This window comes from Corynebacterium ihumii, from assembly GCF_028609825.1.
GTDB lineage: Bacteria > Actinomycetota > Actinomycetes > Mycobacteriales > Mycobacteriaceae > Corynebacterium > Corynebacterium afermentans.
On the sequence record NZ_CP063190.1, the window covers coordinates 1,065,781 to 1,123,451 of the forward strand.

The following is a 57,671-nucleotide window of genomic DNA, read 5'->3' on the forward strand; positions in this document are numbered from 1 at the left end:
CATGTATATTGCTGCCTACACCGCCCAGCGCGCCCGTGTCATGCGGGTGCGGGGGCCGCAAGAGGAGTGAATCCCACCCCAAGCCGCTCAGTCAACTGAGTTGGATACGGGTCAAACGGTGCGCCAGGCGAGACAACTGTCTTGGCGTGCTTTGGACGAACTCCCGCCACCCGTCAGGGTGAGCGGGTTTTTCGCGTGGGATGAGTCTGATTGCGGTTCAAGTGCGGCACGCATTGTTTCTCTAAGTCTCTAGGAGTTCTCATCAGCGCTGAAGCTCGGATCAATGAACGAATCCGCGTCCCTGAAGTTCGCCTCGTCGGCCCGTCCGGCGAGCAGGTGGGCATCGTCCGCACGGACGACGCCCGCAAGCTGGCGTACGAGGCGGACCTCGACCTGGTTGAGGTAGCCCCGAAGGCCAAGCCGCCCGTGGCCAAGATCATGGACTACGGCAAGTTCAAGTACGAGCAGGATCAGAAGGCCCGCGAGGCCCGCAAGAACCAGCAGCAGACCGTGGTCAAGGAACAGAAGTTCCGCCCCAAGATTGATGAGCACGACTACCAGACCAAGAAGGGCAATGTTGAGCGCTTCCTGGAGAAGGGCAACAAGGTCAAGGTCACCATCATGTTCCGCGGCCGCGAGCAGGCCCGCCCCGAGCTGGGGTACCGCCTGCTGGAGCGTCTGGCTGAGGACATCGGGGAGCTCGGCGTTGTCGAGTCCCGTCCGAAGCAGGATGGCCGAAACATGACGATGGTCTTCGGACCGGCTCGCAAGGGCAAAAAGTAGTTCCAACAATCGACACTCTGAAGGGCTTTCACCATGAAGCAGAAGACCCACAAGGGCACCGCAAAGCGCATCAAGGTCAACGGCAAGGGCAAGCTGCGCCGCGAGCAGGCTGGTAAGCGCCACCTGAACGAGAAGCTCTCCTCGAAGCGCCGTCGCAAGCTGTCCGGCTCCACCGACGTCGCTAAGGCTGACGTCAAGCGCGCAAAGCGCCTCCTCGGCATGTCCTAAGCACTGCCCGCTCAATCAACCGATTACGAGAAAAGAAAAGGAAGTTTGACTCATGGCACGTGTGAAGCGTTCAGTCAATGCTAAGAAGAAGCGCCGCGCAATCCTCAAGTCTGCGAAGGGCTACCGCGGCCAGCGATCCCGCCTGTACCGCAAGGCGAAGGAGCAGTGGCTGCACTCCCAGACCTACGCGTACCGCGACCGCCGCAAGCGTAAGAGCGAGTTCCGCAAGCTGTGGATCCAGCGCATCAACGCCGCTGCCCGCATGAACGACATCACCTACAACCGCCTCATCCACGGCCTGAAGCTGGCCGAGGTCGAGGTCGACCGCAAGATCCTGGCCGAGCTGGCTGTCAGCGACTTCGCTGCATTCTCTGCTCTGTGCGAGGTTGCGAAGAACGCGCTGCCGGAGGACGTCAACGCTCCGAAGGCTGCATAAGCACTTTCGCTTAACGACGAAGCTCCCGCCCACCCCCGAACAATCGGGACGGGCGGGAGCTTTTTCGTGCGTGGTAACGAAAAGGCGCACCCACCACGGGGGTGGGCACGCCATTCGTGGTTGTTGGGGCTGTTTTAGAAGATGCCCTCGTTCTCGATGGCCTTCTTGGAGCCGTTCACGGAAGCGGAGATGGTCTGGGTGCGTGAGAGATCCTGCTGCAGCGGGATTGCCTCGTCGGAAAGGTTCGTGGTGGAGATGGTGACCACCGGTAGGAAGTAGTCCTTCACCTTGTACACGACGGTGCGGTACTCGGGTGCTATCGCGGAAAATTGCAGCAGAAAGCCGTATCCCAACCCGGCGGTGACCGGGGCGAAGAACGCGGCGAAGATGAGAAAGACCGCGTAGAGCGCCACCACAAATCGGGACCACTCAACGGCAATAGGAGCCCCGAGCATAGTTAGCAGCCCAAGAGCGAAAAGGAGAACTGCGAGCGCAAAACCGATGCGCCAAGGGCGCGCCGCCGGTGAAAGAAGGCGGGCGCTCACGAGCTCCTGAAACGTAGGTACGGCTAACAGCGTAGCGCCCGCAACGTAGTCTGGAGCTATGCCATTGGATTTCCAGCAGCCGTTCACAGAACGCACTCCGCGTGTGGTTAATGCGGGGAAGTTAAAGAGGGCGCAAGCTCGTCGTAAAGCGAAGGCTTTCTTAGCGGAAGGCGAAAACGCTGTGGAAGCCGCCGTGGCAACGGGGGCGGCAACCGACCTTTTTGTCACCGAAGATGCCGCCGAGCGCTTCGAGGAAATCGTGCGGGCGGCGGGCTACATGGATGTGTACACGCACGCGATCACGGACAAAGCTGCGGATGCGCTCGCGGACGCGGTGACCTCGACCGGCATCTTCGCCGTCTGCCGCCCGGTGCTGTGGACCGTGCCGAAGATCATGAAGGGCCGTCCGAAGCTGGTGGCGGTGTGCGTGGAAACCAACGACCCTGGCAACGCTGGCACCATCATCCGCATTGCAGACGCCGTGGGCGCAGACGCGGTAATTTTTGCGGGCGACACCGTGGACCCAGAGTCGCCGAAGGTGGTGCGATCGACCGCGGGCACGCTGTTTCACATCCCCGTGGCGCGCGACCGCGACGTGCGTCGCGTCATCGGGCAGCTCGAAGACACCGGGCTGTCCACCTTCGCCACCACCATGAACGGCGAGGTGAACCTGGCGGCCCCGGGGGAGGCGCTCGCGCAGCCAACTGCGTGGCTGTTCGGCAACGAGGCGCATGGGCTTAGCGACGACATCCTCGCGGCCGCCGACCACCGCGTTTCCATCCCCATCCAGGGCAGCGCGGAGTCGCTGAACCTGGCCACCGCAGCGAGTATCTGCCTGTGGGAGTCGTCGAAGACGCTCTCTGAGGAATAGCTGCGACTGATAGATTTTGCGCGCCCGCCCTCGCGCGGGCGCTGTGTCGAACGATAGGTAGAGTAGTGGACGCTTTTGAACCGACACTGCTGCGGTCTGTATGAACAGCGCAGCGCACTTGTGGAAAGGTGCGGGTGAACACAAGCGTGGCCGACAACGCAAACCCAACTCCGGAAATTGAACTGACCGAGGACGCCCTAAATAAAGCGGCGGACGAGGCGATCGCTGCCTTTGAGGCGGCCGAGGACCTCGCTGCGCTGGAGGACGCGCACCGCGCGCACCTGGGGGAGAAGGCCCCGATCCTGCAGGCCCGCCGTGCACTCGGGACGCTGCCGAAGGATCAGCGCAAAGATGCCGGCCGGTTCGTGAACATGGCCCGCGGCCGCGCAGAAAAGGCCTACGCCCAGTTGCGCGTGCAGCGCGAGGCGGAGCACCGCGAGCGTCAGCTGCGCGAGGAGAAGGTGGACGTCACCCTGCCCACCTCCCGCACGCAGGCTGGCGCGATGCACCCGATCACCACGCTGTCCGAGCACATCGCGGACATCTTCATCGGCATGGGCTGGGAAGTTGCGGAAGGCCCGGAGGTGGAAGCGGAGTACTTCAACTTCGACGCGCTGAACTTCATCCCGGACCACCCGGCCCGCACGCTGCAGGACACCTTCTACATCGGCGAGGAGGACTCGAAGCAGGTCATGCGCACCCACACGTCGCCGGTGCAGGTGCGCACCATGCTTGAGCGCGACGTGCCCATCTACATCGCATGCCCAGGGCGCGTGTTCCGCACCGACGAGCTAGACGCCACCCACACCCCGGTGTTCCACCAGGTGGAGGGTTTGGCCGTGGACAAGGGTCTGACCATGGCGCACCTGCGCGGCACCCTCGACCACCTGGCCAAGGTGCTGTTCGGCCCGGAGACGAAGACACGCATGCGCACGAACTACTTCCCGTTCACCGAGCCGTCCGCAGAGGTGGACGTGTGGTTCCCCAACAAGAAAGGCGGCGCGGGCTGGATCGAGTGGGGCGGCTGCGGCATGGTCAACCCGAACGTGCTCCGTGCCGTCGGCATCGACCCGGAGGTCTACTCCGGCTTCGCATTCGGCATGGGCTTGGAGCGCACCCTGCAGTTCCGCAATGGCCTGTCGGACATGCGCGACATGGTCGAAGGCGACGTCCGTTTCACCATCCCGTTCGGCGTGCAGGCGTAAAGGAGACACTGATAATGCTCATTTCCAAAAATTGGATCGTCCGCCTGCTGCAGAACGCAGGTAACAAGGACTTCAATCCCACCGACGAGGAGCTCGACGCGGGCTTCGTGCGCGTCGGCTTCGAAACAGAGGGCTACGAACCGCTTCCAGAAGTCACCGGCCCGCTGGTCATCGGCCGCGTCGCCGAGATTGAGGAGCTGACCGGTTTTAAGAAGCCGATCCGCTACTGCCAGGTGGACGTGGGCCAGGCCAATGGCACCGGCGAGCCGCAGGGCATCATCTGTGGTGCCCGCAACTTTAAGCAGGGCGACCTGGTCGTCGTGTCGCTTCCGGGCGCGGTGCTGCCGGGCGGATTCGAGATCTCGGCGCGTAAGACCTACGACCACATCTCCGCCGGCATGATGGCGTCTGCGGCTGAGCTTGGGCTCGCCGCAAAGAGCGAGGGCATCATCACGCTTCACGACGGCTCCGCCACCCCCGGCCAGGACGCGCGCGAGATTCTGGGCTCGGACGACACCGTCTTCGAGGTCAACGTCACCCCGGACCGCGGCTACGCCCTGTCCGCCCGCGGCCTAACCCGCGAGACCGCCTCCGCCTTCGACCTCGAGTTCGCAGACGTGGCGCAGAATCCCGCGATCGCCGGCATCGACCTCTCTGGTGTTCCAGCCCCGGCAGGTGAGACCATCCCGGTGACCGTGGAGGAATCCACCAAGGCGAAGCGTTTCGGCGTGCGCACTGTCGCAGGCATCGATGCGAACGCGACGGCACCGTTCTGGATGCAGCGTGAGCTCATGCTCGCCGGCGTGCGCTCGGTCAACGCCGCAACGGACGTGACCAACTACGTCATGCTGCTTACCGGCCAGCCGATGCACGCCTTCGACGCCGACAGAATTGCCGGCGGACTGCGTGTGCACAACGCCGCCGACGGCGAGAAGTTTGAAACGCTCGACCACGTCGAGCGCACCTTGACCGCTGAAGACGTGGTGATCAGCGACGACAACGGCATTCAGTCGCTCGCTGGCGTCATGGGTGGGACCACCTCCGAGATTTCGGACGAAACGGTCAACGTCCACTTCGAGGCCGCAACCTGGGATCCGCTGACCGTGGCGCGCACTGCGCGCCGGCTGAAGCTGAGCTCAGAGGCGTCGCGCCGATTCGAGCGCGGCGTGGACCCGCAGCTGGTGGAAAACGCCCTGGACATCGCGTGCGCGCTGCTGGTGGAGATCGCTGGCGGCACGATTCATGCGGGCAGGACGCTGGTCGGTGACGTCGAGAAGCGTGACGCCATTGCGATGCGCGCCGCGCGGCCGGCTGAGCTGATCGGTGTGGATTACGCGCGCGAGACCGTGGTCCGCCGCCTGCAGGAGGTCGGCTGCGAGGTCGCTGGCGACGGCGACGAGCTCCAGGTCACCCCGCCGACTTGGCGCACCGACATCACCGTGCCGGTGGAGCTGGTCGAAGAGGTCGTGCGCCTGGAGGGGCTGGACGACATCCCGTCGATCCTGCCCACGCCCCGTGGAGGCCGTGGTTTGAGCCCGCTGCAGCGCCGCCGTCGTGCGGTGACCCACGCGCTGGCGTACTCCGGCTACGCGGAGATCATCCCCACGCCGTTTATCGCCAACGACACCTTCGACACCTGGGGCCTGGACGCAGAGGATCCGCGCCGCAACACCGTCAAGGTGCAGAACCCGTTGGATGCGGACTACAGCATCCTGGGCACTACGCTGCTGCCGCCGATGCTGGAGGCCGCCGGCCGAAACGTCGCGCGCGGTCGCGGTGATTTGGCGATCTACTCCGTGGCGCAGACCTCGGAAAAGCGCGCTGATGTCTCGCCGCTGCCGGACGTGTCCGAGCGCCCGGCGGATGAGGTCGTCGCGGAGCTCGTCGAGTCGCTGCCGAAGCAGCACCTCCACGCCGCGACCGTGGCACTGGGCAACACGGAGCTGGAAGGCCCGTGGGGCACCGGCCGCGCCTACGAGTGGTCGGACGCCATCGAGGCAGCCCAGCTCGTTGCCCGTGTCTGCGGTGTTGAGCTGGACGTCCAGGCGGCCGAGTACCTGCCGTGGCACCCAGGCCGCTGCGCTGAGCTGCAAGTCGACGGAGAGGTTGTCGGCCACGCCGGCGAGCTGCACCCGCAGATCCTTGAAAAGCTGAATCTGCCGGCGCGCACCTGCGCGATGGAGATCGATTTGACCGCGATCCCGCTGGCAGAGCGCCTGCCGGCACCCCGGCTGTCGGCGTTCCCGCTGCTCAACCAGGACATCGCCCTGGTCGTCGACGAGGCTGTGGCAGCCGAGGATGTGCGCCGAGCCGTCGAGGAAGGCGCGGGCGAGCTCGTCGAGGCAGTCACGCTTTTCGACGTCTACCGTTCCGAGAGCCTCGGCGAGGGCAAGAAGTCGCTCGCATTCGGCCTGGCGTTCCGCGCCCCGGACCGCACGCTGACCGAGGAGGATGCCTCCGAGGCGCGTCTGAAGGCGGCCGAGTTGGCCAAGGAGCGCTACGGCGCGGAAATGCGTGGCTAAATTTCTTCCGTGAATAACTTCCACGCGACTGCATAACTGTTACACTGACGGCCATGTCAGAAAGCAAGGTTGTCAAAGTAGCGGTCGCGGGGGCCACGGGCTATGCGGGCGGTGAGATTCTCCGCCTGCTGCTGGGCCACCCGGCGTATCTCGCGGGGAAGCTAAAGGTCGGCGCGCTCACCGGGGCGTCCAGCGCCGGCCAGAGCGTCGGCGAGCTCATGCCGCATCTGCCGGAGCTTGCAGACCGGATCATTGAAGAGACGACCGTCGAGGTGCTTTCCGGCCACGACGTGGTCTTTTTGGGGCTCCCGCACGGCCACTCCGCTGCCATCGGCGCCGCACTGGGCGAGGACGTCATGGTCATCGACTGCGCGGCCGACTTCCGCTTGCGCGACGCTAGGGCGTGGCGTGCCTATTACGGCTCGGAACACGCAGGCTCCTGGCCCTACGGTCTGCCGGAGTTGCCGGGGCACCGTGAGGACGTCGCAAAGGCAACGCGCATCGCTGTCCCCGGGTGCTTTCCCACGGGTGCCACGCTCGCCGCATGGCCGGCAGTGCAGGCTGGATTGGTCGAGCCGGACCTGACGGTTGTGGCCGTCACCGGCGTTTCCGGGGCCGGCAAAAAGGCCAAGGTGGACATGCTCGGCGCCGAGACGATGGGCTCGCTGAAGGCATACAGCGTCGCAGGCGCACACAGGCACACTCCAGAAATCGCGCAAAACCTCGAGGAAGTCGCGGGCGGCCAGGTCGCGGTAAGTTTCACCCCCGTGCTCGCGCCGCTGCCGCGTGGCATCCTCACCACCGTCACCGCGCCGCTGGAGCAGGGCACGGACGTGGAGACGGTGCGCGCTGCCTACGAAAACGCCTACGCCGAGGAACCGTTCGTGCACCTGCTGCCCGCCGGCCAGCAGCCGCAAACGCAGCACGTGGTGGGTTCCAACATGTGCCACGTCCAGGTTGAGGTGGACCAGGCAGCCAGCAAGCTTGTTGTCACCAGCGCCATTGACAACCTGACCAAGGGCACCGGGGGAGCGGCGGTGCAGTGCATGAACCTCGCGCTCGGATTCGAGGAGGGGGCGGGTCTGTCGCGAGCCGCGGTGGCTCCGTAACCGCCGACGAGACCCCCAAACTAGCTTCCTCATTTCCCGAAAGGATCCCTCCATCATGAGTGCTCTTGGAGTCACCGCACCTCAAGGCTTTTCCGCCGCCGCCACAGGCGCGGGCCTGAAAGCATCCGGCAGCCCGGGCATCGCCGTCGTGGTCAACGAAGGCCCCGAGTTCGCCGCCGCCGCCGTATTCACCCGCAACAAGGTCTTCGCCGCGCCCGTGAAGGTCAGCCGCGCGGCCGTGGCCGCAGGCGAGCTGAAAGCGGTGGTGTTTAACTCCGGCAACGCCAACGCCTGCACCGGGGAGCAGGGGCTGCATGACGCGCAAATTATGCAGCAACTCACGGCCGAAGGTGTGGGCGCGGAGCCCACGCAAGTCGCTGTTTGTTCGACCGGCATCATCGGCGATCTGCTGCCGATGGAAAAGGTGGAAAGCGGCATCGCAGCCGTCGTCACGCAGCTCGGCGACCACGGGGCAGACGCCGCCGATGCCATCCGCACCACCGACACCATCGCCAAGGAAGTCTTGGTCAAGGGCGACGGCTGGACTGTCGGAGGCATGGGTAAAGGTGCCGGCATGATGGCGCCGTCGCTGGCGACGATGCTGGTGTGCCTGACCACCGACGCGAAGGTAAATGCCCAGGCGCTGCAGACAGCGCTGGAGCGCGCCAACTCAACCACCTTCAACACCCTGGACATCGACGGCTCCACCTCCACCAACGACACCGTTATCGCGATGGCTAGCGGCGCAAGCGGGGTGTCCCCGGACCAGGACGAACTGGACGCTGCGGTACACGAAGCATGCGCGCAGCTGGCCGGGATGATGCAGTCCGACGCCGAGGGCGTGACCAAGCGGGTGAGCATCACCGTCGAAGGAGCCGCAGACGATGAGCAGGCGCTGAATGCCGCGCGCACCATCGGGCGCGACAGCCTGGTCAAGACCGCCATGTTCGGCTCGGACCCGAACTGGGGCCGCGTGCTTGCCGCCGTCGGCATGGCTGACGCGGAAATGGACGCGGACAACATCTCGGTGACCTTCAACGGGCACACCGTCTGCGAATACTCCACCGGTGCCCCCGGCGCGCGAGACGTGGACCTAAGTGGTGCGGACATCGCGGTTGTGGTGGACCTGGGCACTGGCGGCGAGGGCCGCGCGACGGTGCGCACGACGGACTTGTCGCACGCCTACGTTGAGATCAACTCGGCCTACACCAGCTAAGGAGTGCGCGAGATGATGCCGAATTTGTCCAACGAGCAGCGCGCCACCGTGCTGGCGGAGGCGCTGCCGTGGCTGCAGCACTACCGCGACAAGATTGTCGTGGTCAAATACGGCGGCAACGCCATGATCGATGAGGACTTAAAGGCCGCGTTCGCCGCCGACATGGTGTTCCTGCGCACCGTGGGCGCGAAACCCGTGGTGGTGCACGGAGGCGGTCCGCAGATCACCCAGATGCTCGCCCGCCTGGGCTTGGACGGCGGAGATTTCATCGGCGGGTTCCGCGTGACTACTCCGGAGATCCTGGACGTGGTGCGCATGGTGCTCTTCGGCCAGGTGGGCCGGGACCTTTTGGGCAAGATCAACTCGCACGGGCCCTACGCAGTAGGCACGTCGGGCGAGGACGCCGGGTTGTTTACTGCGAAGCAGCGCAAGGTGGTAGTCGACGGCGAGCCGCAGGACATTGGCCTGGTGGGCACAATCACGGATGTGAACCCGGAAGCGGTGATGGACATCATCGAGGCCGGCCGAATCCCGGTGGTCTCCGGAATCGCCCCGGGGGAAAACGGCGAGGTCTACAACATCAACGCCGACGAAGCCGCCGGCGCGCTCGCCGCCGCAATCGGTGCAGAGCGCCTCGTGGTGCTCACCAATGTTGAAGGACTGTACACGGACTGGCCGAACAAGGACTCGCTGCTGTCCAAGATCGAGGCGGGGGAGCTGGCCAAGATGCTCCCTGGCTTAGACACCGGCATGATCCCCAAGATGGAGGCCTGTCTCAACGCGGTCAAGGGTGGGGTGAAGGCAGCGCACGTCATCGACGGCCGCGTGGCGCACTCTGTGCTGCTGGAGCTTCTGACCATGGGAGGCGTTGGCACCATGGTGCTGCCGGACGATTACGACCGAGCGCACTACCCGGACGGCACGATCTTTAGAAAGGACGACGCATGAGTGAGTTTTCGTCGCGCTGGACTTCCGCGCTGTTAGATACCTACCCGACGCCGCCCGTGGAGCTTGTCTCCGGCGAAGGTGCCACCGTCACTGACGCGGACGGCAACACCTACATCGACATGCTCGCAGGCATTGCCGTCAACGCGCTCGGCCACGCGCATCCGGCGATAGTGGACGCCGTCAGCGCGCAGGTGGCGCGCTTGGGGCACGTGTCCAACATCTTCGGCTCCCAGCCGGTGGTGGAGGTCGCCGAAGCGCTGCGCGCCCGGGTTGGCGACGACACCGCGCGGGTATTTTTCTGCAACTCCGGCGCCGAGGCCAACGAGGCCGCCTTCAAGCTGGCACGTCTGACCGGCCGCCGCCGCATCCTCGCCGCGGAGCGCGGCTTCCACGGCCGCACCATGGGCTCGCTGGCGCTGACCGGCCAGCCGGATAAGCGCGCCCCGTTCGAGCCGATGCCGGCAGGCGTGGAATTCTTCACCTACGGCGACATCGAGGCGCTGGAAGCACTGGTGCAGCAGGACCCGGGCAACACCGCCGCGATCATTCTGGAGCCCATCCAGGGCGAAACGGGAGTCATCCCCGCGCCGGAGGGCTTTCTCACAAAGGTGCGCGAGCTTTGCGACGCCCACGGGATCCTCTTCATCACCGACGAGGTGCAAACCGGCGTCGGCCGCACCGGCGACTTCTTTGCCTTCCAGCACGAAGGCGTCCTGCCGGACGTGATCACCATGGCTAAAGGCTTGGGCGGCGGACTGCCCATCGGAGCGACCATCGCCCGCGGCAGGGCGGCGACGCTTTTTACCCCGGGGTCGCACGGCACCACCTTCGGCGGCAACCCGGTGGCCTGCGCCGCAGCAAAAGCAGTACTGGGCGTCGTCGACGAAGCCTTCCTCACGGAAGTTCGCCGTAAGGGGCAACTGCTTATCGACGCCGCTTCGCAGGTCCCTGGTGTCGCCCAGGTCCGCGGGCGCGGGCTGATGCTCGGGGTGGTGCTGGATGAGGCGGTGGCGAAGCTCGTCGTCAAGCAGGGGCTCGAGGAGGGCCTGATTTTGAATGCGCCAGGTGAAAACGTCATTCGACTGACACCGCCCCTGGTGATTACCGACGATGAAATTGTTGAGGCGATGAAGCGCCTCGCCCGCGCAATCGACGCAGCGAAAGATAGGAGCTAAACCGATGGTCAGACACTTCCTGGCAGACGACGACCTGACACCCAACGAGCAAGCCGAGGTGCTCGCGCTTGCCGCGGAGCTGAAGCGCGACCCCTTCTCGCGCCGACCGCTGGAGGGGCCGAAGTCCGTCGCCGTGCTGTTCGACAAGACGTCTACCCGCACGCGCTACTCCTTCGACGCCGGCATCGCGCAGCTCGGCGGACACGCGATTGTCACCGAAAGCGGCAACTCGCAGATGGGCACGAAGGAGAACTACCAAGACACCGGCGCGGTGCTTTCACGGTTTGTCGAGGCGATTGTGTGGCGCACCTACTCCCACAACAACCTGCGGGAAATGGCGGAAACCGCCACCGTGCCAATCATCAACGCCCTGTCCGACGACCTGCACCCGTGCCAGATCCTCGCCGACCTGCAAACGGTGGTGGAAAACTTCTGCCCAAACGAGGGCCCGGCGGGGTTGAAGGGGCTGAAGGCCGTCTACCTGGGAGACGGCGACAACAACATGGCTAACTCCTACCTCATCGGTTTTGCCACTGCCGGCGTGGACATCACCGTCATCGCGCCGGAAGGCTTCCAGCCGCGCGAAGAATTCGTTGCCCGCGCACGGCGCCGCGGTGAGGAAACCGGTGCTGCAGTGGCATTGACCTCCGATATCGCCGCTGCGGAGGGCGCGCAGGTGGTCATCACGGACACGTGGGTATCCATGGGCATGGAGGAGGACAGCAAGGACCGTCGCACCCCGTTTTTGCCGTACCAGGTGGATGCTGCCCTGATGTCGCGCGCGGCCGAGGATGCAATATTCTTGCATTGCCTTCCCGCGTACCGCGGGAGCGAAGTCGCCGCGGACGTCATCGACGGGCCGCAATCGCGCGTCTTCGATGAAGCGGAAAACCGCCTGCACGCCCAAAAGGCGCTGCTGGCCTGGCTTTTGGAGCACCAAGTATGACCCAACCTGTATCCCGCACCGCGCGGCAGGCGAGAATCCTCGAGCTGCTCGAATCAACCCGCGTGTCCTCCCAGGTGCAGCTGTCCGAGCTGCTGCTGGATGAGGGGATCGACATCACCCAAGCCACCCTCTCGCGCGACCTGGACGAGCTCGGCGCGAAGAAGGTGCGCCCCCGTGCGGGCGGCCGCGCCTACTACACCGTGGGCTCGGAGGCGGACTCGCTGGAAACGGCGCACTCCGGCCCGCGCGAAAAGCTGCGTCGCATGATCGAGGAGCTGGTCGTCTCCGTCGACTACTCCGGGCAGATCGCCGTGGCGCGCACGCCTCCCGGGGCGGCCCAGTACCTGGCCAGCTATATCGACCGCGTGGGGCTCGACCAAGTGGTCGGCTCCATCGCTGGCGACGACACGGTCTTCGTGGTCGGGCGCGAGCCACTCACCGGAAAAGAGCTGGCGCAGCAGCTGTTCGGGCTGAAAGAAAGCGTCGGCGAGTAGACATCGCCACACCGATCGCATAATTTTACGTACACTGTATAATACTGAATAACTCGGAACCATCCTGGACTTCGAAGGAGATCTTTCACTATGACTAACCGCGTTGTGCTCGCGTACTCGGGCGGCCTGGACACCTCTGTCGCCATCCCGTACCTCGCCGAGATGACCGACGGCGAGGTCATCGCCGTCTCTCTGGACCTGGGGCAGGGCGGCGAGGACATGGAGTCCGTTCGCCAGCGCGCGCTGGACTGCGGCGCTGTGGAGTCCATCGTGGTGGATGCCAAGGACGAGTTCGCTGAGGAATACTGCCTGCCCACCATCAAAGCCAACGGCATGTACCAGGGCGAATACCCGCTGGTCTCCGCCATTTCCCGCCCGCTGATTGTCAAGCACTTGGTGGAGGCCGGCCACAAGTACGGCGGCACCCACGTCGCCCACGGCTGCACCGGCAAGGGCAACGACCAGGTCCGCTTCGAGGTCGGCTTCCTCAACCAGGACCCGGACTTGGAGATCATCGCCCCGGCCCGCGACTACGCCTGGACCCGCGACAAGGCTATCGAGTACGCCGAGGGCAAGGACCTACCGATTGAGCAGTCCGCCGCGTCTCCGTTCTCCATCGACCAGAACGTCTGGGGCCGCGCAGTCGAGACCGGCTTCCTGGAGGACCTGTGGAACCCGCCGACAAAGGACCTCTACGCCTACACCGAGGATCCGGCGCTGGGCAACGCCCCGGACGAGGTGATCATCTCCTTCGAGGCCGGTACGCCGGTGGCTATCGACGGCCGCAAGGTCACCGTCCTCGAGGCCATCGAGGAGATGAACCGTCGCGCCGGCGCCCAGGGCATCGGCCGCCTGGACATGGTGGAGGACCGCCTGGTGGGCATCAAGTCCCGCGAGGTCTACGAAGCACCGGGTGCTGTTGCGCTGATCACCGCGCACAAGGCGCTTGAAGACGTCACGGTCGAGCGCGAGCTGGCCCGCTACAAGCGCCTCATCGACGCCCGCTGGTCTGAGGAGGTCTACGACGGCCTCTGGTTCGGCCCGCTGAAGCGCTCCCTGGACGCGTTCATCGAGTCCACCCAGGAGCACGTCACCGGCGACATCCGCATGGTGCTGCACGCCGGCACCTGCACCGTCAACGGCCGCCGCTCCAACCACTCCCTGTACGACTTCAACCTGGCCACCTACGACACCGGCGATTCCTTCGACCAGACCCTGGCCAAGGGCTTTGTGCGCCTGCACGGTCTGTCCTCCCAGATCGCCAACAAGCGCGATCGTGCCGCTGGCGCCGACCAGGAGAAGTAGTTGATGCAGCAGCACAAGACCAATGAGGGCGCACTGTGGGGCGGCCGTTTCTCCGGCGGCCCCTCTGAGGCGATGTTCGCCCTGTCCGTGTCCACCCACTTCGACTGGGTGCTCGCACCCTACGACGTGCTCGCGTCCAAGGCGCACGCGAAGGTGCTCAACAAGGCAGGTTTGCTTAGCGACGACAACCTCGCGGTCATGCTCGACGGCCTCGACCAGCTCGGACGCGACGTCGCCGACGGCTCGTTCGGCCCGCTGCCCACGGACGAAGACGTGCACGGCGCGATGGAGCGGGGCCTGATCGAACGCGTCGGACCCGAGATAGGCGGACGCCTGCGCGCGGGCCGGTCCCGCAACGACCAGGTTGCGGCGATGTTCCGCATGTGGCTGCGCGACGCACTGCGTGGTGTGGCCCAGGACGTCTCGGACCTGGTCGACGCAATCGTCGAGCAGGCCGAGGCCCACCCGGACGCGATCATGCCCGGCAAGACCCACTTCCAGGCCGCGCAGCCGATCCTGCTGGCGCACTCGCTCCTGGCGCATGCCCAGCCGCTGCTACGCGACTTAGAGCGCATCCAGGACGCGGACAAGCGGCTGGCGGTCTCGCCGTACGGCTCCGGTGCGCTGGCGGGTTCCTCGCTGCACCTGGATCCGGAGGCGATCGCCGCAGAGCTCGGCTTCGATTCCGCCACGGACAACTCGCTCGACGGCACCGCCTCGCGCGATTTCGCCGCCGAGTCCGCCTACGTGCTGGCCCAGATCGCCATCGACGTCTCCCGCTTCGCCGAGGAGATCATCGCCTGGTCCACCCCGGAGTTCGGCTACGTCACGCTGCACGACGCGTGGTCCACAGGCTCATCGATCATGCCGCAGAAGAAGAATCCGGACGTGCCGGAGCTCGCCCGCGGCAAGGCTGGCCGCTTGATTGGCAACCTCACCGGCCTTTTGTCCACGCTGAAAGCGATGCCGCTGGCGTACAACCGCGACCTGCAGGAGGACAAGGAGCCGCTGGTGGATTCGGTGACCCAGCTGTCCATTCTCTTGCCGGCGTTTACCGGGCTGGTGTCCACCCTGACGTTCCACGAGGACCGTATGCGCGAGCTGGCCCCGGCAGGGTTCACGCTGGCGACGGATCTGGCCGAGTGGATGGTGCGCCAGGGCGTGCCGTTCCGCGAGGCCCACGAGGCGTCCGGTGCCTGCGTGCGCATCGCGGAGTCCCGCGGCGTGGATCTGGTCGACCTGACGGATGAGGAACTGCAAAGCGTCGATAGGCGTCTGCTTCCGGAGGTCCGGGAGGTGCTCACCGTTGACGGTGCGGTGGCATCCCGCGACACCCGCGGCGGCACCGCGCGCCCGCGAGTGGAGGAGCAGCGCGAGCGTGTGCGCGAAGCGAACAAGGCTGCGCGCGAGTGGGCGAAAACACCGGTGCGCTCGCAATAGTTGTTCGATTGTGGCGCGCATCTCGGCCCGGCCATTTAGCATGTGAGGCATGAATGTGCCGAGCAGCCATGACGCCAAGCCCCGGGGACGGAAAGTCTCCGTGGTGCTTGGCGTCATTTTAGTTGGGGTGGTCATCGCCGCCGTCACGCTGGGTCGGGGGGGCTGCTGCCCTTCGGCGACGGGGATGAGGGGGAAACAACCGGCGGGCCCGGCGGCAAGCTGACGCAGCTGCACGGCGTGATCGGCTCGGAAAAGCGGGCCTACTTCCAACATGCCTGCGGAGATCGCGAATCAGCAGGTCATCGAGCTGCCGTTCCCCGCGAACGAAGGCGTGGTGGATGAGCTGCTTTACGCCTACGACAACTCCTACCGCCAGCCCGGCACCACCACCTTCGTGCTGGACACCTCGGGCTCGATGGAAGGCGAGCGCATCGCCTCGCTCAAGGGCATCATGCATTCGCTTATCGACGGCTCCGCCTCCACCCTCACCGGCGACGTTTCCCTGCGCGACCGGGAGAACGTCACGCTGCAGTCCTTCGCGAGCCGGCCGAATGAGCCCGTCACCGCGCGGTTCTCCCACGAGGACCCGGCGTCAGCCACGAAGCTGACCGAGTACGTTGATGGGCTCCGCGCCAGCGGCTCCACCGCGATGTACCAGACGCTGCTGGCAGCGCTGCGCGAGACGGATCCGGCCGGCGGGATCCCGTCGATAGTCTTGCTCAGCGACGGCGAAGACACCGTGGGCCCGCGTTTCTCTGAGTTCAAAAAAATACGAGCAACTGCCGGCCGCGCCTCGGCGGTGCCCGTCCGCCGCGCCAGGTGATCGCCCAGGCGCGTGCGCTCGAAGACACTGTCCGGTTTGTGCTCTCCGAGTGGGAGCATTTGGAACCCACCCCGGAGCACCGCCAAACGATTTGGAATGTGGTGAAGGTGTACTACCCGGAGGTCGTCGACACGTATCTCGACGCTCCGCAGTACCGCGACGCCTCTGCGGTGCGGGTGGTTGCGGACTCTTTGACCACGCTTACGCGCGCGGCAGGACGGGTGCGGCAGGGCATATTGGACGACAACCTGCGGGCGATGGACTCCCAGGCGCAGTTTTTACGAGAGGAGCTCGGCGAGTTGCCCGGACTCGACGACAGCTACCGCGGCGGCGACGGGTACGATCCGAAACCATGAGTCTGGATCCGAAGCTTCTCAGCGTCCTCGCGTGCCCCAAGGACAATGGCCCGCTGGAATATAACCAAGAACAGCAGCTCTTGGTCAACGAACGCCTCGGAATTGCCTATCGTATTGACGACGGCATCCCGGTTCTGCTCATCGACGAAGCAGAGCCCTACACCCCAGCGAACTAGAAGAAAGCGACCATGACTTCCACCAACATCATTGATGAGCTGACCTGGCGCGGCCTGATCAACCAGTCCACCGACCTGGATAGCTTGCGCGAGGCAACCGAAACACCGATCACCCTGTACTGCGGCTTCGACCCGACCGGTCCGTCGCTGCACGCCGGCCACCTCGTGCCGCTGTTGATGCTGCGGCGCTTTCAGGAGGCTGGCCATACCCCAATCGTGCTCGCCGGCGGCGCCACGGGCATGATCGGCGATCCGCGCGACGTGGGGGAGCGCTCCATGAACTCCGCGGACACCGTTAAGGACTGGGCGGGTCGCATCTCCGGCCAGCTTCAGCGCTTCGTGCATTTCGACGGCGACAACGCAGCAAAGCTGGTCAACAACAACGACTGGACTAAGGACCTCGGCGTGATCGAGTTCCTGCGCGACATTGGCAAGCACTTCTCCCTGTCCACAATGCTTGGACGCGAGACGGTGAAGCGCCGCCTGGAAAACGACGGCATCTCCTACACCGAGTTCTCCTACATGTTGCTGCAGGCCAACGACTTTGTGCAGCTGCGCCGCGAGCACGACTGCATCCTGCAGATCGGCGGCGGCGACCAGTGGGGCAACCTCGTTGCTGGCGTAGACCTGAACCGCCGCATCGACGGCGCACAGACCCACGCGCTGACCGTTCCGCTGGTCACCGACTCCGAGGGCAAGAAGTTTGGCAAGTCCACAGGCGGCGGATCGCTGTGGCTCGACCCAGAGATGACCAGCCCGTACACCTGGTACCAGTACTTCGTGAACACCGCGGACGCCGACGTGATCCGTTACCTGCGCTGGTTCACCTTCCTGGACCAGGAGGAACTCGCCCGCCTCGAGGTGGAGGTTGCGGAGCGTCCCTTCAAGCGCGAGGCGCAGCGCCGCCTTGCCCAGGAGATGACGGATCTGGTCCACGGCGTGGAAGCGCGCGAAGCCGTCGAGCTCGCCTCCCAGGCGTTGTTCGGTCGCGCGGAGCTTTCGGATCTGGATGAGGCAACTCTCGCCGCCTCCGTTTCCGAGACCGACGTTTTCGAGTTCTCCGGCGAAACCACCATCGTGGACCTGCTCGTTGGTGCCGGGCTGGCGGATTCCAAGGGCGCCGCCCGCCGCTCCATCAAGGAGGGCGGCGCGTACGTGAACAACGTCCGCATCGAAGACGAGGCGTGGGCGCCCACCGAGGACGACTTCCTCCACGGTTCCTGGCTGGTGCTGCGGCGCGGCAAGAAAAACTTCGCGGGCGCGAAGCGCGTGTAGCACCCAGCTTTACGACGAGCTATCGCCCAGGCCAGTTTTACCCTCTGGCCTGGGCGTTTTGTGTTGTGTTTGCGTTCGTGGTTATATTTCCATCCGTTGCTTCCGAGCGGTTCGGCCGGTTGGGAGGGACGAGTTAATTTGAATAGGGGTTACGTTCTGGTTAACCGGGGTTTAACGTGAGTTTGACTTTTGGTTGGTTGGTTGTGTAACTTCTGACGAAGCCGCTTTTCCGGCTGGGGCCGTGTTTGGTTCTGGTTGGTGGGTGTGCTGGTGTTGTTTGAGAACTCGATAGTGTGCCAATGTACTTTTGTTGCGTGGGTGTGTTTGCCTGCCTTTTTGTGCACTGTGTGGTGTGCGCCCTGTGTTTGGGTGTGTGCCGGTGGTGGCGTGGTTGAATTCCAATGATGGATCGCGTCATCTTTTGGTTCATAGTGTGCGTGGGGTGTGGTTGAACATGTTTCACGTATGTTTTTTGATCGGCCCTGTTTTGCCCCGTCGGGTTGGGGTCGGTTGTTGAACCTTGTAATTTTTGGATTTTTGCCAGTCCGGCGCCTGTTTGGGTGTTGGTTGGTTTGTTTTTGGTTGGGTATTGGGCTTTTCACGGCCTGTTTCTTTCTGAAACGTTTTTTGTGGAGAGTTTGATCCTGGCTCAGGATGAACGCTGGCGGCGTGCTTAACACATGCAAGTCGAACGGAAAGGCCAGTGCTTGCACTGGTACTCGAGTGGCGAACGGGTGAGTAACACGTGGGTGATCTGCCCTGCACTTCGGGATAAGCCTGGGAAACTGGGTCTAATACCGGATAGGACCACATTTTGGATGGTGTGGTGGAAAGTTTTTCGGTGTGGGATGAGCTCGCGGCCTATCAGCTTGTTGGTGGGGTAATGGCCTACCAAGGCGTCGACGGGTAGCCGGCCTGAGAGGGTGTACGGCCACATTGGGACTGAGATACGGCCCAGACTCCTACGGGAGGCAGCAGTGGGGAATATTGCACAATGGGCGCAAGCCTGATGCAGCGACGCCGCGTGGGGGATGACGGCCTTCGGGTTGTAAACTCCTTTCGCTAGGGACGAAGCGTATTTGTGACGGTACCTGGAGAAGAAGCACCGGCTAACTACGTGCCAGCAGCCGCGGTAATACGTAGGGTGCGAGCGTTGTCCGGAATTACTGGGCGTAAAGAGCTCGTAGGTGGTTTGTCGCGTCGTTTGTGTAAGCCCGCAGCTTAACTGCGGGACTGCAGGCGATACGGGCATAACTTGAGTGCTGTAGGGGAGACTGGAATTCCTGGTGTAGCGGTGGAATGCGCAGATATCAGGAGGAACACCGATGGCGAAGGCAGGTCTCTGGGCAGTAACTGACGCTGAGGAGCGAAAGCATGGGTAGCGAACAGGATTAGATACCCTGGTAGTCCATGCCGTAAACGGTGGGCGCTAGGTGTGAGTCCCTTCCACGGGGTTCGTGCCGTAGCTAACGCATTAAGCGCCCCGCCTGGGGAGTACGGCCGCAAGGCTAAAACTCAAAGGAATTGACGGGGGCCCGCACAAGCGGCGGAGCATGTGGATTAATTCGATGCAACGCGAAGAACCTTACCTGGGCTTGACATACACCAGATCGCCGTAGAGATACGGTTTCCCTTTGTGGTTGGTGTACAGGTGGTGCATGGTTGTCGTCAGCTCGTGTCGTGAGATGTTGGGTTAAGTCCCGCAACGAGCGCAACCCTTGTCTTATGTTGCCAGCAATTCGGTTGGGGACTCGTGAGAGACTGCCGGGGTTAACTCGGAGGAAGGTGGGGATGACGTCAAATCATCATGCCCCTTATGTCCAGGGCTTCACACATGCTACAATGGTCGGTACAACGCGTTTGCGAGCCTGTGAGGGTGTGCTAATCGCTGAAAGCCGGTCGTAGTTCGGATTGGGGTCTGCAACTCGACCCCATGAAGTCGGAGTCGCTAGTAATCGCAGATCAGCAACGCTGCGGTGAATACGTTCCCGGGCCTTGTACACACCGCCCGTCACGTCATGAAAGTTGGTAACACCCGAAGCCAGTGGCCTGTTAAAGGGAGCTGTCGAAGGTGGGATCGGCGATTGGGACGAAGTCGTAACAAGGTAGCCGTACCGGAAGGTGCGGCTGGATCACCTCCTTTCTAAGGAGCTTTTATTTTGTGTGCCCACAGTTGTGGGTGTGTGTGGTTGAGTCGCCGAGTGTGTGACTGCCGCATTGTTTTTGTTTTGCCGGGTGGAGGCATACCCGCTGGTCGCCGTGTCATCGAAGGTGGTGATGGTGGTGCCTGGTTGGGGTGTGTGCTGCGTGGTGTTGGGTTGGTGGATTCACCATATCGCGTGACAAAAGGGTTTTTCGTTGGTGCACTGTTGGGTGTCTGGGGCAGCATTGGTTGTTCCTGTTGGGCCCTGCGTACACGGCTGCAGTGTTGTGGTTGTTTGTGTGTGGGGTTGTGTTGTGTGAGAACTGTATAGTGGACGCGAGTATCTTTCTTTTTTGTGTTTTGGTGTTTATACCTGTTTGTTTGTGTGTCCGTGTGTTTTGTTACGGGCGTATGGTGGATGCCTTGGCATGCTGAGCCGATGAAGGACGTGTGAGGCTGCGTTATGCCTCGGGGAGTTGCCAACAAAGCGTTGATCCGAGGATGTCCGAATGGGGAAACCCAGCACCGGTTGTGTGGTGTTACCCGCAGGTGAATTCATAGTCTGTGTGGGGGTTGACGCGGGGAAGTGAAACATCTCAGTACCCGTAGGAGAAGAAAACAATTGTGATTCCGTGTGTAGTGGCGAGCGATAGCGGATGAGGCTAAACCGTGTGCGTGTGATACCTGGCAGGGGTTGCGTGTGCGGTGTTGTGGGGCGCAAGTGTTGCAGGCTGCCGACTGCAAGCGCAATTTGCATGCATCAGCGGAAGCATCTGGGATGGTGCACCGGAGTAGGTGATGAGTCCTGTACGTGAAGGTGTGTGTGGTTGTGTTGTTTGTGTTCCCGAGTAGCAGCGGGCTCGTGGAATCTGCTGTGAATCTGCCGGGACCACCCGGTAAGCCTAAATACTCAGTGTGACCGATAGTGAATGAAGTACCGTGAGGGAATGGTGAAAAGTACCCCGGGAGGGGAGTGAAAGAGTTCCTGAAACCATGCGCTTACAATCCGTCAGAGCACCTTGTGTGTGATGGCGTGCCTTTTGAAGAATGAGCCTGCGAGTCAGCGGCATGTCGCGAGGTTAACCCGTGTGTGTGGGGTAGTCGTAGCGAAAGCGAATCCGAATAGGGTGGCAAGTGGCATGTCCTGGACCCGAAGCGGGGTGATCTACCCATGGCCAGTGTGAAGCAGCTGTAAGAGGTTGTGGAGGCGCGAACCCACTTAGGTTGAAAACTGAGGGGATGAGCTGTGGGTAGGGGTGAAAGGCCAATCAAACTCCGTGATAGCTGGTTCTCCCCGAAATGCATTTAGGTGCAGCGTGATGTGAGCTTGCCGGAGGTAGAGCTACTGGTTGGTTGAGCGGGACTATCATCTTAGCGACGTCAGCCAAACTCCGAATACCGGTTATAGTGGTGCATTGCAGTGAGACTGTGGGGGATAAGCTTCATAGTCGAGAGGGAAACAGCCCAGATCGCCGGTTAAGGCCCCTAAGGGTGTGCTAAGTGGAAAAGGATGTGGGATCGCGAAGACAGCCAGGAGGTTGGCTTAGAAGCAGCCATCCTTGAAAGAGTGCGTAATAGCTCACTGGTCGAGTGGTTCCGCGCCGACAATTCAGTGGGGCTCAAGCACACCGCCGAAGCCGCGGCAAACAATTTTGTTGTTTGGGTAGGGGAGCGTCGTGTGTGGGGTGAAGCCGTATCGGAAGGAGCGGTGGACTGCATGCGAGTGAGAATGCAGGCATGAGTAACGAATGGCAAGTGAGAATCTTGCCCGCCGGATGACTAAGGGTTCCTGGGTCAAGTTCGTCTTCCCAGGGTGAGTCGGGTCCTAAGGCGAGGCCGACAGGCGTAGTCGATGGTCAACGGGTTGATATTCCCGTACCCGTATGTGCGCGCCCAGTATCGAAGCGGTGAGACTAACCACCCTGATCTGCCGATCGTTGCCATCCCTTCGGGGATGGTTGGTTGGTGGTGATGCGTGGGGCCTGATCCGTGGTAGGTCAGTGATGGGGTGACGCAGTGAGGTAGCTAAGCCGCTTATTGGATTGCGGTGCAAGCGTGTGGCACGACAACATTGGTCAAATCCGGTTGTCATCAAGTGTGAGGCGTGATGCGTAGCCCTTATGTGGGTGATGTTGGTGATCCTGTACTGCCGAGAAAAGCCTCTAGCGATGTGCATGTACGGCCCGTACCCATAACCGACACAGGTGGTCAGGTAGAAAATACTAAGGCGAGCGGGTGAACTGTGGTTAAGGAACTCGGCAAAATGCCCCCGTAACTTCGGGAGAAGGGGGACCACAACCGGTGACACACATTCGTGTTGAGCTGGTTGGGGTCGCAGAGAAGAGAGGGGAGCGACTGTTTATCAAAAACACAGGTCCGTGCGAAGACGGTTAAGTTGATGTATACGGACTGACGCCTGCCCGGTGCTGGAAGGTTAAGAGGACCCGTTAGGACATTGTGTCCGAAGCGGAGAATTTAAGCCCCAGTAAACGGCGGTGGTAACTATAACCATCCTAAGGTAGCGAAATTCCTTGTCGGGTAAGTTCCGACCTGCACGAATGGCGTAACGACTCCCTTGCTGTCTCAACCACAGGCCCGGTGAAATTGCAGTACGAGTAAAGATGCTCGTTTCGCGCGGCAGGACGAAAAGACCCCGGGACCTTCACTATAGCTTGGTATTGGCATTCGGTGCGGTTTGTGTAGGATAGGTGGGAGACTTGGAAGCATGCACGCCAGTGTGTGTGGAGTCGTTGTTGAAATACCACTCTGACCGTAGTGGATATCTAACCTTGGCCCATGATCTGGGTTGGGGACAGTGCCTGGTGGGTAGTTTAACTGGGGCGGTTGCCTCCCAAAATGTAACGGAGGCGCCCAAAGGTTCCCTCAGCCTGGTTGGCAATCAGGTGTGTAGAGTGTAAGTGCACAAGGGAGCTTGACTGCGAGACTTACAAGTCGAGCAGGGACGAAAGTCGGGACTAGTGATCCGGCACCTACTTGTGGATGTGGTGTCGCTCAACGGATAAAAGGTACCCCGGGGATAACAGGCTGATCTTCCCCAAGAGTCCATATCGACGGGATGGTTTGGCACCTCGATGTCGGCTCGTCGCATCCTGGGGCTGGAGTAGGTCCCAAGGGTTGGGCTGTTCGCCCATTAAAGCGGCACGCGAGCTGGGTTCAGAACGTCGTGAGACAGTTCGGTCTCTATCCGCCGCGCGCGTTGAAACTTGAAGAAGGCTGTCCCTAGTACGAGAGGACCGGGACGGACGTACCTCTAGTGTGCCAGTTGTTCCGCCAGGAGCACGGCTGGTTGGCTACGTACGGGAGGGATAACCGCTGAAAGCATCTAAGCGGGAAGCCTGTTTTAAGATGAGGTTTCATTTGAGGTTCCCAGGAGACTACTGGGTTGATAGGCCGGACCTGGAAGCACAGCAATGTGTGGAGGCGACCGGTACTAATACACCAATAAACACCATTCACACACCAATAGGTTGTGAACACCGCGAAGAAACACACAAGCATTGTGCTTGCGTCCACTGTGCAGTCACTGACACAACACACCAACCCGGTTTGCACCGGGATGGCCAACGTGTAATTGCATAACGCTGAATTGTTGATCAGTCGCACATGCCCCTATAGGTGTGTCGGTGGTTGATGGCGGCGGGGAAACGCCCGGTCCCATTCCGAACCCGGAAGCTAAGCCCGCCCGCGCCGATGGTACTGCTCCCGGGAGGGAGTGGGAGAGTAGGTTACCGCCGACCCAACAACTTCACACAAGCACCCGCCGCACCAACACTGATGGTGCGGCGGGTGCTTTGCTATGCCTGGCCCGAACCCACCTGGCTAGACTCCGCATTGCGGACAACACCAGATACACCAACTATTGGCGCTTACCCACGAAAGTCCGGGGTGCAACTCCGCATTGCGGACAACCACACCCGCACCCATCATTGGCGCACACCCATGAAAACCCCGGGACGGAACCACCCGGCGGGACGCGACCTGCCAATGAGGGGCCACAGAGGTCGCGGGGCCAGCACACGCAGCCACGATGACGCCTCCTGTTCGGCGAAAGTCGAGTACCGGACGTCGAGTACGCCCGCATACACCGACGGACTCGACCTCCGCTACTCGACCAACAACGCACCCACAACAACCCAGGTACGGTCCACACTCCGCCTTGCGGACAACACCATATACACCAACTATTGGCGCACACCAACCGATTCCGTGCCCGGGCCGACTCCGCATTGCGGACAACAAGAGCCGGCCCCATCATTGGTATGCACCCACGAACTGCAGATCGGGGCGATACTCCGCAATGCGGACAACCCCAGATACACCCATCATTGGTGCACCCCCACAAATATTTCCGAGTGGCACCCCCACAAACCGACAATCCACCAGGGCAAACACGGCGCGACGTGTACGACCAGTGCGATAGCCCTTAGGTAGGTTCTGGTTGCGGGGGCTGCGAGCGCGGGAGCGCGCGGCGGATCCTGCAGGTGGTGGGAGCAGTATGTGCCCGAGTGCCCAGCTTTCCTATAATGGTCGAGATTAGAAACGGAGGTCCCCTATGGCAGATGTGGACGAGGGAAGAGGGCAGGAGCGCTCTTTCGGTGACAAGGGTCGCGAGGACCGTCGGCGCGGGGAACGCGGTGGCCGCGATGCCCGTAACCGTGATGGTCAGGGCGGATCCCGTGGTGGTCGGTCCCATCGGGGTGAAGGCCGTGGTCGAGACGGTGAGCGTCGCCGAGACGGAGGACGCAACGGCCGGCGCGGCGACGCCCGTCGTGGAGAAGGCCGTGGCCGGGATGGCGACCGCCGCCGGGGTCGTGGCGGCGTGCGCCACGACCGATCCAACCCGCGCCGTGAGGGCTTCCGCGAGGATCGCATGGCGCAGAAGGAGCAGGAGCCCGATCTGCCGCAGGGCCTGGAAATCTCCGACCTGGATCCTTCTGTACTGCAGGATTTGAAGGTGTTGTCGAAGGATAATGCGGAGCGTGTCGCAAAGCATATGCTCATGGCGACCGACCTGCTTTACGACGACCCGAAGCTCGCGCTTCAGCACGCGCGCGCGGCGAAGAACCGCGCGGGGCGCGTCGGTGTGGTGCGCGAGACCAACGGTGTCGTCGCGTACCACGCTGGCGAGTGGAAGGAGGCGCTGTCTGAGCTGCGCGCCGCTCGTCGTATCTCCGGTGGTCCTGGCTTGCTGGCTGTGATGGCGGACGCTGAGCGCGGCCTTGGGCGCCCGGAGAAGGCGCTGGAGCTTGGCCGCAGCCCGGAGGCGCGCGAGTTGGACGAGGCCGGCCAGATTGAGTTGGCGATCGTCCTGGCTGGTGCTCGTCATGATCTCGGACAGCATGAGTCTGCTGTTGCGCAGCTGCAGCGGTTGAACCCGTCGCTGGGTTCCCAAGGCTTTGAACAGGCCCGCCTGAGCTACGCCTACGCGGACGCGCTTCTGGCTACTGGTGAAAAGGCTGAGGCGAAGCGGTGGTTCGAGCACGTGGCCAAGATTGACGTCGACGGCATGACTGACGCGTCCGAGCGTGTGGCGGAACTGGGCTAGGCATATGACGCTTGCGGCGAACCACGACGGCCTGCTGCTGGACCTCGATGGCACCGTCTGGTCTGGCGGTGAGGTGATTGAGCACGCTGTCGAGGCGATTAACGCCTCGGGCCTGTCCGCGATGTATGTGACCAACAACGCCTCTCGCAGTGCCAAGGATGTCGCAGAGATGCTCCGGGCCATTGACCTTGATGCGGCTGAGGGGGACGTGCTCACGTCCGCGATGGCGGCGGTGACCATGGCGGCGCGCTATCTCGATCAGGGCGATGCGGTTTATGTCGTGGGCGCGCCGTCGCTGCGCCAGCTCGTTCAAGAGGCCGGCTACCGGATCGTGGACAGCGCCGACGATGCGCCGAAGGTGGTGCTGCACGGCCACAACCCGGACACCGGGTGGCGCCAGCTGTCGGAGGCGGCGCTGAGCCTGCAGCAAGGGGCGAAGTACCTGGCCACGAATCTGGACACCTCGCTGCCGATGGAGCGCGGTTTCATGGTGGGCAACGGGTCCATGGTCGCGGCTGTGACTTCGGCGACTGGGGTTGTGCCGGAGGCGGCGGGCAAGCCGGAGCCGGCGATGTTTACCCAGGCTGCGAAGGCGCGCGGTATGAATAAGCCGCTCGCTGTGGGCGACAGGTTGGACACGGACATTGCTGGCGGCGTCGCCGCGGGCATGCCTGCGCTGCACGTGCTCACCGGCGTTTCCGGCCCGCACGCGCTGCTGCAGGCGCCGCCGGAGCACCGCCCGACCTACATCGCGGCGGACATGCGCGGCCTCAGCGAGTCGCCTGAGCAACTCTCCCCGGGTGTGCAGGAGGGCTTCGAGGCGCGTATCGACGGCTCCGCCATCGTCCTCACCGGCGGCAACGCCAACGCCTCCAGCTTGGCTGCCCTCCGCACCGCACTCGACGTGGCGTGGCAGCAGCCTGACCCGCCGGCTGAGGTGCGTGCGGAGACTGACGCCGCTGAGGCGGCGCTCGCAGAGTGGTGGTGACGCTGATGAGCCCGGCTCCGATTCCCCGCGACCCGCGGGCACCGAAGGTCAGCGCTGAGGAAGTGACACAGCGCGTTGAGTCGATTCTGGCGGAGGCGACGGATGGCCTCGCAGCGGAGGTGGACGCGCTGACTCGGGCGCACGCGGTGCTGCACGAGGCGCTGTCCGACAATTAGTTAAGAAAGGGGGCCGCTACCGTGGCACCGAAACGCACCCGGCTCGACGCGGAACTGGTCCGCCGCAAGATCGCGCGCTCGCGTGAGCAGGCGCAGAACTGGATCAAGGAAGGTCGCGTCCAGGTTGGTGGGTTCACCGCGACCAAACCCGCGACGGTGGTGGAGCCGGATGCTTCCATCAAGGTCAACACCGCCGATGTGGACGATTGGGCGTCACGTGGTGCGCATAAGCTGCTGGGTGCGCTTGAGGTGTTTGGCGGGGGCGGGCTTGTCGTCGAGAAGCGAAAGGCGTTGGATGCTGGTGCCTCGACCGGTGGGTTTACTGATGTGCTGCTGTCGCGTGGCGTAAGTGAGGTCGTGGCGGTGGACGTGGGCTACGGCCAGCTGGTGTGGCGGCTGCAAAACGACGAGCGCGTGCGTGTGCTTGACCGGACCAACATCCGCAACCTCACCCCGGAGATGATGGGCGGGCCGGCGGATCTCATGGTCGGCGACCTGTCGTTCATCTCCCTGAAGCTGGTGCTGCCGGCGCTGGTGGAGTGCATGGTCGACGGCGCGGACATGCTGACCATGGTCAAACCGCAGTTCGAGGTGGGCAAGGACCGCCTCGGCAGCGGCGGCGTCGTGCGTTCGCCGGAGCTGCGCGCGGAGGTCACGCTGGACGTCGCGCGTTTCGCACAATCGCTGGGATTGTCGGTGCGCGGAGTGACGGCATCCCCGCTGCCGGGACCGAGCGGCAACGTGGAATACTTTTTGTGGTTGGTGAAAGACGGGGGCGAGCAGCAGCTTGACGACGACGCACTGACCGCGCTGGTCAACCGGGCGGTCGAGGAAGGACCGAAGTAGATGGGTGATTCAACACGCCGCGAGATCCTGCTGGTGCCGCACCTGTTCAGGGCCTCCAATATTGATTCGGCGGCCCGGGCGGCGCAGCTTCTGCAGCAGGCGGGCATTGAGGTCCGCCTGCTCGAGCAGGAGCAGATGGACGTCATTGAGACCAACCCGGTGCTGTGCGGGCTGACCCGCGCGAAGGCGGACGACTCCGCGGCTGCGGGGTGCGAGCTGGTGCTGGTGCTCGGCGGCGACGGGACGTTTCTGCGGGCGGCGAGCTACGCGCGTGCGCAGGACATTCCGGTGCTGGGCATCAACTTGGGCCACGTGGGCTTCCTCGCGGAAGGGGAAGCGTCGAGTTTGGAAAAAGTCGTCGGCCAGGTGATCGACCGCTCGTACCGCGTGGTGGAGCGGATGACGTTAGACGTTTCTGTGCTTGGCGAGGGCGGCGAGGTGCTCGGCCGCAGCTGGGCGCTCAACGAGTGCAGTATTGAGAACTCGGACCGCACCCGCGTGCTGGACGCGACGCTGGAGGTGGATTTCCGCCCCGTGTCCTCATTCGGTTGCGACGGCGTGCTCATTTCCACGCCGACGGGCTCGACCGCGTACGCGTTTTCCGCCGGCGGGCCGGTGATGTGGCCACAGCTGGAGGCGATCCTGGTGGTACCGAACAACGCCCACGCGCTGTTTGCCAAGCCCCTGGTGGTCGCGCCGACGTCGACTGTGGCGGTGGAATCGGAGCGGCAGACCACGCAGGCCACCGCGGTGATGGACGGCCAGCGCCGCCTGACGGTGCCTGCCGGTTCGCGCGTTGAAGTGGTGCGGGGCGAGCGCGGGGTGCGCTGGGTACGCTTGGACGATAGACCGTTCACGGACAAGCTCGTGGACAAGTTCCAGCTCCCGGTTTCCGGGTGGCGCGGCCCGCGCGGGGCGTAAATCTGACAGGGAGGCACGTTTTTGCTCGCTGAGATCGCTATCTCCAACCTTGGCGTGATTAGCCACGCCTCGTCCGAGCTTTCGCCGGGGTTGACTGTGCTCACGGGCGAGACGGGCGCGGGTAAGACGATGGTGGTCACAGGCCTGCGCCTGCTCACCGGCGGGCGTGCGGACGCCTCCCGCGTGCGCACCGGCGCCGACGGCGCGGTGGTGGAGGGCGCGTTTGGCACCCAATGCCTGCCGGATGAAGTGCGCGAGGCTATCGACGCTATTGCGGCCGGTGCCGGAGCCGAACCGGACGAGAACGGTGAGTACCTGGTGTCGCGCTCTGTGAAGGCCTCGGGGCGCTCCAGCGCGCACCTCGGCGGGCGCAAGGTGCCGGCGGCGACGCTAAGCGAGCTAGCGGGCCACCTGCTTACCATCCACGGCCAGAACGACCAACTGCGGCTGATGGCGCCGGAACAGCAGTTGGCGGCCCTCGACCGCTTCGACCCGGCCATCCAGGCCAAGCTGGACGCGTACCGCGAGGCGTACACCGCGTGGCGCAGCGCCGCGAAGGAGCTGAAGGAGCGCACGGAAGAACGCCTGGAGCTGGCGCAGGAGGTGGACCGCCTCCAGTTCGCCATCGACGAGATCGATGCGGTAGCACCGCAGGCCGGCGAGGACGAGGAACTGGTGGCCACCATCAACCGTCTCCAAGACGTGGACGCGTTGCGCGAGGCTGCCGAGACCGCGCTTGTGGCTATCGACGGCGCGGACGCCGTCGGCGGTGTCGGCGGGGAAGAAGAGCCAGCCTCCGACCTGATCGGCCGCGCCCAGGCTGCCCTCGAAGGCGCAAGCGACCAGGAGTTGCGGGACCTGGGGGCCAGGCTGGGCGAGGTCGCCGGTGTGCTCTCGGACGTCTCGGCGGAGCTGGGCAGCTACACCAGTAGCCTGCCGTCCGACCCAGAGGAGCTGGAGAAGCTCCTGCAGCGCCAGCAGGAGATCAAGGGCTTGACCCGCAAGTACGCTCCGGACGCGGCAGGTGTGGTGGCGTGGCGTGACAAGGCGGGGGAGCGGCTGGCGAAGATCGATACGTCGGAAGGTGCCGTCGAAAAGCTCAAGGCGAAGGTGGCCGAGCTCGAGCGGTCGATGAGAAAGCATGCGGCCGCGCTGACGAAGGCGCGCACCAAGGCCGCGGGCAAGCTGGGCGCGGCGGTGACCGAGGAGCTGCACGGGTTGGCGATGCCGAAGGCGCAGCTTTCCGTCAACGTCACTCAGGCACAGTACGGCCGCGACGGCGCCGACGCGGTGGAGATCCTGCTCGCGCCGAACAGCGCGCTTGAGCCGAAGCCGCTGGCCACGAGCGCGTCCGGCGGCGAGCTGTCGCGCGTGATGCTCGCGCTGGAGGTCATCTTGTCTGAATCCTCCAGTGGCGCAACACTCGTTTTCGATGAGGTGGACGCGGGCGTGGGCGGGCGCGCAGCAGTGGAGATTGGCCGGCGCCTTGCGCGTCTGGCCCGCGGCAACCAGGTCATCGTGGTCACGCACCTGCCGCAGGTCGCAGCCTATGCTGACACGCACCTGCACGTGTCCAAGGACATCGGTGACGTGGCCGTGACCTCCGGTGTTGCTGCGTTGCAAAGGGAAGAACGCATCGAGGAGTTGGCCCGCATGATGGCCGGGATGGACGATTCGGACACCGGCCGCGCCCATGCCGCCGAGCTGTTCGAGCGCGCACAGGGTGAGGTGGCGCAGTTGCGCGGTTAGTTCCCCGCGCGCCTCCCCGGTTCAGGCAGGTCATCGTTGCACAATGGTGCGCATGACTGTTGCACCCTCCGCTCAAGAACCGACCAAGGAACCGCCCGCGTCCGAGCTGCGCGGCACCTTGCGCGACTGCACCCCGCAGGGCAAGGGACTGGGCAAGCTTAGCGAGGGCGACGTCGTATTCGTGGACGCACCCGACATGCAGCGACGCTTGGCTGAGCAAATCATCGCGCGTCGCCCGGCGGCGGTGGTCAACCTCGCGCCGTACTCCACCGGCACGCTGCCTACGTTCGGTCCGCACTTGCTTCTCGACGCCGGCGTTCCACTGTTCGAGGCAGCTGGCACGGACCTGCGCGGGAAGATCCGCGACGGCAAGAAAGCTACTGTCTCGCCCACAGGCCAGATCACCGTGGGGCGCAAGGCTGCGGGCCAAGCGCAGCCGGTGACCCGCACCGAGGTCGATGCCACGTTCTCCCAGGCCCAGCGCGGCCTAGTGGAGAACATGGAGGCATACTTCGGCAACACCGTCGAGTTCATCCACTCGGAGGCGGCGCTGCTTATCGACGGCGTTGGTGCCCCGGAACTCGGCGACATCATGACAGAGCGCAAGGTGTTGGTGGTGTCGCCGGCTCCCGACACTCGCCAGCGCATGGAGGAACTGAAGAACTTCATGCAGGAATACACGCCGGTTGTCATCGGCGTTGGTGCTGCCGCGGACACGCTTGCGTCCATGGGCTACGCGCCGGACATCATCGTGGGCGACCCGAAAAACGTGGCGTCCGAGAACCTGCGCTCGGATGCGAAGGTGATTTTGCCCGCGGAGCCGGACGGCTACGCGCCTGGTTTGGAACGCATTCAGGATCTGGGCGTGGGCGCGATGACGTTCCCAGCCGCGACGGATTCCCCGACGGACCTTGCGATTTTGCTGGCGACGTTCCACGACGCCGAGATGATCGTCACTGTGGGCCAGCCGGTGGAGCTGGACCGTATCTTCGCAGATTCGGCTACCACCGCGGGCACCCCGGCCACGGAACCGGCGGCGCTGCTCGCGCGGCTGAAGGCGGGGCGCAAGATCGTGGATTCCTCCGTGATTACCAACCTGTACGCTGTCGAGTCCGGCGCAGGTGTGGCATGGGCGTGGGCGATCCTCGGCGTGCTGGTCGCCGCCGCGGTGGCGATCCTGATCGCCGGGCTGGGCGGCAACGGCAACTTCGCTGACAACCTCGTGGACACCTGGAACACCATCGCGCTGACGGTGCGCGGCTGGTTCGATGGCTGGACTAACTAGGAGGGCAGTGTCTGATGGCGAAGACTCAAGGCAGGGTAGGCCTCATCGCAGCTGGCCTGGGCTGGGGCGCAGCGCTTGGAATCGCGCTGGGCGCTTTAGTGCTGGCACCAGCGATGCCGGGAAAGGTGGACCTCGGCTTCTCCCAGTACAAGGCTGACGCCCCCGCGAAGCCAGCCGTAGATAATTCGGAACTTGAGGCGGCGCAGGCGCGAGCAGAGGAGGCGAACGACCTGTTGGCGCAGGAATCCGGCTCCATCGTCTCGGGTGCGCTGAAGGACGTGCCGGTGACCATCGTGCGCACGGCCGCGGCGGACTCGGAAGATGTCGAGTCCGTGCGCTGGCTGCTCAACGCCGCCGGAGCGTCCGACTCCGGCGAGCTGACACTGACGGAGCGTTTCTCCGACCAGGCGGGCGCGGACGAGCTGTCCAGCATCGTCGCAAACACGTTGCCCTCGGGTGCGAAGCTGTCGGTGGAGGACCGTTCCCCGGGACTTCACGCAGGTCAGTCTCTCGCGACCGTGCTGTTCGACGACGGCACTTCCGGCGAATCCAAAACTTTGCCGGATGACCGCACGCTTGTGCTGGACTCGCTGCAGCAGGCTGGGTTTATCGAATTCAGCGGTTCCATCGTGCCCGCCGGCGCGGTGGTGATCGTGGATGGGCCGGCGCGAAGCAGCGACTTCAGCGCACAAGTCATCGGCGACTTTGCCAAGGCGCTCGGGGCGGAAGGCAAGACCGCGCTGGCTACCCAGGGCGCTGAGCCCGATGCGATCAGCGGGGTAAAGACTGTCGGCGGCGTGGACGCGGAAGCTGGGCGCATCAAGTCCGTGCTTGCGGTGTCCAGTGGTGGCGGCGAGGCTTAAGGCTCGTAGGCTTGTGCCCATGAGCCACGAATTCACTGTCACTGGGTCCGAAGTCGTCCTTGACGCGCCAATCATCGCGGTGCGCCGCGACCAGGTGGTTATGCCGGGAGGCAACGAGGCTGCGCGCGAAATTGTGGAGCACTTCGGCGCCGTCGCCGTGGTCGCGCTGGACGATCAGGGACGTGTGGCGCTGGTGGAGCAGTACCGCCACAGCGTGGGTGAGCGTCTGCTGGAGCTTCCCGCCGGGCTGTTGGACATGCACGCGGAGGACGAGCTGATCTGCGCGAAGCGCGAACTGCAGGAGGAGGCGGGCCTGGCTGCCAACGAGTGGGGCGTGCTGGTGGACTTAGTCACCTCCCCAGGGTTCGCGGAGGAGGCAGTGCGAGTGTTCATTGCCCGCGGCCTGCACGAAGTGGAACGTCCCGAGGCCGAAAACGAAGAGGCCGACATGGACTTTGCGTGGGTGGACCTGGAGGAGGCCGCCGATAAGGCGCTGCGCGGCGAAGTGGTCAACTCGATTGCGGTCTCCGGCATCCTCGCCGCCGCGCGTCTGGTGGCCCGGGGCGAAAAGCCCAGGCCTGTCGACGAGCCCTTCCACCTGCGCCCGACTTCGTTGGCCAACCGCCGCGCGGAAGAAGGCATCGTGCCGGACATGAAACGGGTCTAGCCGGTGGACGCGGAGGCGCTGGCGAAGCGCTGGCTGACTCATCTTGCCGTCGAAAGGGGTGTGTCACCCCACACGCTGAGCAATTACACCCGCGATGTGCACCGCTACACCGCGTGGCTGGCCGCGGCTGGCAAAACGGATTTGAGTCAGGTTAGCGCCACCGACATCGAGGCGTATGTCGCGGACCTGCGCCGGGGTGTGGACGGGGCGAAGCCCTTGGCCGCGTCCTCGGCGGGGCGGGCGCTGACCGTCGCACGCGGACTGCATAAGTTCGGCGTGGACGAGGGGGTTCTGCCAGCTGACGCAGCCGCTGAGGTCTCGCCGCCGCGGACCGGCGAGCGGCTGCCAGACACGTTGAGCATCGAAGAGGTGGCCAAGCTTCTCGACGCATGCCCGACCGAAACCCCATCCGGACTGCGCGACAAAGCACTGCTGGAGACGCTCTACGCCACCGGCGCCCGTGTCTCGGAGGTGCTGGGCTTAAGCGTCGACGACGCCAGCGCCGCCTTAGACGGCGAGTACGGCGGCGTGCTCGCGGTAACCGGCAAGGGCAACAAGCAACGTTTGGTGCCGCTGGGATCCAAGGCGCAGGAGGCGCTGGAGGCGTACTTGGTGCGCGGGCGTCCGGCGTTTGCCAACGGAACCTCGCACGCGCTGCTGCTAAACAAGCGCGGCGGAGCGTTGTCCCGCCAAAGCGCGTGGAACGCGATCAAGGCTGCGGCGGCCCGGGCGGGGATTGAGAAGGACATCTCGCCGCACACCCTGCGGCATTCGTTTGCCACGCACCTGCTGGAAGGCGGGGCGGACGTGCGAAGCGTTCAGGAACTCCTCGGGCACGCCTCAGTGACCACCACGCAGATTTACACCCACATCACAGCCGATAACCTGCGCGAAGTTTGGCGCAGCACGCACCCACGTGCGTAGACTCGGCTGCTTGATTGACCCACACAATTAACGGGAGAACTATCAATGCGACCCGCACCTTTTTCACCGCGCACCTCGCGCCGCGCTGCGCTGCTCGCCGTGCCTGCGGCTCTGCTTCTTGCGGCTCCGATCGCTCCGGTGGCGCACGCGCAGCTTCCAGACGGCATGAGCCCGGAGGAGGTGCAGTCCATGATCCCCGGGGAGATCTCTGTTCCAGCGGGCGAGAGCACGACCGTGGATGTGGGCGTTCCGGTGGACGTGAACTACTCCTCGGGCGGATGGACAGTGACATCCTCGGGCACGTCCGTGACCGTGAGCGCGCCGAACCAGCCGGGTGCTACGGCGGCGGTGCCAGCTAGCGCGGGCGGCTACTCGGCGACGGTAAACCTGGTCGCTGTCGGCGATGGCTCCGCGGATGTCGGCGGGGACTCCGGCGAGTCCGGCGGTTCCAGCGGGGGAGGCAGCGGTGCCGCTGCTGACGGTGAAGCCGCGGGTAGTGAGGCTGACGGCGGCGCGTCCCGCGGGGAGGGTAGTGACACTAGCTCCGGCGGCGGGGCCAGCGACGGTCGAGATGACCAAGGTGACCGTGGTGGCCGAGGTGGCCAGCCCGGCGAAGTCAGCGCAGACGACAACCGTGACGGCAGCGCCCCGGCGGTGTCGCACCCGTCGCGGTCCAAGGCGGAGCCCGCTGACGATACTGCCGCGACCAAGCTGTACTTCGACGGCGAAATTCGAGACAACACGATCGTGGTGAAGGTACCGCTGAGCCGAGTCAAGGACCTGATGAAGTACGCCAGCTACGACACGGAGGGCGCCACGCTGCGGTACCTGGACGTCAACGGACAGGTCATTGAGGGTGTGGAGCGCGAGATTGATAAGGGCAAACGCACGATCACCCTGACCTATCCGGAGGGGGAGACGCCGGACAACCCGTTCATCATGGAAATGGTGCGCGACGGCAAGGCGGATTTCGTCGCGGTGATCACCTCGACCAACGTCCCCGTGGAGCAGGCCGGCGACAGCAACGAGGACAACCAGTACGGCAACTACGCGAACCAGGATGGTCAAGGCCGTGGGGTTGACGGGACGTCGTCGATAAGCGATGTTGTGCCCCTTGCGATCGCTGGAGCTGCGTTGCTGGCAGCAATCGCGGTGTTGATTGTGTTCCTGCGCCGGAGGCGCGCGCAGGCGTAATGACAACGTTGTAAGATGGCGGAAGTCAAGGGTTTGGACGTGATTGAGGGAAGGACCGGCCATGGCGGACGAGGCGCTGTTTGACGCTGCGGACCAGAAAACGTTTCTGACCGGGCGGCCGTGGCGCGAATTTGCCCAGCCGAAGGAGCTGGACAAGCACGGGCCTGCCACGGTGATCTCCATGGTCAACCAGAAGGGTGGTGTGGGCAAAACCACCTCGACGATCAATCTCGGCGCTTGCCTGGCGGAACAGGGCCGCAAGGTACTTCTCGTGGACCTGGACCCGCAGGGCGCGCTCTCAGCGGGGCTCGGCGTTTCCTATGAAGAGGAGCAGGTCACCGTCTACGACCTGTTGTTCGACAACACCGCAAGCATCCACGCCGCGATTAACACGACCAACGTCTCCGGCCTGGATGTGGTGCCCGCCAACATCGACCTGTCGGCGGCGGAGATTCAGCTGGTCAACGAGGTTGGTCGCGAGCACACGCTCGCCCGCGCTCTGCGTCCGGTGCGAAACGAGTACGACTTCATCATCCTCGACTGCGGGCCGTCCCTCGGCCTGCTCACCGTCAACGCGCTCGCCTGCTCCCACGGCGTGATCATCCCAATGGAGTGCGAGTACTTCTCCCTGCGCGGCTTGGCGCTGCTCACGGACACGGTGGAGAAGGTGCGCGACCGCATCAACTTCGACCTGGACATCGTGGGCATCCTGGTGACCATGTTTGACCGCCGCACCACCCACGCCCGCGAGGTGATGGACCGGGTGGTGGAGGTCTTCGGCGAGCGCGTCTTTGACACCGTGATCACCCGCACAGTGCGTTTCCCGGAGACGTCTGTGGCCGGCGAGCCGATCATCACCTGGGCGCCGAACTCCCAGGGCGCGGACCAGTACCGCAACCTTGCGCTCGAGGTGCTGGAGCGCACCAGCTAGTGGCGGCGGCAGCGCCCGAGCAGTACCCCCAGCCGGAGATCACCGGGTTCACCCTGGCTCTGCAGAACTTCGAGGGGCCGTTCGACCTGCTGCTCACGCTGATCCAGTCGAAGAAGCTGGACGTGACAGAGGTGGCATTGGCAGAGGTGACCGACGAGTTCATCGCGTATACGCGCGCGCTCGGGGAGACGGAGGCGCTGGACGAGGTCACCGAGTTCCTCGTCGTTGCGGCGACCCTGCTGGACCTGAAGACCGCGCGCCTGCTTCCGGGAAACGACGGCGAAAACATCGAAGACCTCGAGCTTTTGGAGGCACGCGACCTGTTGTTCGCCCGCCTGCTGCAGTACCGCGCCTACCAACGCGTGGCCGACCAGTTCGCCGAGTGGCAAAAACTCGCGCTGCGGCGCTACCCGCGCGCGGTGTCCATGGAGCCTAGGTTCGTGGACCTGCTGCCGCCGGTGGATCTCGGGCACACAGCTGCGAGTTTCGCCGAACTTGCCGCCAGCGTGTTCCGCCCCCGGCCGCCGGAGGAGGTGCGCACAGACCACCTGCACGCACAGGCGGTGTCCGTGCCAGAACAGGCGGGCAAGATCCTGGACACGCTGAAACTGGCGGGTACCGGCTCCTGGCTGACGTTTGCGGCGCTCACGCGCGATTGCACCCGTTCAATGGAGGTGGTGGGCAGGTTCCTGGCACTGTTGGAGCTGTATAAGGCCAAGGCCGTGGAGACGGAGCAGCCGGAAGCGCTGGGACGCCTGGACGTGTCCTGGACCGGGCTTGAGGTGGACCCAGCGGTCGTTGCCGCCTCGAACTGGACGTAACCGCCGGGCCGGCGCACGGTACCCGATACACTGCCGAATCATGGATAGCTTGCCCATGGTCTCCCAGCTGCGCTCCCGAATTGAGTCGGTGCTGCTGGTCATCGACGCGCCCGTCGCCGTGGAGCAGCTGGCAAGTGCACTCGGTGCAACCTCCGAGGAGGTCTCTGACATACTGCGCGAATTTGCCCGCGAGCTGGACGAGCGCGGCTCCGGCATGGACCTGCGCGAAACCGCGGAGGGCTGGCGCCTGTACACCCGCACCGACAACGCCGACGCGGTCGAGGCGTTCCTGCTGGACGGCACGCAAAAGAAGCTGTCTCGCGCGGCGATGGAAACACTCGCGGCGGTGGCCTACCGTCAGCCGGTCACCCGCGCGCAGGTCGCGGGTGTGCGCGGCGTGAACGTGGACGGCGTGATGCGCACGCTCGCACTGCGAGGCCTGATCGCCGAGGTGGACCCGGGCGAGGCCGGGGAGGACGTGCCGGATCACGGCGCGCACCGCTACGTCACCACCGAGCTGTTTTTGGAGCTTTTAGGCATCGATTCCTTGGAGCGCCTGCCGGAGCTTGCGCCGCTGCTTCCGGACATCGATTCCATCGAGGATGCCTGGTAAACTCCCGGGGCATGACACCACCCGCTCGCCGAGATGGCACACCGGATAAGCGTGGGAAGGACGATACGTTCTACATCTCCTACGCCAAGCCGGCTAAGAAACAGAATGTCCGCCTGAACAAGAGGCGCCAAAACGCCGCGAAGAATCAACCGAACCCGCTGGACGATAACTGGTGGGACGAAGACCCAGCAGCGGCGAAGGCCGCGGCTGAAGGCGTTCGCCTGCAGAAGGTGCTCGCGCAAGCGGGCGTAGCTTCCCGTCGTCACGCAGAAGCGATGATCGAGCAGGGCCGCGTCGAGGTCAACGGCGAAATCGTGATGCGCCAGGGCATGCGCGTGAACCCGAACGTGGACATCATCCGCGTCGACGGCGCGCGCATCAACGTCAACGAGGAGCACGAGTACTTCGTCTTCAACAAGCCCCGTGGCGTGCACTCGACCATGAAGGACGAGATGGACCGCGTCTCGGTGGGGTCCTACCTAGCTGAGCGCACCGCGTCCGGCCAGCGCCTGTTCCACGTCGGCCGCCTCGATGCGGACACCGAGGGCCTGCTGTTGCTCACGAACGACGGCGAGATGGCCAACCGCCTGACCCACCCGAAGTACGAGGTGGCCAAGACGTACTTGGCCACGGTGCTCGGCGAGGCCAACAATGCGGTGGTCAAGCAGCTCAAGGAGGGCATCGAGCTTGACGACGGCCCCGCGAAGGTGGATTACGCGCAAATCGTGGACGTGCACAACGGCCAGTCCATCATCCGCGTGGAGCTGCACGAAGGCCGCAAGCACATTGTGCGCCGCATGCTGAAACAGGCCGGGTTCCCGGTGCAGCGCCTCGTTCGCACGAAGTTCCACACGGTACAGCTCGGCGACATGAAGCCGGGCTCCATGCGCGCGCTGAACTCTTCTGAGCTGGCATCGCTGTACAAGGCGGTGGGGATGTAAATGGCGGACACACTTTCCAATATGGATAACGGCGGGCTCATCGTGGCTGTGGACGGGCCTTCGGGCACCGGCAAGTCCACAATGTGCCGCGCGCTGGCGAAACGCCTGGACGCGAAGTACGTGGACACTGGGGCGATGTACCGCGTTGCCACCTTGGCTGTGCTGCGCGCGGGAGTAGACCCGGCCGACACGGCGAAGGTAATTGAGGCGACCGCGGACTTGCCGTTGGAGGTCTCCGACGATCCGGATTCCACCGAGGTGCTCTTCGCTGGCGAGGACGTCAAGGCGGAAATCCGCGGCGCCGAGGTGACCAAGCACGTCTCCGCCGTCTCCGCCATCCCCGAGGTGCGCGTGAACCTGGTGGAGTTGCAGCGCAAGCTTGCCCGCGAGTCCGGGCGCGCGATCGTGGAAGGCCGCGACATCGGCACGGTCGTGCTGCCGGACGCACCCGCGAAGGTGTTCATGTCCGCAAGTGCCGAGGTGCGCGCGAAGCGTCGCTACGACCAGGACGTTGCGGCGGGGCGCGAGGCGGACTTCGACGCGGTGCTTGCGGACGTGCAGCGCCGCGACGAGGCAGATTCCTCGCGAGCGACCAGCCCGCTCAAGCCCGCGGACGATGCGGTGCTTGTGGACACCTCCGAGATGACCCCGGACGAGGTCCTGGCGGCACTGACCGAGGTCGTGGAAAGGAGCGCGCGATGAGCGAGCGCGACAACAACCCCAGTTCCAACGACGAGCACCTGGAGCCGGAGACGCAGTTCATCCAGCCCGGCATCGACCGTTCCGGCTACACCGACGTGGACGCCTACGTGGTCGGCGCCGATAGCGCCGAGTACTACGAGAACAAGGACTTCAACGCGGAGGAGGACCTGCAGGGCTTCGAAGACGCCGGCATCGACGAGTCCGAGTTCGGCGAGGCAGATTTCGGCGAGGGCTACGACTCCGACGACGAACTGACCGAGGAGGAGTGGGCCGAGCTCGAGGCGGAGTACGGCATTGCCCAGCCTGACGTGGTCACCGAGGCGCTGCCGACGGTCTCTATCGTGGGCCGTCCGAACGTGGGCAAGTCCTCGCTGGTGAACCGCTTCATCGGCCGCCGCGAGGCCGTGGTGGAGGACCACCCAGGCGTCACGCGGGACCGTGTCAGCTACATCACGGATTGGGGCGGGCGCCGCTTCTGGGTGCAGGACACCGGCGGCTGGGACCCGGACGCGAAGGGGATCCACGCCGCGATCGCCCGCCAGGCGGAGGCCGCGATGGCCACCTCCGATGTCATTGTCATGGTTGTGGACGCGAAAACCGCCATCACGGAGACGGACGCTGTGATGGCTCGCAACCTGCAGCGCTCCGAGGCTCCCGTGATCCTGGTGGCGAACAAGTTTGAGTCCGACAGCCAGTGGGGCGACGTGGCCGAGTTCTACGCACTCGGCTTGGGCGACCCCTGGCCGGTCTCCGCGCTGCACGGCCGCGGCGGCGCGGATGTGTTGGACGAGATCATGCGCCTGTTCCCGGATGAGCCGCGGGTGAAGGAATCCATCACCGGCGGCCCGCGCCGCGTCGCGCTGGTGGGCCGGCCTAACGTGGGCAAGTCCAGCCTGCTGAACAAGCTGACTAAGTCCAACCGCTCAGTAGTGGACAACGTTGCCGGCACCACCGTGGACCCGGTGGATGAGCTCGTGCAGCTGGACGAGGATCTGTGGACCTTCATCGACACCGCCGGACTGCGCAAGAAGGTCAAAAGCGCCCAGGGCCACGAGTACTACGCGTCGCTTCGCACCCGCGGCACTGTCGAGGCCGCTGAGGTGTGCATCGTGCTCATCGACGCCTCGGAGGAGATCTCTGAGCAGGACCAGCGCGTGATCTCCATGGTGTTGGAAGCCGGTAAGGCGATGGTCATCTGCTTTAACAAGTGGGACCTGATGGATGAGGACCGTCGCTACGACTTCGACCGCGAATTCGACGAGACGATGGGTCAGCTCAAGTGGGTGACCAAGCTCAACATCTCCGCCGACACCGGCCGCGGCCTGCACCGCCTGGAGCCGGCGATGAAGGAGGCGTTGGAGAACTGGGATAAGCGCATTTCCACCGGTCAGCTGAACAATTGGCTGCGCGAGGCGATCGCGGCGAACCCTCCGCCGATGAAGAACAACCGCCTGCCCAAGCTGCTGTTTGCCACCATGGCCAGCACCCGTCCGCCGACAATCGTGCTGTTTACCACCGGGTTCCTCGACGGCGGGTACCGCCGTTACCTGGAGCGGAAGTTCCGCGAGCAGTTCGGCTACCACGGCACCCCGGTGCGCATCGCGGTGCGCGTGCGCGAGCGGCGCGGCAAGAAGGGCTAGACCGATGCGGCAGCGCACACTCAACGTTGGCGGCGTGGAGAGCAGCTACCACGTCAGCGTTCCCGCAGGTCACACTGGCGCGTTGCCGGTGATCGTCGCGCTGCACGGCAAGGGCGACAACGGCCGCGATTTCCTCGCCGGCACGGGCCTGCACCGGGCGCGCGCCATTGTCGCCGCGCCAACGGGTGCGGGCCTTGCATGGTCGCCTGCGCCGTACGCGCGCACCACCTTCGATGAAGATGCGGCGTTTGTGCGTGCGCTTATCGACGACCTCCGGTCCACCTTCGCCACCACCAACACCTACATGGTTGGCTTTTCCAACGGCGGGGGACTGGCAGTGCACCTGAGCCTGACCGACCTCGACCTCGCTGGCGTCGCCACTGTTGCAGCGGCCGTGCGTGCAACCCCGGACGAGCTGGCTGCAGCAGCACAGCCGCTGGATTACCTGAACATTCACGGCACCTTCGACGACGTGGTGCCGTTTGCCGGCGAGAAGCGCTCCCCGTACAGCGGGGGAGAAGACGACACCACTTACGGCGCACCCGACGTGGTGGCGGCGTTTGAGCGCCGCAACGGCGACCGCGCCAGCGCCGATCTGATTGCGGTGGAGGGCATGGGGCACGAGTGGCCCACTGGGCCGTGGGCTGCCCGGCGCGACCTGGACGCCACCGAGGCGATTGTTGAGTTCTTCGGGCTGGAGTTCGACCGCGCCAGCTAGGCGCGCTCGTAGACGAACGCGTCGGTGCGGTACGGCAGCGGGATGGTGTCGCCGGGGTCGAAGCCGAGGCGCTCGTAGAGGTACCAGGCGAGGTTCGCCTCCATCTTGGCGCGAGTGCGCTCGTTCGCTTTCAGCCAGTAAGAGCGGGTAGCCATGAGCTCGAAGCAGCCCTCGACGGCGATGGGGTGGAGCCACTCCCGGCGCAGCTCGTCTGTCAGCTGCCAAGGGGAGGCGACCTCCGGGTAGAAGCCCTCGCGCTGTACGTCTCCGGAATGCATGATGCGGCTGAGCCTGAGCACCCAGGGGTGGCGCACGGCCAGGGTGTTCCAGCACAGCACCAGGCGCCCGCCGGGCCGGATCACGCGGTCCGCCTCCGCGCTAGCGGCGTGTACATCCACCCAGTGCCAGGTCTGCGCGCACGTCAATGCATCGACCGCGTCATCGACCAAGCCGGTCGCCTCGGCGGTGGCGCGCCACACGGGCACTTCGGGAAGCACCGTGTGGAACACGCGGGTCATGCCTCCGCTGGGATCGCAGGCGAACACGGAACGTGAATCGTCGCAAAGCAATTGTGTGAACTTGCCGGTACCTGCGCCAATGTCGCAGACAGTGCCGGGGCCGACGAGCTTGCCTAATGCGTCGGGGTAGGTGGGGCGGGCGGTGTCGTAGCGATTTGCGTCGCGGGTGAACGCCTCGGCGGCGCCGCTGCGGTGCGCGGAGTTTCTGAACGTGGGGCCAGCTTTCCTGCTGGGGCCTGGCTGTGTTCTGCTCGCGTGCACAATGGTCTAATCTACCTTGCGTGTTTCTCCGCCAAAAGATCCGCGCCGCGGCCGCCATCGGCTTGGCCGTCACCTGTTTTAGCGTCGCAGGCTGCGCGGGGGATACGGCACGGCTGCGCACGGCGATAACCACGCAGCCGGATCCTCCCCAGGACGTCGTGCGTGAGGTGGAGCCGTGGTCCGACCCGGCGATAGATCGCCGGCAGATGACGTCCGCCGGGCTCAAGCGCGACTACATCCTGTCGGTGCCGAGGGGCGCGAAGCAGCGCGACAGGCTGCCGCTGATCCTGGTGTTCCACGGCTACATGGAAGACGCGGAGCGGATCCGCCAGCACTCGCAGCTGGACAAGGCGGACGCCGTTGTGGCGTTCATGGACGGAGTGGGCAAAGCCTGGGCGCCTGCCCCGTACGCGGAAACGACCGGAGAGCAGGACCTCGCGTTCGTCGACGATGTGCTTGGTCAGGTGGAGGGCGAATACTCCATAGACCGCACCCGCATCTTCGCCGCCGGTTTTTCCAACGGCGGCGGGTTCGCGGCGTTTGTGGGCTGCCAGCGACCGCAGGAGTTCAGCGGCGTGGCCACTGTGGCCGGCGCGTTTTACCAGCGCGTTTCCTCCGGGTGCTCCAGTATCCCGATGAAGCACGTGGACATCCACGGCACCGCCGACCCGATCATCTCCTACGACGGCGGCGAGCGACACGAGACGGTGTACAACTCCACGCCCGAGATGCTCGAGGAAGCGGCGGTGCGCAACCACTGCGCGGGGCGCAGGGAAGACGTTGCGCTGTCGCCCACGGTGACGAAGCTGAGCTGGGAGGACTGCGATGCCGCGCTATCGCACTACCGCATTGAGGGCGGGCCGCACGTGTGGCCCGGCGGCACCTCCGACAAGACCGGCCTGGTGTCCGACGAGTTTGCCGCCCGCACGCTGCTGGAATTTTTCGGCGTCGGGTTGTCGTAGCCGCGCCGTGTGACGCGGTTGTGCCCCAGGCACCGCTACGATGAGTCGCGTGAATGTCGCGTCTAGTTCCCGGGTAACAGTGGTGTTCAACCCTGTGAAGGTCCACCTGGGAAGGCTGCGCCGCGCCGTGGAGCGCTACGCCTGGGAGGGTGCGGATATCGAGTGGGCAGAAACGACCGCGGAGGGGCCCGGGTTTTCCCAGGCCGTCCGCGCGCTCGAGCACGGCGCCGACTTGATCATCGCCGCTGGTGGTGACGGCACGGTGCGCATGGTCGCGCTGGCCGTGTCCGGTTCCAAAACTCCCATGGCGATCGTACCGGCGGGCACAGGCAACATGCTCGCGCGCAACCTCGGGGTGCCGCTTGTGCTGGAAGCGGCGGTGCGCCGGGCGTTTTCCCGCACCGACCGGCTCATCGACCTCTGCCGAGCCGAGATGGTCTACCCCGACGGCCGCACTGAGCACTCCGGCTTCGCCGTCATGGCCGGTGTCGGCGCGGACGCTGGCATGATCCACCGCACCCGCGACGGCCTCAAGGCTGCGGTCGGGCCGCTCGCGTACGTTCCGGCCGTGCTCCAATCGCTCGGCGGCGGCAATAGCGTGGACGTGAGCATCACAGTCGATGGCGATCCTTCGGTCACCACCTCCCTGCACACGTGCATCGTGGGCAACTGCAGTGACCTGGTGGGCGGGATCCCGCTGTTGCCGGACGCCCTGCCTGACGACGGGGTCCTCGACGCCGTGGTTCTGCGTGCCGAAGACGTCGCCGACTGGGCAGGTATCGGTGGCAAGATCGCGCTGGACACCGTCCGCGACGGCATCAACGCGCTGCTGCCTGGCGAGGCGCAACCGCGCCCGCCAGCGTCGTTGCCTCCGACCATGGAATACCTCGCGGGCCGGCGGATCACGCTCGAGTTTTCAGAACCCGAGCAACTCGAGCTTGACGGCGATGCCGCCGGTACCGTCAGCGCTGTCAGCTTTAGCGTGATGCCTGGCACCCTGCGCGTGGTGAGCTGAAACCTTCTGCCGTCGCTTTGGCGTACAGGCACAATGGTGCGCATGATCTACAGCTTTGAAGGCACAACCCCACAGATCCACCCCTCGGCGTTTATCTCCGACGAGGCCACCATCATCGGCAACGTGACCATCGGCGAGGACGCGAACATTTGGCCCGGCGTGGTCATTCGCGGCGACGTGGGCGCGATCCGCATTGGCAACCGCGTCAACGTCCAAGACGGCTCCGTGCTGCACGTGGACGCGGACGGTCAAACGGTGCTGGAAGACGACGTGACCATTGGGCATCTGGCCATGGTGCACGGCTGCCACATCGAACCCGGTTGCCTGATCGGCATGAGCGCGACGGTGCTGTCGCGCTCGCGCGTGGGCAAGGGCTCCATCGTCGGTGGCGGGGCAGTGGTGCTCGAAGGCCAGCAGTTGCCGGAGTTCTCTCTTGCCGCCGGTGTGCCGGCGAAGGCAAAGCGCACGCTCGAGCCGGACACCTTTGAGGCGCGGTTGAGACATGCGGCGTACTACGTGGAGCTGGGCAGGCGGGCAGCGAGCGGTCTCGTGGCGGTGGACCGGGCGTCGCTTGCGTAAAAGTTCACCATAGAACTGACGCCGAAGTCACACCATCGGGAGTAACGTGACCGGTATGGCATTCAACAACGTAACAGTACTTGGTGCAGGCGTCCTGGGCGCGCAGATCGCTTTCTGCTCTGCGTTCGCGGGCAAGAAGGTAGTGTCCTACGACATTAACGAGGAGGCCCTCGCGGCCGGCAAACAGCGTTTCGACGCTATCGGTGAACAAATGAAGGCGGAGCTCGAATCCGCCAACGACGAAACCATCGCGGCGGCGCACGAAAACCTCACCCAGACCTCGGACCTCAAGGAAGCGGTAGCGAACGCGGACCTGGTCATCGAGGCGATCCCGGAAAACCTCGAGCTCAAGCGCAAGGTCTGGGCCGAAGTGGGGCAGTACGCCCCGGAGACCACCGTCTTTGCCACCAACACGTCCACGCTCATGCCGAGCAAGTTCGCGGACGCGACGGGTGCGCCGGAGCGCTTCTTGGCACTGCACTTTGCCAACCACATCTGGATCCAGAACACCGCCGAGGTGATGCCGCACGAGGGCACCGACCCGAAGTATGTGGACCAGCTCGTGGAGTTTGCGGAGCAGATCAACATGGTGCCGGTCCCGCTCAAGCGCGAGCAGCCCGGCTACGTGCTGAACACGCTGCTGGTGCCGCTGCTCAGTGCTGGCATGTACCTGCTCCACCACGACATCGCTGAACCCGCGGACATCGACCGCGACTGGTGCAACTCCACCGGCTCCCCGCGCGGTCCGTTCGAGATCATGGACCTTATCGGCGTGCGCACCTTGGTCGCCGTGATTGAGTCCAACGAGAACGCCCCGCGATGGCAGAAGGACTTCCTTGAGACGACGCTCAAGCCGATGGTCGCAGAAGGCAAGACCGGCTTGGAAGCTGGGCAGGGCTTCTACACGTACGACGCGAATGGCAAGATCGTGTCCTAACCTACAGTCGCGAATACCCCTGGCGCCTGGCGTGTATCGCCGTGGCCCCAGGGGTATTTTTGTCGGACTGACAGGATTTGAACCTGCGACCCCCACACCCCCAGTGTGGTGCGCTACCAAACTGCGCCACAGCCCGATCCGCTACTGCTCAGCGCGAGGCTGAAACTGTAACTCGCCCGATATTACAACACTGTCATACGCGCCCAAAACTGGCTGGTCACCGGTCGATCACTGGACTACACCGTCGACGTAGACCCAGCGCCCGGCGCGGCGCTCGAAGCGGGAGCGCTCCCGCATCACGCCGCCGGGGTGGTGGGCGGCGAATTCGACTACGCCCTCGGCGTCGAAAGGCCCGCCGCCGGCGGCATCCAGCACCTGGAGCCGGGTAAACGGCTCACCGGACGGGTCCACGGCCAGATCCGCCGGCCGCGTCTCGGCCGCCCACGTCTCCGCGACGTAGGAGCCCGCGCCGCGCACGTAGGCGGTGTAGCGCGAGCGCATCAGCGCCACGGCGGTGGGCGCCGCAGCAGCGCCGTCGATGTAGCGCCCGCAGCACGCCTCGTAGGGCAGACCCTGCCCGCAGGGGCACAAGCCCCGCACGTCCGCCCACAACCCGGATTCAGCCATTACTTGCCCAGGCGCTCCGCGCGGTGGAGCTTGTTCTGGCGGCGTCGGCGCTCAAGCGAAGCGGTCTCCGCAGTCGTTTCGATTTCGCCCTTGGCCACGTAGCCGTCCACGGTGGAGGCCGCACCCGCGGCGCGCAAGGTCTCCACCTCGTCGTCCGTCAGGTCGCCGTAGAGGGTGATCAGGCGGGTGAAGGTACCGTCGCCGTTGTGGTTGACTTCCACGCGGACGTCGTCAAGCTGCATGCCCTTGGCCGCCTCACGCACCGCCTGCGAGCAGCTGACGGCGAGCGCGGACATGTACAGGCCGGTGGAGGTGACACCCTGGCCCTTGCCGCCGGTGTTCTTGGAACGGTCGGTGGTGATCGCGCGGTCGGAGGTGCGCACCACGTCGCCGTACTTCGTGCCGCGCGCGGAGTAGGACACGGCGTTGGTGTCCGTGGTCTTCGCCGGGACGAACAGCGGCTGGATGTATTGCTGCGCCCAGGAGCCGATGATGTCTGCGGCGCGCTGTGCGGTGCCCTGACGGGTGAGCAGGTGGTCCGCCTTGTCCAGCGCCATCAGGGACTTGGGGTAGCGCGCCAGGGAGAAGATGTTCTGGGCGTTGTCGATGCCGACGGTGACGTCGATAGGCGAGTGCACGACAAGCAGCGGCTTGCGCAGTTTGGGCAGGTACTCCTCCGGGTTGGTCTCAGCCAGATCCTCGAGGAACTCGCGCGAGATGGTCAGCTCGCGGCCGCCGAGCACCACGCCAACGGAGCCGTTCGCATCCGCCTCACCGATGGCGTGCGCGTAGTGCAGTACCGAGTGCGCTGGGTCGAACGGCGCGCCGACGGTGGCCACCGCCTTGATCATCTTTTTCAGCTCAGGGCGGCTGGCGGCCTTCAAGGTGGCGGCGCCGCCGAGGGAGTGGCCCATGAGCAGTTGCGGGGCCTTGTAGTTCTCCTCCAGCCACAGGGCAGCAGCGACGATGTCGTCGACATTCTCGGAAAACGAGGTGTCCTTGAACTCGCCCTCAGACTGGCCCAGGCCGGGGAAGTCGAAGCGCAGGGTGGCAATGCCGTGCTCGGTCAGCCGCTTGGCAATGCGGGAGGCACCGGGCGTGTGGCGGGAGCCGGCGAAGCAGTGCGCGAAAATGGCGTAGGCCTGCGCGGGTCCGTCGGGGCGGTCGATGGTCGCAGCCATCATGTGGCCCTTGGACGACGGGACTTTCACGTTCATAGACAGCATGGGTAGCCGTTTCCTCCTGCGGCTCGGCGGTTCAACGCAACGGTTACTTTCGCTGCAAGACTAATCGTCGCACCAACTGTTTGGCACGTTGGCGTTATTCTTAGCCCTTATGGGCAAGTTTGACTGGTTCTGGAAGGCCATGGGCTCCACCTCGGAGCGCAACAACAAGAAGTCGAAAGCCGTTGTCGCCAGCGCGCACGGGTTAATCGAGGAGCTTTCGCTTCTCGACGATGCTTCGCTCGCCTCCGCAGTCGCCTCCATCGTGCGCGACGGTGCCATCGCTGACAAGCCGCGCTTTCTCGCCGGGCTGTCGGTCGCCTCCCAGCGCACCCTGGGCATGACGCCGTTCGAGGTGCAGAATCAGGCCGTGCTGCGCCTGCTGGAGGGCGACGTGATCCAGATGGCCACCGGCGAGGGCAAAACTCTCGTCGGCGCGATGGCCGCCACCGGGTTCGCGCTGCAGGGCAAGCGCGTCCATCTGATCACGGTGAACAACTACCTAGCCGCGCGCGATGCGGAGTGGATGCGCCCGCTCGTGGAGTTCTTCGGGCTGACGGTGGCGGCGGTCACGGAGTCGTCGACACGCGAAGAGCGCGTCACGGCGTACCGCAGCGACGTGATCTACGCGCCGGTAACAGAAATCGGCTTCGACCACCTGCGCGACAACCAGATCACCTCCCGCGAGCAGACGGTGCAGTTGCCTGCAGACGTCGCGCTGGTCGACGAGGCGGACAGCGTGCTTGTGGACGAGGCGCTCGTGCCGCTCGTGCTCGCCGGCTCCGAAGGCTCCAAGCAGGCGACCGGCCAGATCACCGAGGCCGTGTCGAAGCTGGACGAGGACACCGACTACACCATCGACGCGGACGGGCGAAATGCCTTCCTCACCGACGACGGGGCGAAGAAGGTGGAGCGCCTGCTGGGGATTGACTCGCTGTACTCCGACGAGCACATCGGCACCACTCTCGTTCGTGTGAACCTGGCGCTGCACGCGAAGGCGCTGCTGATCCGGGACGTGCACTACATCGTCGACGACGGCAAGGTCGCGCTCGTGGACGCCTCCCGCGGGCGAGTGGCGGAGCTGCAGCGCTGGCCCGACGGCCTGCAGGCGGCGGTGGAGTCCAAGGAGGGGTTGGACGTGTCCGAAGGCGGGCGCATCCTGGACTCCATCACCCTGCAGGCGCTCATGCGCCGCTACCCGCTGGTGTGCGGCATGACCGGTACCGCCGTGGAGGCGACCGACCAGCTGCGCAGCTTCTACGGCCTGCACGTGTCTGTGATCGACCGCGCCAACGAGCTGCAGCGTTTCGACGAAGCCGACCGGATCTACGCGACGATGGAGGAGAAGAACTCGGCAATCGTCGACGAGATCGCGCGCATCAACTCCACCGGCCAGCCGGTACTCGTGGGGACCCACGATGTGGCGGAGTCCGAGGCTTTGGCAGAGGCATTGGAGGCCCGCGGCATCGCGGTCAACGTGCTCAACGCTAAAAACGACGCGGAAGAAGCTCGCATTGTCGCGGAGGCCGGCGACGTGGGGCGTGTGACCGTCTCTACGCAGATGGCGGGCCGCGGCACCGATATCCGCCTGGGTGGTGCAGATGAGTGCGACCACGACAAGGTTGCCTCGCTCGGCGGCTTGGCCGTCATCGGCACCGCGCGGCACCGCACCGCCCGCCTGGACAACCAGCTGCGCGGCCGTGCTGGCCGCCAGGGCGATCCCGGATTGAGCGTCTTCTTCGTCTCCCTCGACGACGACATTGTCACCTCCGGCGGCGACGGCGAGCAGTTTTCCGCCCAGCCGGAACCGGACGGCCGCATCTCGGGCAACCGCGCGCAGCACTTCATCGAGCACTGTCAGCGCGTCACCGAAGGCCAGCTTTTGGAGATCCACTCACAGACCTGGAAGTACAACAAGCTGCTGGCGGACCACCGAGACATCCTGGACGAGCGCCGCGCCGCCCTGCTGGACACCGACACCGCCTGGCGCGAGCTGTCGGAGCGCTCCCCGCAACGCGCCGCCGAGCTTTCGCGCCTGCCACAGGACGTGCTCGAGCAGGCCGCGCGGGAGATCATGCTGTTCCACCTGGACGCGGAGTGGTCCGAGCACTTGGCGCTGATGGACGACGTCCGCGAATCCATCCACCTGCGCGCCATTGCGCGCGAAACGCCGATCGACGAATACCACCGCATCGCCGTGCGCGAGTTCAAGGATTTGGCTAACCGTGCGGTCGCCGCGGCGGTGGAAACATTCAACTCGGTGGACATCGACGCCGACGGCGCGCACCTGGCAGATGCAGGGTGGAAGCGTCCGAGCGCGACGTGGACATACATGGTCTCCGATAACCCGTTGGCGGGTTCCGGCAACTCCGTGATTTCCGGAATCGGCAACATTTTCCGCTAAGCATTCTTCGGTAGCCGCCCCTTCGGGCGGGCCGGACGCTATTATGGCGAGAGATCTCAACCACGACTCGAAAGTCAGGAGTTACCCATGAGCGACAACACGCCGCAGAACCAGGTCGAAACCACCTCGGTATTCCGCGCAGACCTGCTCAAGGAGATGGAGTCCGGAGCTGCGACGTCTGCGGACACCGCCGCCGGTGCGGACCAGCTGTCGGATGGGGAGGCGCTCCTCGTAGTCAAGCGCGGCCCGAACGCAGGTGCGCGCTTCCTGCTGGATCAGGATTCCACCACCGCGGGCCGCCACCCGGAGGCGGACATCTTCCTCGACGACGTGACCGTGTCGCGTCGTCACGCAGAGTTCCGCCGCAACGATGGCGGCTACGAAGTCGTGGACGTGGGCTCGCTCAACGGCACCTACGTCAACCGCGAGCCGCGTAACTCCCAGGAGCTGACCAACGGCGACGAAATCCAGATTGGTAAATTCCGTCTGGTCTTCATCACCGCCGGCAACTAGTTAGAGAAGAGTTCGATCACGTGAGCGCAATCCGTCAGACGGCACCTGCCGCTACCCCCGCGAAGCCGGCAAAGGCCGCCAAGGCAACCAAGACCGCGAAGACCATGTCCATCGGCGTGGTGCTTGAACGTCTGCGCACCGAGTTTCCGGACGTGACCGTCTCCAAGATCCGCTTCCTCGAGTCCGAAGGGCTCATCACTCCGCAGCGCACCGCCTCCGGCTACCGCCGCTTCACCGAGGAAGACGTGGAGCGTCTGCGCTACATCCTGGTCACGCAGCGAGACAACTACCTGCCGCTGAAGGTCATCCGCGAGCAGCTCGAGGCGATGGATTCGGGCCACGTCACCGCGATCCTTTCCGCGGGCGAGTCCGAGCCGATGATCTCCCCGGAGAACTTCCGCGCGCCGGCGGCGACGCAGCTGACCGACACGGACGTGGCGGAGCAGGCCCAGGCGGATCCGTCCACTGTGGAGGAGTACATCAAGGTCGGCCTGATCACCCCGGATGCTGCCGGGCTGTTCACGGCCGACGACGTTCGCACCGTCACCACCGCGCTGTCGCTGTCCGAGTTCGGCTTCGACGCCCGCCACCTGAAAACTCTGCGCACGGCGGCCACCCGCCAAGCCGACATGATCAACCAGGTCGCGGAGCCGGTGTCCAAATCGGGCAAGGTCACCGCGAAGCAGAAGGCCGAGGAGATTGGCCAGCAGATGTCCGCGCTGGTGGTGTCCCTGCACGCGTCGCTGGTGAAAAACGAGCTGCGCAAGCAGCTGGGGAGCTAATGGAGGCTGTCAACCTCATTGGCGTGCTTCCGGTCGGCCCGGAAGATTTTCTGTGCGCGTTGCTGCAGCGCCCCACGAACGGGCGGTGCATCCCCGTGTGGCTTCCGCCGATGGAGGGCGCTGAGCTGGCCGCACGCTTGGACGGGTGGGCCCCGAACCGCCCGCGCCCCGTCGACGCGATGGCAGAGATCATCCGAACGTCCACAAGCGGCGCCGAGGGGCTTGAGCTGTCCAGCTATGTCGACGGCACGTTCATGGCCACGTTGACGCTTTACGGCGGCACCGAGATTGATCTGCGTGCCTCAGATGCGCTGCTTTTAGCCAGCGAGCTGGACATGGAGCTGACTGTCGACGACACGGTCGCCTCCCAAGCCTCAGTATTTTTGTCGCAGGAGGACGCCGAGCGCTACCTGCAGGCGGAGATCGAAGTTGAGGGCTTCACCGATGAGCCCGCATCCGCCAGCGGCGACGCCCAAGCGGACGCGGATTTCGAGGCGTTGATGCGCAGCCTCGGCGTGGAGGACTCGGATTTGGGGGAGGGCACCCCCGAAGAGGAGTAAAACCCTCAAGTATTCCTTGAGAGTTTCGGCGTGTTACGCATGTGACTATTGACCGGCTGCGTATGCTTACCCTTTAATAGTCATTAGGCTTCGAGCTAACTTTCATGGGAGTAATTACGTGAGCATCATCGAGGAAAATCAGGACGGCCTGTTCGACGCTGTGCAGGAGTCGCTTTTCGACGTCGGCCCGTCCGACGAAGTCGGCTACCGCGTGCCGATCGCCTGCCAGGTCGCCGGCATCACCTACCGCCAGCTCGACTACTGGGCACGCACCGGCCTGGTGCGCCCGTCCATCCGCGGCGCCAAGGGCTCCGGCTCCCAGCGCCTGTACTCGTTCAAGGACATCCTGGTTCTGAAGATTGTCAAGGGCCTGCTCGACACTGGCATCTCGCTGCAGAACATCCGCCTCGCAGTGGATAAGCTGCGCGACCGCGGCGTCTCCGACATCGCCGAGATCACCCTCGTCTCGGACGGCGTGACCGTCTACGAGTGCCGCTCCAACGAGGAGATCATCGACCTACTCGGCGGCGGGCAGGGCGTGTTCGGCATCGCCGTGCCGCAGATCATGAAGGAACTGACCGGCACCATCTCCGCATTCCCGTCGGAGCGCGTGATCGACGACGGTGCAGACAACGTCATCGGCTTCGACGAGCTGGCGGACCGCCGCCGTCGCAAGACCTCCTAAGAGGCACACAGACCTTCAAGGCCCGGGCTGGGATCACTCCCACCAGCCCGGGCCTTCTTCTGTGCTCTCGCCCCCCACAAACCCTGGGAGGCAGAGCCTGGGTTCGCTCGATTTTGACACGCTCCCAGGATGAGCCTCCCAGGGTCTGTGAGGCAGGCCAGCCGGGGGGGCCGGGCAGCCGGGGCAGCCGAGGAGCTTACAGGCCGGAAGCCTGCTTCACGGCACCCTCGATGGCGTCGGCCTGCGCAGCGTCGACAGCCTTGGCGGAAAGGGCCTCGACCGCCTGGTCCGCCTCACCCTCGCCGACGCGGACAACGGTGATCTCCACCTTGTCGCCGGCGGCACCGCGAACTGCATTTTCGAAGGCATTGTCGTCGCCGGCGTCTGCCGTGCCAGTGGTAACCAGGACGATGCGGGTTTTCGCATCCCCGGTGCCATAGGCACCCGCGGCGGCTTCAACTGCCTGGCGGGTCTGGGGCACACCACCGGTGAGGAAGCGGCGCACTGCCACGGCAACGGAGTCGGCATCGGGGGAGACCGTGATGTTCTGGCGATAGCCCACCACAACACCCGGGTTCAGCGGCGAAGAGTAGTTCCACAGTCCGACCTGCTTGCCCTGGGCGCCGAGCTCGAGCGCGGCGTTCGCGATTGCGTCCTTCGCTGGCTGGATGTACGGGCTCATTGCGTCGGAGGTGTCCAGGAGGAACAGGGTGTTCTCGGGCTGCAGGGCGGCGGGGTTGGAACCGGCTTCGTCCGCCGCCTTGTCAGGATCCGCGGCGTTTTGGGTGTCGCTGTCCTCCTTTTCGTCCGCGGTGATGGCCTCGCCGCCAGTGGGCAGGGCTGCGGCCCAGACCAGGTCGGAGACGGCCGGCTGGTCCTTAGCAGAGCCGTCGAAGTGCTCGGAGGCGAAGCGGGCGAAGTCCTGGCCGGCGCGGGCCTGGTTCTCGTCGACCTTGTCGTTCTGGTTCAGCGGGAACGCGGTGTAGACAGCGTCAGCGCCGACCGGGGTGAACTTCAGGCCCTCCGGCACGGCATCCTCGGCGGTGGCGAGGTACTCGCCGGCGTCGGCGTTGAGCTCTGATGCGCTGGCGATGCGCTGGTCGGTCAGTGCCTGCACGGCGTCGTTGTCGTTGCCGACCACCTGAGACGCCACCAGCGCCGAGGCGGCGGATTCCTCGGAGACGGCGAAGCGGAGTTTATCCGCAGTCAGGTCCTCGAACTTGATTTCGTCCTTGCCTGCCACGCCGACGGTTTCGCTGTACGCGGGCTGCGCATCAGACACGGCGGGGGTGCGGCCGGCGCTATCCAACGACTGGTGCGTCACCGCCGTGTTCGGCGCGACAAAAACTGCGGCGTCAGCGACGGAATCCACCAGCTGGGGCTTCACGCAGTAGTCGCGGACGACGGGGGAGGACGCACCGTAGGCGTCGACAAGCGATTGGCCCGCCCCCTTGTCGGAGGCCGCAACAGGAAGCACCAGCTCGCCCGCAACGCAGTCCTCCGGCTGCGCCTCAGCACTGTCGGCGTCATCCCCGCGCGTAGACAGCCACCAGATAGCGGCCGCTGCGATCAGGGCCAGCACCACCAGTAAGGCAATGAGCTCTCCGGACAGCCTGTAGTTGTTTTTGCCGCTTGCGTGCTTCGCCACCGGAATCGCCGCCTTTATCGATCGAACGAGTGAAAATCGTCTTCGAGTCTAGCCGTCATAGGCGGCGTCGATGACCGCGACAAGCCGCTGGCGCAGCGGTTGTGCGCGGCGGCTGAGTTCGCGCTGGCGGGCGACGTACTCGGCCTTACCCTCAGGCGTTTCCACGGCCACGACACCGAAGCCCAAACCCCGGCAGTCGTACGGGGAGGCCTCCATGTCCAGCCTGCGGGCGTCGGCAGCGAGCTCGAAACCATCCATGAGCAGCTCGCCTGGAACTAAAGGTCCGAGCTTCATCGCCCACTTGTACAGGTCCATGCTCACGTGCACGCATCCTGCCTGGTCGTTGTCCGCCTGCCCTTCGCGGGTGAGCACGGTGAGGTTCAGCGGCCGCGCTGCGGGGGTGAAAAAGCGGAACGCGTCGAAGTGGGTGCACTTCACGTTGTGCGACTCGACTACCTTGTTCGTGCCCTCAGCCCCGAGCCGCAGCGGCAGGCTGTGGCGTGGGTTGTCGGTGCGGTACACCATTGCCCATTCATGCATGCCGAAGCAGTCGAAATGGGCTTCTCGCTTATCGACGGACCGAAGGATCGCCGCAGCCTCCTCCACGTCGTGGTGGCGGTGGGAGAGAAACCTTTGGACGTCGACAAGCACTTTGTCTTCGTCGCAGACGTAATCGCGCCAACCGGCGTGGGGGAGCGAGGAGGCGTCTTCGAGCGCGACACCGACACCCGGGTGCCACCGCTTCAGGTGGGCGGGGCGCTGCGGGTAATAGTCGAAGAGGAAGTCCCACACGGGGTGGTACTGGCCGCGCGCCCGGCGCGCCACCCTCGGTGCGGTCCACCGCTCGGCGCGGGCGGCGTGTGCCTTCATGCGAGGCAGGTATTCCTCGGGCGCGAGCACCTGCATTATTCGCCCTCGTGCGTCCAGTCGGAGACCGTGCCCACGTACTCCTCGATGAGGTCCTCCAGGGCGACCACGCCGACAAGCTTGCCGTTGTCGTGCACCTCTGCCATGTGCGCGGAGCGGCGGTGCAGCTGGGCGAGGGCGTCGTCCATGGACTGGGTGGCCTCGACAGTGCTCAGCGGGCGGATGCGCTTAAGTGAAACCCGCGGGTCGCCCTGCGGGAACTCCATGAGGTCGAGGATGTCTTTGACGTGGACGTAGCCCGCCAGCGAGCTGGCGTCGATGCGGACGGGGAAGCGGGAATAGCCGGTGTCTTGCACCGCTTGTTCGATGACGGAGAGGCGGATGCCGCGTGGGTCGTACGGGATGGCGGTGACCTGTGCGAGGGGAATCATGGCTTCCTTCAGCTGGCGGGAATCCTGGCGCAGCGCCTTGGCCAGGCGCACCGTCTCTTCGGCATCCAGGAGGCCCTCCTCGCGCGATTCCTGAATCATGGTGGCCAGCTGCTCCTGATCCACGGTGGACTCCAGCTCATCGCGCTGCTCGATGCCGAACAGCTGCAGGGTTCTGCGCGCGACCCAGTTGAGGAACTCCAGCAGGGGTCGCGTGAGCTTCATCCACAGCGTCATCGCCGGGGTTAGCCACATGGCCATGCTCTCCGGGCCCGCAATAGCCAAGTTTTTCGGCACCATCTCACCGAAGAGGATGTGCAGAAACGAAATGATAAGCAGGGCGATGACGAAGGCGACCGGGTGCAGCAGGTCAGCGGGCATGCCCAGGGCCGTAAAGGGAGCCTCGATGTAGGAGGCGATGGCGGGCTCGGCCACCTTGCCCAGAATCAGCGACGCCACGGTGATGCCGAACTGCGCGCCGGCGAGGTAGATCGAAAGGTGCTCGGTAGCGTAGAGCACGCCCTCAGCCTTGGTTTTGCCCTGCGCAACCAGGGACTCCAGGCGGTCCTTTCGCGAGGAGACTAGCGCGAACTCGACGGCCACGAAAAACGCGTTGGCGGCGAGCAGCGCGACGATCAGTAGGACAGCTAACCAGATACTCACTTGGCATCCACCGCCTCTCCTGCATCTTGCTCGGGAGGAATAGGTCGCAGCAGTGCGCGGTCGATGCGGCGGCCGTCCATCTCGGAGACCTGCGCGAGCCAGGTGCCGGCGCCGCCGGACTGCAGCTCCTCCTTGAAGTTCGCCGCGGAAGCAGTGCGCAGCACAACCTCGTCACCAAGCTCGGGGATGCGCCCCAACGTGGCCATGATCAGCCCGCCGAGGGTTTCGTAGGGGCCGTCCACGGCTGCGAAACCGGTGCGTTCCTCCAACTCGTCCAAGCGCACCAATCCTGCGACCTCCCAGGACGTGCCGAAGCGGGTGAAGTCCTTTTCGCTTTCCCGGTCGTCGTACTCGTCGTAGACCTCACCAAGGATTTCCTCGACGAGGTCCTCGATGGTCACCAACCCCTGGGTACCGCCGTACTCGTCCGCCACCAGCACTACCTGGGATCCGGCGGAGCGGACGCGGTTGAGCACGGAGTCGCCGTCGAGTGTGCCCGGCACGAACGGCACACGACGGGCAAGTGAGGCCAGTTTCGTTGTGGCGCGGAACTCGTGCGGAACCGAAAAGGCGTCTTTGATGTGGACCACGCCGAGGGTGTCGTCCAAGTCGCCGCGGCGTACCGGGAAGCGGGAGTGGCCGGTTTCGCGCGCGAGGGTGATCAGGTCCGCGACCGTCTCGTCCGCATCCAAGGAGTCGATGGTGGAGCGCGGCGTCATCACCTCTTCGGCGGTGGTCTCGCCGAAGCGAAGCGAGCGGTCGATCACCGCCGCTGTCGCCGCGTCCAGGCCACCCGCCTCAGCGGAGTTGCGCACCATCGCCCCCAACTCCTGGGAGGAACGGGCAGAGGCGAGCTCGTCGGCAGGCTCGATGCCCATCTTGCGCACGACCCAGTTCGCGGCGGTGTTGAGAAACAGGATGAACGGCTTGGTTGCCGTGTTGAAGTAGTGCACCGGGCGCACCACACCGCGGGCCGTGTTCAGCGGGTCCGTGATAGCGACGTTTTTCGGCACCAACTCGCCGAAGACCATGGACAAAAACGTCGCCACAACCAGCGCGAGGACGAGCGCGACGGTGGTGGATGCGTTCGCGGAAAGACCGACAAGTTCCAGCGCCGGAGTAAAGAACTTGCCCAGCACCGGCTCCGCCAGGAAACCGGCGGCGAGGGTGGTCACCGTAATACCCAGCTGCGCGCCGGAAAGGACGAACGAGAGGTTTGCATGGTCGCGGGCAATCGCACGCGCCGTGCCGTCGCCGCGCTCTTTGACGTGAGTTTCAATCGTGGACCGCTCTAAGCCGGTCATGGCAAATTCGATTGCGACGAAAAGCCCGGTCGACGCCGTGAGCACCACGAACGCCAGCAGGGCGAGAATGGATAAGAATATGTCCATGGATGGTGGTCTGTGCCTTAGCGGCCGTTGCTCCTTCGACTTCGGTCTGAGCGGCGAGCGCGGCTGC

Annotated in this window: 54 protein-coding genes, 1 tRNA gene and 3 rRNA genes (1 of these 58 running past the window's edge); 48 read left to right on the forward strand and 10 right to left on the reverse strand. The window is 64.7% G+C overall.

Translation table 11 applies throughout. The features are described 5' to 3' along the window. The first annotated feature begins 210 nt into the window (after positions 1-210). From infC to rplT, 3 genes are read left to right on the forward strand one after another with little or no spacing between them, the layout of a single operon-like run. Positions 211-783: a translation initiation factor IF-3 gene (gene infC / locus CIHUM_RS05295; protein ID WP_081634473.1), complete on the forward strand. Its 573-nt coding sequence runs from the start codon at positions 211-213 to the stop codon at positions 781-783. A gap of 33 nt (positions 784-816) precedes the next feature. Further along, positions 817-1,011: a 50S ribosomal protein L35 gene (gene rpmI / locus CIHUM_RS05300; RefSeq protein ID WP_034999913.1), complete on the forward strand. Its 195-nt coding sequence runs from the start codon at positions 817-819 to the stop codon at positions 1,009-1,011. Between the two features lie 52 nt (positions 1,012-1,063). Beyond that, positions 1,064-1,447 carry a 50S ribosomal protein L20 gene (rplT, locus tag CIHUM_RS05305; protein ID WP_034999914.1) on the forward strand — a complete coding sequence of 128 codons (384 nt, stop codon included), beginning with the start codon at positions 1,064-1,066 and terminating at the stop codon, positions 1,445-1,447. A gap of 134 nt (positions 1,448-1,581) precedes the next feature. Here rplT and CIHUM_RS05310 read toward each other — a convergent pair whose 3' ends face one another. After that, positions 1,582-1,902, reverse strand: coding sequence for a hypothetical protein (locus CIHUM_RS05310; RefSeq protein ID WP_143313322.1), 321 nt, complete (start codon positions 1,900-1,902; stop codon positions 1,582-1,584). A gap of 148 nt (positions 1,903-2,050) precedes the next feature. On the opposite strand from CIHUM_RS05310, the gene CIHUM_RS05315 reads away from it, so the two are divergent. The 36 genes from CIHUM_RS05315 to CIHUM_RS05490 all read left to right on the forward strand — a co-directional run bounded on the left by CIHUM_RS05315 (position 2,051) and on the right by CIHUM_RS05490 (position 41,541). Next, on the forward strand, positions 2,051-2,863 hold the full coding sequence (locus CIHUM_RS05315; protein ID WP_034999916.1) for a TrmH family RNA methyltransferase: 813 nt from the start codon (positions 2,051-2,053) through the stop codon (positions 2,861-2,863). Positions 2,864-3,009: 146 nt separating this feature from the next. Beyond that, positions 3,010-4,068, forward strand: a complete 1,059-nt coding sequence (gene pheS, locus CIHUM_RS05320) for a phenylalanine--tRNA ligase subunit alpha (RefSeq protein ID WP_035000015.1) — start codon at positions 3,010-3,012, stop codon at positions 4,066-4,068. A 14-nt stretch (positions 4,069-4,082) separates the two neighbouring features. Then, positions 4,083-6,590 (forward strand): phenylalanine--tRNA ligase subunit beta, encoded by a 2,508-nt coding sequence (pheT, locus tag CIHUM_RS05325; RefSeq protein ID WP_034999917.1) that lies wholly within the window; start codon positions 4,083-4,085, stop codon positions 6,588-6,590. A gap of 53 nt (positions 6,591-6,643) precedes the next feature. Continuing rightward, positions 6,644-7,699 (forward strand): N-acetyl-gamma-glutamyl-phosphate reductase, encoded by a 1,056-nt coding sequence (gene argC, locus CIHUM_RS05330; RefSeq protein WP_034999918.1) that lies wholly within the window; start codon positions 6,644-6,646, stop codon positions 7,697-7,699. A gap of 55 nt (positions 7,700-7,754) precedes the next feature. Further along, a complete protein-coding gene (gene argJ, locus CIHUM_RS05335) occupies positions 7,755-8,915 on the forward strand; it encodes a bifunctional glutamate N-acetyltransferase/amino-acid acetyltransferase ArgJ (protein ID WP_034999919.1) in 1,161 nt (386 codons plus the stop codon). Positions 8,916-8,927: 12 nt separating this feature from the next. Next, complete coding sequence (argB, locus tag CIHUM_RS05340) at positions 8,928-9,863, forward strand: acetylglutamate kinase (RefSeq protein WP_392389868.1); 936 nt, start codon at positions 8,928-8,930, stop codon at positions 9,861-9,863. Continuing rightward, positions 9,860-11,038: an acetylornithine transaminase gene (locus tag CIHUM_RS05345; RefSeq protein ID WP_273680247.1), complete on the forward strand. Its 1,179-nt coding sequence runs from the start codon at positions 9,860-9,862 to the stop codon at positions 11,036-11,038. Before argB ends, CIHUM_RS05345 begins: the two co-directional genes overlap by 4 nt. Before the next feature lie 4 nt (positions 11,039-11,042). Next, a complete protein-coding gene (gene argF, locus CIHUM_RS05350) occupies positions 11,043-11,984 on the forward strand; it encodes an ornithine carbamoyltransferase (protein ID WP_034999922.1) in 942 nt (313 codons plus the stop codon). Next, complete coding sequence (locus CIHUM_RS05355) at positions 11,981-12,478, forward strand: arginine repressor (protein ID WP_034999923.1); 498 nt, start codon at positions 11,981-11,983, stop codon at positions 12,476-12,478. The genes argF and CIHUM_RS05355 overlap by 4 nt, the downstream gene beginning before the upstream one ends. Before the next feature lie 90 nt (positions 12,479-12,568). Further along, a complete protein-coding gene (locus tag CIHUM_RS05360) occupies positions 12,569-13,783 on the forward strand; it encodes an argininosuccinate synthase (RefSeq protein WP_034999924.1) in 1,215 nt (404 codons plus the stop codon). A gap of 3 nt (positions 13,784-13,786) precedes the next feature. Then, positions 13,787-15,223 carry an argininosuccinate lyase gene (gene argH, locus CIHUM_RS05365; RefSeq protein WP_035000016.1) on the forward strand — a complete coding sequence of 479 codons (1,437 nt, stop codon included), beginning with the start codon at positions 13,787-13,789 and terminating at the stop codon, positions 15,221-15,223. A gap of 271 nt (positions 15,224-15,494) precedes the next feature. Further along, on the forward strand, positions 15,495-16,046 hold the full coding sequence (locus CIHUM_RS05370) for a VWA domain-containing protein (RefSeq protein ID WP_051106487.1): 552 nt from the start codon (positions 15,495-15,497) through the stop codon (positions 16,044-16,046). A 38-nt stretch (positions 16,047-16,084) separates the two neighbouring features. Beyond that, positions 16,085-16,402 carry a hypothetical protein gene (locus CIHUM_RS05375; RefSeq protein WP_148363858.1) on the forward strand — a complete coding sequence of 106 codons (318 nt, stop codon included), beginning with the start codon at positions 16,085-16,087 and terminating at the stop codon, positions 16,400-16,402. Then, positions 16,399-16,578, forward strand: coding sequence for a Trm112 family protein (locus tag CIHUM_RS05380; protein WP_034999925.1), 180 nt, complete (start codon positions 16,399-16,401; stop codon positions 16,576-16,578). The genes CIHUM_RS05375 and CIHUM_RS05380 overlap by 4 nt, the downstream gene beginning before the upstream one ends. Positions 16,579-16,590: 12 nt before the next feature. Then, a complete protein-coding gene (gene tyrS / locus CIHUM_RS05385) occupies positions 16,591-17,853 on the forward strand; it encodes a tyrosine--tRNA ligase (RefSeq protein ID WP_034999926.1) in 1,263 nt (420 codons plus the stop codon). A gap of 626 nt (positions 17,854-18,479) precedes the next feature. Then, positions 18,480-19,996 (forward strand): 16S ribosomal RNA (locus CIHUM_RS05390). A 391-nt stretch (positions 19,997-20,387) separates the two neighbouring features. Further along, positions 20,388-23,470: ribosomal RNA gene (locus CIHUM_RS05395) — 23S ribosomal RNA — on the forward strand. A 166-nt stretch (positions 23,471-23,636) separates the two neighbouring features. Beyond that, positions 23,637-23,754, forward strand: a 5S ribosomal RNA gene (gene rrf, locus CIHUM_RS05400). Together the 16S, 23S and 5S rRNA genes form the textbook arrangement of a ribosomal RNA operon. An 815-nt stretch (positions 23,755-24,569) precedes the next feature. After that, entirely contained in the window at positions 24,570-25,562 is a 993-nt protein-coding gene (locus CIHUM_RS05405) for a tetratricopeptide repeat protein (protein ID WP_074432008.1), read from the forward strand. Positions 25,563-25,566: 4 nt separating this feature from the next. Beyond that, positions 25,567-26,550 (forward strand): HAD-IIA family hydrolase, encoded by a 984-nt coding sequence (locus CIHUM_RS05410; RefSeq protein ID WP_034999087.1) that lies wholly within the window; start codon positions 25,567-25,569, stop codon positions 26,548-26,550. A gap of 5 nt (positions 26,551-26,555) precedes the next feature. Then, positions 26,556-26,726 (forward strand): hypothetical protein, encoded by a 171-nt coding sequence (locus CIHUM_RS05415; RefSeq protein WP_172796708.1) that lies wholly within the window; start codon positions 26,556-26,558, stop codon positions 26,724-26,726. Positions 26,727-26,747: 21 nt separating this feature from the next. Next, positions 26,748-27,572 (forward strand): TlyA family RNA methyltransferase, encoded by an 825-nt coding sequence (locus tag CIHUM_RS05420; RefSeq protein ID WP_034999083.1) that lies wholly within the window; start codon positions 26,748-26,750, stop codon positions 27,570-27,572. After that, positions 27,573-28,493, forward strand: a complete 921-nt coding sequence (locus CIHUM_RS05425) for an NAD kinase (protein WP_034999081.1) — start codon at positions 27,573-27,575, stop codon at positions 28,491-28,493. Positions 28,494-28,514: 21 nt separating this feature from the next. Continuing rightward, positions 28,515-30,242 carry a DNA repair protein RecN gene (recN, locus tag CIHUM_RS05430; RefSeq protein ID WP_034999079.1) on the forward strand — a complete coding sequence of 576 codons (1,728 nt, stop codon included), beginning with the start codon at positions 28,515-28,517 and terminating at the stop codon, positions 30,240-30,242. Between the two features lie 52 nt (positions 30,243-30,294). After that, positions 30,295-31,527, forward strand: coding sequence for a putative cytokinetic ring protein SteA (gene steA, locus CIHUM_RS05435; protein ID WP_051106427.1), 1,233 nt, complete (start codon positions 30,295-30,297; stop codon positions 31,525-31,527). A 14-nt stretch (positions 31,528-31,541) separates the two neighbouring features. Next, entirely contained in the window at positions 31,542-32,390 is an 849-nt protein-coding gene (locus CIHUM_RS05440; RefSeq protein ID WP_051106396.1) for a copper transporter, read from the forward strand. Between the two features lie 19 nt (positions 32,391-32,409). After that, positions 32,410-33,057: an NUDIX domain-containing protein gene (locus tag CIHUM_RS05445; protein ID WP_034999077.1), complete on the forward strand. Its 648-nt coding sequence runs from the start codon at positions 32,410-32,412 to the stop codon at positions 33,055-33,057. 3 nt (positions 33,058-33,060) lie between these two features. Beyond that, positions 33,061-33,981, forward strand: a complete 921-nt coding sequence (gene xerD / locus CIHUM_RS05450) for a site-specific tyrosine recombinase XerD (RefSeq protein ID WP_034999076.1) — start codon at positions 33,061-33,063, stop codon at positions 33,979-33,981. A 45-nt stretch (positions 33,982-34,026) separates the two neighbouring features. Continuing rightward, positions 34,027-35,175 carry a hypothetical protein gene (locus CIHUM_RS05455; protein WP_051106395.1) on the forward strand — a complete coding sequence of 383 codons (1,149 nt, stop codon included), beginning with the start codon at positions 34,027-34,029 and terminating at the stop codon, positions 35,173-35,175. Positions 35,176-35,236: 61 nt separating this feature from the next. Beyond that, complete coding sequence (locus CIHUM_RS05460; protein ID WP_034999074.1) at positions 35,237-36,106, forward strand: ParA family protein; 870 nt, start codon at positions 35,237-35,239, stop codon at positions 36,104-36,106. After that, positions 36,106-36,927: a segregation and condensation protein A gene (locus CIHUM_RS05465; RefSeq protein WP_034999073.1), complete on the forward strand. Its 822-nt coding sequence runs from the start codon at positions 36,106-36,108 to the stop codon at positions 36,925-36,927. Before CIHUM_RS05460 ends, CIHUM_RS05465 begins: the two co-directional genes overlap by 1 nt. Before the next feature lie 40 nt (positions 36,928-36,967). After that, positions 36,968-37,540, forward strand: coding sequence for an SMC-Scp complex subunit ScpB (gene scpB / locus CIHUM_RS05470; protein ID WP_034999072.1), 573 nt, complete (start codon positions 36,968-36,970; stop codon positions 37,538-37,540). 11 nt (positions 37,541-37,551) lie between these two features. Beyond that, the gene (locus CIHUM_RS05475) at positions 37,552-38,481 is read left to right on the forward strand and encodes a pseudouridine synthase (RefSeq protein ID WP_034999071.1); all 930 of its coding nucleotides are present in this window, start codon (positions 37,552-37,554) and stop codon (positions 38,479-38,481) included. Then, positions 38,482-39,183 (forward strand): (d)CMP kinase, encoded by a 702-nt coding sequence (gene cmk, locus CIHUM_RS05480; protein WP_034999070.1) that lies wholly within the window; start codon positions 38,482-38,484, stop codon positions 39,181-39,183. Next, positions 39,180-40,823 (forward strand): ribosome biogenesis GTPase Der, encoded by a 1,644-nt coding sequence (gene der / locus CIHUM_RS05485; RefSeq protein ID WP_034999069.1) that lies wholly within the window; start codon positions 39,180-39,182, stop codon positions 40,821-40,823. The genes cmk and der overlap by 4 nt, the downstream gene beginning before the upstream one ends. Positions 40,824-40,827: 4 nt before the next feature. Continuing rightward, positions 40,828-41,541: a CE1 family esterase gene (locus CIHUM_RS05490; RefSeq protein ID WP_051106394.1), complete on the forward strand. Its 714-nt coding sequence runs from the start codon at positions 40,828-40,830 to the stop codon at positions 41,539-41,541. Here the strand turns inward: CIHUM_RS05490 and CIHUM_RS05495 are convergent. Beyond that, positions 41,538-42,320, reverse strand: coding sequence for a class I SAM-dependent methyltransferase (locus CIHUM_RS05495; RefSeq protein WP_101494236.1), 783 nt, complete (start codon positions 42,318-42,320; stop codon positions 41,538-41,540). The genes CIHUM_RS05490 and CIHUM_RS05495 overlap by 4 nt on opposite strands. Before the next feature lie 20 nt (positions 42,321-42,340). Here CIHUM_RS05495 and CIHUM_RS05500 point away from each other — a divergent pair, with 20 nt between their 5' ends. The 4 genes from CIHUM_RS05500 to CIHUM_RS05515 are packed head-to-tail and all read left to right on the forward strand — an operon-like array spanning position 42,341 to position 45,813. Beyond that, on the forward strand, positions 42,341-43,282 hold the full coding sequence (locus tag CIHUM_RS05500) for a CE1 family esterase (RefSeq protein ID WP_051106393.1): 942 nt from the start codon (positions 42,341-42,343) through the stop codon (positions 43,280-43,282). A 49-nt stretch (positions 43,283-43,331) separates the two neighbouring features. Next, on the forward strand, positions 43,332-44,297 hold the full coding sequence (locus CIHUM_RS05505) for a diacylglycerol/lipid kinase family protein (RefSeq protein ID WP_158293374.1): 966 nt from the start codon (positions 43,332-43,334) through the stop codon (positions 44,295-44,297). Between the two features lie 42 nt (positions 44,298-44,339). Beyond that, the gene (locus CIHUM_RS05510) at positions 44,340-44,876 is read left to right on the forward strand and encodes a gamma carbonic anhydrase family protein (RefSeq protein ID WP_034999384.1); all 537 of its coding nucleotides are present in this window, start codon (positions 44,340-44,342) and stop codon (positions 44,874-44,876) included. Positions 44,877-44,922: 46 nt separating this feature from the next. Next, entirely contained in the window at positions 44,923-45,813 is an 891-nt protein-coding gene (locus tag CIHUM_RS05515; protein ID WP_316244764.1) for a 3-hydroxyacyl-CoA dehydrogenase, read from the forward strand. A 62-nt stretch (positions 45,814-45,875) separates the two neighbouring features. Here the strand turns inward: CIHUM_RS05515 and CIHUM_RS05520 are convergent. From CIHUM_RS05520 to CIHUM_RS05530, 3 genes are all read right to left on the reverse strand, one after another. Then, positions 45,876-45,949, reverse strand: a tRNA-Pro gene (locus CIHUM_RS05520). Positions 45,950-46,041: 92 nt separating this feature from the next. After that, entirely contained in the window at positions 46,042-46,440 is a 399-nt protein-coding gene (locus tag CIHUM_RS05525; protein ID WP_051106391.1) for a YchJ family protein, read from the reverse strand. Beyond that, a complete protein-coding gene (locus CIHUM_RS05530) occupies positions 46,440-47,666 on the reverse strand; it encodes a bifunctional alpha/beta hydrolase/OsmC family protein (RefSeq protein WP_081634428.1) in 1,227 nt (408 codons plus the stop codon). The genes CIHUM_RS05525 and CIHUM_RS05530 overlap by 1 nt, the downstream gene beginning before the upstream one ends. 109 nt (positions 47,667-47,775) lie before the next feature. Here CIHUM_RS05530 and secA2 point away from each other — a divergent pair, with 109 nt between their 5' ends. From secA2 to CIHUM_RS05555, 5 genes are all read left to right on the forward strand, one after another. Further along, positions 47,776-50,067, forward strand: coding sequence for an accessory Sec system translocase SecA2 (gene secA2, locus CIHUM_RS05535; RefSeq protein WP_273680248.1), 2,292 nt, complete (start codon positions 47,776-47,778; stop codon positions 50,065-50,067). Between the two features lie 87 nt (positions 50,068-50,154). Next, positions 50,155-50,580 carry an oxoglutarate dehydrogenase inhibitor Odhl gene (gene odhI, locus CIHUM_RS05540; protein WP_034999061.1) on the forward strand — a complete coding sequence of 142 codons (426 nt, stop codon included), beginning with the start codon at positions 50,155-50,157 and terminating at the stop codon, positions 50,578-50,580. Positions 50,581-50,600: 20 nt separating this feature from the next. Then, the gene (gene ftsR, locus CIHUM_RS05545; RefSeq protein WP_034999059.1) at positions 50,601-51,362 is read left to right on the forward strand and encodes a transcriptional regulator FtsR; all 762 of its coding nucleotides are present in this window, start codon (positions 50,601-50,603) and stop codon (positions 51,360-51,362) included. Then, on the forward strand, positions 51,362-51,922 hold the full coding sequence (locus CIHUM_RS05550) for a bifunctional nuclease domain-containing protein (protein ID WP_034999057.1): 561 nt from the start codon (positions 51,362-51,364) through the stop codon (positions 51,920-51,922). The genes ftsR and CIHUM_RS05550 overlap by 1 nt, the downstream gene beginning before the upstream one ends. A gap of 127 nt (positions 51,923-52,049) precedes the next feature. After that, positions 52,050-52,607 carry a MerR family transcriptional regulator gene (locus CIHUM_RS05555; RefSeq protein ID WP_034999379.1) on the forward strand — a complete coding sequence of 186 codons (558 nt, stop codon included), beginning with the start codon at positions 52,050-52,052 and terminating at the stop codon, positions 52,605-52,607. Positions 52,608-52,803: 196 nt separating this feature from the next. Here CIHUM_RS05555 and CIHUM_RS05560 read toward each other — a convergent pair whose 3' ends face one another. The 5 genes in view from CIHUM_RS05560 to CIHUM_RS05580 are tightly spaced (at most 48 nt apart) and all read right to left on the reverse strand, a layout consistent with a single transcriptional unit that may run on beyond the window. Further along, positions 52,804-54,255, reverse strand: a complete 1,452-nt coding sequence (locus tag CIHUM_RS05560) for a vWA domain-containing protein (RefSeq protein WP_034999055.1) — start codon at positions 54,253-54,255, stop codon at positions 52,804-52,806. Positions 54,256-54,303: 48 nt separating this feature from the next. Further along, a complete protein-coding gene (locus CIHUM_RS05565; RefSeq protein ID WP_392389863.1) occupies positions 54,304-55,125 on the reverse strand; it encodes a 3-methyladenine DNA glycosylase in 822 nt (273 codons plus the stop codon). Between the two features lie 35 nt (positions 55,126-55,160). After that, positions 55,161-56,213: a hemolysin family protein gene (locus CIHUM_RS05570; RefSeq protein ID WP_034999051.1), complete on the reverse strand. Its 1,053-nt coding sequence runs from the start codon at positions 56,211-56,213 to the stop codon at positions 55,161-55,163. Further along, positions 56,210-57,604: a hemolysin family protein gene (locus CIHUM_RS05575; RefSeq protein ID WP_034999049.1), complete on the reverse strand. Its 1,395-nt coding sequence runs from the start codon at positions 57,602-57,604 to the stop codon at positions 56,210-56,212. The genes CIHUM_RS05570 and CIHUM_RS05575 overlap by 4 nt, the downstream gene beginning before the upstream one ends. Positions 57,605-57,621: 17 nt before the next feature. Further along, on the reverse strand, positions 57,622-57,671 hold the end of the coding sequence (locus CIHUM_RS05580) for a DEAD/DEAH box helicase (protein WP_034999047.1). 1,261 nt of this gene lie beyond the right edge of the window; only the last 50 of its 1,311 coding nucleotides appear in the window; its start codon lies beyond the right edge, outside the window; it ends in the stop codon at positions 57,622-57,624.

Coding starts and splice junctions, on each gene's coding strand:
- argB (WP_392389868.1), top strand. CDS start 8,928: ATGATGCCGAATTTGTCCAACGAGCAGCGCGCCACCGTGCTGGCGGAG.
- argJ (WP_034999919.1), top strand. CDS start 7,755: ATGAGTGCTCTTGGAGTCACCGCACCTCAAGGCTTTTCCGCCGCCGCC.
- CIHUM_RS05550 (WP_034999057.1), top strand. CDS start 51,362: ATGGAGGCTGTCAACCTCATTGGCGTGCTTCCGGTCGGCCCGGAAGAT.
- der (WP_034999069.1), top strand. CDS start 39,180: ATGAGCGAGCGCGACAACAACCCCAGTTCCAACGACGAGCACCTGGAG.
- CIHUM_RS05455 (WP_051106395.1), top strand. CDS start 34,027: ATGCGACCCGCACCTTTTTCACCGCGCACCTCGCGCCGCGCTGCGCTG.
- CIHUM_RS05405 (WP_074432008.1), top strand. CDS start 24,570: ATGGCAGATGTGGACGAGGGAAGAGGGCAGGAGCGCTCTTTCGGTGAC.
- CIHUM_RS05440 (WP_051106396.1), top strand. CDS start 31,542: ATGGCGAAGACTCAAGGCAGGGTAGGCCTCATCGCAGCTGGCCTGGGC.
- CIHUM_RS05530 (WP_081634428.1), bottom strand. CDS start 47,666: ATGCTGTCTATGAACGTGAAAGTCCCGTCGTCCAAGGGCCACATGATG.
- cmk (WP_034999070.1), top strand. CDS start 38,482: ATGGCGGACACACTTTCCAATATGGATAACGGCGGGCTCATCGTGGCT.
- CIHUM_RS05475 (WP_034999071.1), top strand. CDS start 37,552: ATGACACCACCCGCTCGCCGAGATGGCACACCGGATAAGCGTGGGAAG.
- CIHUM_RS05315 (WP_034999916.1), top strand. CDS start 2,051: ATGCCATTGGATTTCCAGCAGCCGTTCACAGAACGCACTCCGCGTGTG.
- pheT (WP_034999917.1), top strand. CDS start 4,083: ATGCTCATTTCCAAAAATTGGATCGTCCGCCTGCTGCAGAACGCAGGT.
- CIHUM_RS05490 (WP_051106394.1), top strand. CDS start 40,828: ATGCGGCAGCGCACACTCAACGTTGGCGGCGTGGAGAGCAGCTACCAC.
- CIHUM_RS05310 (WP_143313322.1), bottom strand. CDS start 1,902: ATGCTCGGGGCTCCTATTGCCGTTGAGTGGTCCCGATTTGTGGTGGCG.
- rplT (WP_034999914.1), top strand. CDS start 1,064: ATGGCACGTGTGAAGCGTTCAGTCAATGCTAAGAAGAAGCGCCGCGCA.
- CIHUM_RS05345 (WP_273680247.1), top strand. CDS start 9,860: ATGAGTGAGTTTTCGTCGCGCTGGACTTCCGCGCTGTTAGATACCTAC.
- argC (WP_034999918.1), top strand. CDS start 6,644: ATGTCAGAAAGCAAGGTTGTCAAAGTAGCGGTCGCGGGGGCCACGGGC.
- CIHUM_RS05415 (WP_172796708.1), top strand. CDS start 26,556: ATGAGCCCGGCTCCGATTCCCCGCGACCCGCGGGCACCGAAGGTCAGC.
- scpB (WP_034999072.1), top strand. CDS start 36,968: ATGGATAGCTTGCCCATGGTCTCCCAGCTGCGCTCCCGAATTGAGTCG.
- odhI (WP_034999061.1), top strand. CDS start 50,155: ATGAGCGACAACACGCCGCAGAACCAGGTCGAAACCACCTCGGTATTC.
- CIHUM_RS05460 (WP_034999074.1), top strand. CDS start 35,237: ATGGCGGACGAGGCGCTGTTTGACGCTGCGGACCAGAAAACGTTTCTG.
- CIHUM_RS05525 (WP_051106391.1), bottom strand. CDS start 46,440: ATGGCTGAATCCGGGTTGTGGGCGGACGTGCGGGGCTTGTGCCCCTGC.
- secA2 (WP_273680248.1), top strand. CDS start 47,776: ATGGGCAAGTTTGACTGGTTCTGGAAGGCCATGGGCTCCACCTCGGAG.
- steA (WP_051106427.1), top strand. CDS start 30,295: ATGACTGTTGCACCCTCCGCTCAAGAACCGACCAAGGAACCGCCCGCG.
- CIHUM_RS05445 (WP_034999077.1), top strand. CDS start 32,410: ATGAGCCACGAATTCACTGTCACTGGGTCCGAAGTCGTCCTTGACGCG.
- tyrS (WP_034999926.1), top strand. CDS start 16,591: ATGACTTCCACCAACATCATTGATGAGCTGACCTGGCGCGGCCTGATC.
- CIHUM_RS05575 (WP_034999049.1), bottom strand. CDS start 57,604: ATGGACATATTCTTATCCATTCTCGCCCTGCTGGCGTTCGTGGTGCTC.
- CIHUM_RS05410 (WP_034999087.1), top strand. CDS start 25,567: ATGACGCTTGCGGCGAACCACGACGGCCTGCTGCTGGACCTCGATGGC.
- CIHUM_RS05370 (WP_051106487.1), top strand. CDS start 15,495: ATGCCTGCGGAGATCGCGAATCAGCAGGTCATCGAGCTGCCGTTCCCC.
- CIHUM_RS05355 (WP_034999923.1), top strand. CDS start 11,981: ATGACCCAACCTGTATCCCGCACCGCGCGGCAGGCGAGAATCCTCGAG.
- CIHUM_RS05565 (WP_392389863.1), bottom strand. CDS start 55,125: ATGAAGGCACACGCCGCCCGCGCCGAGCGGTGGACCGCACCGAGGGTG.
- rpmI (WP_034999913.1), top strand. CDS start 817: ATGAAGCAGAAGACCCACAAGGGCACCGCAAAGCGCATCAAGGTCAAC.
- CIHUM_RS05425 (WP_034999081.1), top strand. CDS start 27,573: ATGGGTGATTCAACACGCCGCGAGATCCTGCTGGTGCCGCACCTGTTC.
- CIHUM_RS05510 (WP_034999384.1), top strand. CDS start 44,340: ATGATCTACAGCTTTGAAGGCACAACCCCACAGATCCACCCCTCGGCG.
- CIHUM_RS05360 (WP_034999924.1), top strand. CDS start 12,569: ATGACTAACCGCGTTGTGCTCGCGTACTCGGGCGGCCTGGACACCTCT.
- argH (WP_035000016.1), top strand. CDS start 13,787: ATGCAGCAGCACAAGACCAATGAGGGCGCACTGTGGGGCGGCCGTTTC.
- CIHUM_RS05380 (WP_034999925.1), top strand. CDS start 16,399: ATGAGTCTGGATCCGAAGCTTCTCAGCGTCCTCGCGTGCCCCAAGGAC.
- argF (WP_034999922.1), top strand. CDS start 11,043: ATGGTCAGACACTTCCTGGCAGACGACGACCTGACACCCAACGAGCAA.